This window comes from Cupriavidus sp. FW306-1B-F12B, from assembly GCF_058781795.1.
In genome coordinates, this window is sequence record NZ_JBYSXC010000009.1 from 165,911 (window position 1) to 221,794 (window position 55,884).

Consider the following 55,884-nt stretch of genomic DNA (forward strand, 5'->3'; position numbering starts at 1 on the left):
GGCCGCGTTCCAGGTGATGCTGGAAACCTACATCTATGCCGATGACGAAGTCGGCCGCGCGGTCAGCGACGCGCTGATCCGCGCCGCCGCGCGCGGCGTGACCGTGCGCGTGACCGTGGACGGATTCGGCGCCGGCGACATGCCCGCCGCGCTGGCCGCGCGGCTGCGCGCCGGCGGCGTGCAACTGCGCGTGTTCCGCATGCTGCGCGGCTTCCGGCTGGCGCGGCGCCACCTGCGCCGGCTGCACCGCAAGCTGGCGGTGATCGACCGGCGCGTGGCTTTCGTCGGCGGCATCAATATCATCGACGACCACAACCACGGCCCGTTCGAAGGCGCCAACCTGGGGCCGCGCTATGACTTCGCGGTGCAGGTCGGCGGCCCGCTGGTGGACGGCATCGCGCTGTCCGCCGAGCGGCTCTGGTGGCGCTTGTCGCTGCGCGATATGCACGGCACCGAACGCGCCGCCGCGGTGGCCGACTACCCGCTCGTCACCGACCTGCCGCCGCGCCCGGAAGCCGCGGGCGGCGTACGCGCCGCGCTGCTGCTGCGCGACAACCTGCGCAACCGCCGCACCATCGAGCGCGAATACCTGCGCGCGCTGGGCGCCGCGCGCCACGACGTGATCCTTGCCAACGCCTACTTCCTGCCTGGCCACAAGATGCGGCGCGCGCTGCTGGCGTGCCGCGCGCGCGGCGTGCGCGTGCGGCTGCTGCTGCAGGGGCGGGTCGAATACCGGCTGCAGCACTACGCCACCCATGCGCTGTATGCCTCGCTGCTGGAGGCCGGCGTCGAGATCTACGAGTATGCCGAGAGCTTCCTGCACGCCAAGGTGGGCGTGGTCGACGAGGCCTGGGCCACGGTCGGGTCGAGCAATATGGACCCGTTCAGCCTGCTGCTCGCGCGCGAAGCCAACGTCGCCGTTTATGATGCGGCCTTCGCCGCTGAACTGCGCACCGCGCTGGAATACGCCATTGCGCACCGCAGCGTGCGCGTGATGCCGGAGGTGCATGCGCGCCGCTCGCCGCTGCACCGGCTGGCCAACTGGGCGGCCTATATGCTGCTGCGCCTGGGTGTCGTCATTGCCGGTGTCGCGGGGCGCTACTGAACGATAAGCCGCGAGCGCGGTGTGCGTTTGCTGCCATGCGGCACGGCGCTCGCTGCAACCGGTCGCGGCGCAAGCCATGACCGACATGACGGACATGCTGCATTGCAGTCCGTTTAGAAACAGCGGTCTAATTAAAAGCTTGATGGTCGGCTGCTGCGCCAGAATAATCTGAACGACCGTTCTTTTTTGGCTTAGACTGCGTGCATTCGCGGTATGCACCGGCAAATCCGCCGGTTCGGCCGCAAGCAAATAATGCAACGTCAGGGTCATACGCGGGGCCGCAGCAGGGCCCCGCAGAACGGAGAAAAAACATGCGACACCAGTCAGCCCGTCTCGAATCCGCCGCCGCCTCCCCCGCGCCAATGCGCAAGGGTGAAATGACGCGCGTGGCGATTCTGGATGCCGCACTGGAATTGTCGTCCCGCGACGGGCTCGAAGGTCTGACCATCGGGCTGCTCGCGGAACGCATGCAGATGAGCAAGAGCGGTGTCTTCGCGCATTTCGGTTCGCGCGAAGACCTGCAGGTGGAGGTGGTGCGGGAGTATCACCGCCGGTTCGAGCAGGAGGTGTTCTATCCCTCGCTGCAGGAGCCGCGCGGCCTGCCCCGGCTGTGGTCGATGGTGCGGCGCTGGATGGAGAAGCGCATCCAGGAAGTGACGACTGGATGCATCTACATCAGCGGCGCCGTGGAGTACGACGACCGTGCCGGCAGCCTGGTGCGTGACGAGCTGGTCAAGAGCGTCACCATCTGGCGGGCAGCGCTCACGCGCGCCATCAACCAGGCGCGGGAGGAAGGGCACCTGCGCGCGGACTGCGATCCGCGCCTGATGCTGTTCGAGATGTACAGCCTTGAACTAGGCTTGCATCATGACGCCCGTTTCCTGCGCCTGCCTGACAGTGCCGAGCTTGCCATGGTCGCGCTCAACAAGCTGATTCAGTCTTACCGTACCTGAGGTCGCCCCGGTCGGACCGTATCGCGCAAGCGGGACGGGCGGCGTGGCGGCATCGCACAACTCCAAGGAGTCTCAGATGGGCCAGTACACCGCACCGTTGCGCGACATGCAGTTCGTGCTCCATGAACTGCTCGGCGCCGAAGCCGAACTCAAGGCGATGCCGCCGCACGCGGACATCGACGCGGACACCATCAACCAGGTCATCGAGGAAGCCGGCAAGTTCTGCTCGGACGTGGTGTTCCCGCTCAACCAGGTGGGCGACCGCGAAGGCTGCACCTACGTCGGCGACGGCGTGGTCAAGGCCCCCACCGGCTTCAAGGAAGCCTACCAGCAGTACGTCGAGGCCGGCTGGCCGGCGCTGGCGTGCGATCCCGAATTCGGCGGCCAGGGCCTGCCGATCGTGATCAACAATGTGGTCTACGAGATGCTGAACTCGGCCGGCCAGGCCTGGACCATGTACCCGGGCCTGTCGCACGGCGCGTACGAGGCGCTGCACGCGCACGGCACGCCAGCACTGCAGCAGACCTACCTGCCCAAGCTGGTCTCCGGCGTGTGGACCGGCACCATGTGCCTGACCGAGCCGCACTGCGGCACCGACCTCGGCATCCTGCGTTCCAAGGCAGAGCCGCAGGCCGACGGGTCGTACCTGATCTCGGGCACCAAGATCTTCATCTCGGCCGGCGAGCACGACATGGCCGAGAACATCATCCACCTGGTGCTGGCACGCCTGCCGGACGCGCCGGGCGGCACCAAGGGCATCTCGCTGTTCGTGGTGCCCAAGTTCATCCCCGATGCCAACGGCAACCCGGGCGAGCGCAACGGCATCAAGTGCGGCTCGATCGAGCACAAGATGGGCATCCACGGCAACGCCACCTGCGTGATGAACCTGGACGGCGCGCGCGGCTGGATGGTGGGCGAGCCCAACAAGGGCCTGAACGCCATGTTCGTGATGATGAATGCCGCGCGCCTGGGCGTGGGCGCGCAGGGCCTGGGCCTGACCGAAGTGGCGTACCAGAACTCGCTGGCCTACGCCAAGGACCGCCTGCAGATGCGCGCGCTGACCGGCCCGAAGGCGCCGGACAAGCCCGCCGACCCGATCATCGTGCACCCGGACGTGCGCCGCATGCTGCTGACGCAGAAGGCCTACGCCGAAGGCGGCCGCGCCTTCAGCTACTGGACCGCGCTGCAGATCGACCGCGAGCTGTCGCACCCCGACGAAGCCGTGCGCAAGCAGGCCGGCGACCTGGTCGCGCTGCTCACGCCGGTGATCAAGGCCTTCCTGACCGACAACGCCTTCACGTCCACCAACGAGGGCATGCAGGTGTTCGGCGGCCACGGCTATATCGCCGAGTGGGGCATGGAGCAGTATGTGCGCGATGCGCGCATCAACATGATCTACGAAGGCACCAACACCATCCAGGCGCTGGACCTGCTGGGCCGCAAGATCCTGGGCGACATGGGCGCCAGGATGAAGGCCTTCGGCAAGATCGTGCAGGAATTCGTTGAAGCCGAAGGCACCAACGAAGCCATGCAGGAGTTCATCAACCCGCTCGCCGATATTGGCGACAAGGTGCAGAAGCTCACCATGGAAATCGGCATGAAGGCGATGGGCAATGCCGACGAGGTGGGCGCCGCCGCGGTGCCGTACCTGCGCGTGGTGGGCCACCTGGTGTTCTCGTACTTCTGGGCCCGCATGGCCAAGATCGCGCTGGAGAAGGAAGCGAGCGGCGACAAGTTCTACACCGCCAAGCTGGCCACGGCACGTTTCTACTTTGCCAGGCTGCTGCCGGAAACCGCCGCCGAGATCCGCAAGGCGCGCGCTGGTGCGGCAACGCTGATGGCGCTGGACGCAGACCTGTTCTGAGTCGACTCTACGCGTCGTTCCCGGCCGGGAACGACGGCTTCGCATCTGTCTAACGCTCACTAATCCAGGAGCGAGCATGTCCAATTTCATCGTCAAGAAAGTCGCCGTGCTGGGTGCCGGCGTCATGGGGGCGCAGATCGCCGCCCACCTGATCAATGCGCGCGTGCCCGTGGTGCTGTTCGACCTTCCCGCCAAGGAAGGCCCCAAGAACGGCATCGCGCTGCGCGCCATCGAGAACCTGAAGAAGCTCTCGCCCGCGCCGCTGGGCATCAAGGAAGAGGCCGGCCTGATCCAGGCGGCCAACTACGAGGACGACATCGCGCTGCTCAAGGAATGCGACCTGGTGATCGAGGCGATCGCCGAGCGCATGGACTGGAAGCACGACCTGTACAAGAAGGTCGCGCCGCACCTGGCCTCGCATGCGATCTTCGCGACCAACACCTCGGGCCTGTCGATCACAGCGCTGTCCGACGGGTTTGATGCGGACCTGAAGTCGCGCTTCTGCGGCGTGCACTTCTTCAACCCGCCGCGCTACATGCACCTGGTCGAGCTGATCCCGACCGCGACCACGCAGCCGCAGATCCTCGACCAGCTTGAAGCATTCCTGACCACCACGCTCGGCAAGGGCGTGGTGCGCGCCAAGGACACGCCCAACTTCATCGCCAACCGCGTCGGCATCTTCTCGATCCTGGCCGTGTTTGCCGAAGCCGAGAAGTTCGGCATCCCGTTCGACGTGGTCGATGACCTGACCGGCTCCAAGCTGGGCCGCGCCAAGTCCGCCACCTTCCGCACCGCGGACGTGGTCGGCCTGGACACCATGGCGCACGTGATCAAGACCATGCAGGACACCCTGCACGACGACCCGTTCGCGCCGGTGTACAAGACCCCGGCCGTACTCAAGGGCCTGGTCGACGCGGGCGCGCTGGGCCAGAAGACCGGTGCCGGCTTCTACAAGAAGGAAGGCAAGGCCATCAAGGTGCTCGACGCCAAGACCGGCCAGTACGTCGATGCCGGCAAGAAGGCCGACGAGATCGTGGTGCGCATGCTGAAGAAGGATGCGGCCGAGCGCATCAAGCTGCTGCGCGAGTCGACCAACCCGCAGGCGCAGTTCCTGTGGGCGGTGTTCCGCGACGTGTTCCACTACATCGCCGTGTACCTGGAGCAGGTCGCGGGCTCCGCCGCCGACATCGACCTGGCGATCCGCTGGGGCTTCGGCTGGAACTCGGGTCCGTTCGAAGACTGGCAGTCGGCCGGCTGGAAGCAGGTGGCCGAGTGGGTCAAGGAAGACGTGGAAGCCGGCAAGGCGCTGTCGGCCGCGCCGCTGCCGGCATGGGTATTCGAGGGCCCGGTGGCAGAGAACCAGGGCGTGCACGCCGCTGCCGGTTCGTGGTCGCCGGCGACGCAGTCCTTCGTCGCGCGCAGCAAGCTGCCGGTGTACCAGCGCCAGGCATTCCGTGCCGCGATCAAGGGCACTGCCGCGGCCGATCCGCGCAAGGCCGGCCGCACTGTCGAAGAGAACGACGCCGTGCGCATCTGGGTGAGCGAAGGCCAGGACGACGTGCTGGTGGTCTCGTTCAAGAGCAAGATGAACACCATCGGGCCGGACGTGATCGACGGCCTGACCCGCGCCATCGACCTGGCCGAAACCGGCTACAAGGGGCTGGTGGTGTGGCAGCCGACTTCGCTGCAGCTGGGCGCACCGGGTGGCCCGTTCTCCGCCGGCGCCAACCTGGAAGCGGCCATGCCCGCCTTCATGATGGGCGGCGCCAAGGGCATCGAACCGTTCGTGAAGAAGTTCCAGGACGGCATGATGCGCGTGAAGTACGCCTCGGTGCCGGTGGTGTCCGCGGCGTCCGGCATTGCGCTGGGCGGCGGCTGCGAGCTGATGCTGCATTCGGCTTCGCGCGTGGCCGCGCTCGAGACGTATATCGGCCTGGTCGAAGTGGGCGTGGGCCTGGTGCCGGCCGGCGGCGGCCTGAAGGAAGCCGCGCTGGCGGCCGCGCGCGCGGCGCAGGCCGCGGGCAGCACCAACATCCTGCAGTTCCTGACCAGCCGCTTCCAGAGCGCGGCCATGGCCAAGGTCTCGGCCTCGGCGCTGGAAGCGCGCCAGATGGGCTACCTGCAGCCGTCCGACAAGATCGTCTTCAACGTGCACGAGCTGCTGTACGTGGCGCAGAACGAAGTGCGCGCGCTGGCCAGCGCCGGCTACCGCGCGCCGCTGCCGACGCTGGTCCCGGTGGCCGGCCGCTCGGGCATTGCCACCATCAAGGCATCGCTGGTCAATATGCGCGACGGCGGCTTTATTTCGGCGCACGACTTCCTGATCGCCAGCCGCATCGCCGAAGCGGTGTGCGGCGGCGACGTCGAGGCCGGCTCGCTGGTGAGCGAGGACTGGCTGCTGGCGCTGGAGCGCAAGGCCTTTGTCGACCTGCTCGGCACCGGCAAGACGCAGGAGCGCATCATGGGCATGCTGCAGACCGGCAAGCCGGTGCGTAACTAACAGGGCAAGCGAGGAACCGACATCATGAAACAACTGCAAGACGCATATATCGTTGCGGCCACCCGCTCGCCGATCGGCAAGGCCCCGAAGGGCGCGTTCAAGAACACGCGCCCGGACGACCTGCTGGCAACCATCCTGAAGGCTGCCGTGGCACAGGTGCCGGACCTGGACCCGAAACTGATCGAAGACGCCATCGTCGGCTGCGCGATTCCTGAAGCGCAGCAGGGCCTGAACGTGGCCCGCATCGGCGCGCTGCTGTCGGGCCTGCCCAATACCGTGGGCGGCATCACCGTCAACCGCTTCTGCGCCTCGGGCGTGAGCGCGGTGGCGATGGCGGCCGACCGCATCCGCGTGGGCGAGTCCGACGTGATGATCGCCGCCGGCGTGGAATCGATGAGCATGGTGCCGATGATGGGCAACTCGCCGTCGATGTCGCCGGAGATCTTCACCCGCGACGAGAACGTGGGCATCGCCTACGGCATGGGCCTGACCGCCGAGAAGGTGGCGCAGCAATGGCAGGTCAGCCGCGAGGACCAGGATGCGTTCTCGCTGGCCTCGCACCAGAAGGCCATCGCGGCGCAGCAGGCCGGCGAGTTCAAGGACGAGATCACGCCGATCGAGATCGTCGAGCGCTTCCCCGACCTCGCCAGCGGCCAGGTGAACGTGAAGTCGCGCACGATCTCGCTGGACGAAGGCCCGCGCCCGGAGACCTCGCTGGAAGGCCTGGGCAAGCTGCGCCCGGTGTTTGCCAACAAGGGCAGCGTCACCGCCGGCAACAGCTCGCAGACCTCTGACGGCGCCGGCGCGCTGATCCTGGTCTCGGAAAAGATCCTCAAGCAGTTCAACCTGGTGCCGCTGGCGCGCTTCGTCTCGTTCGCGGTGCGCGGCGTGCCGCCCGAGATCATGGGCATCGGCCCCAAGGAAGCGATTCCGGCGGCGCTGAAGGCCGCGGGCCTGACCCAGGACCAGCTCGACTGGATCGAACTGAACGAGGCCTTTGCCGCGCAGTCGCTGGCGGTGATGCGCGATCTGCAACTGGATCCGGCCAAGGTCAACCGCATGGGCGGCGCGATTGCGCTGGGCCACCCGCTCGGTGCCACCGGTGCGATCCGTTCGGCCACGGTGGTGCACGCGCTGCGCCGCCATAACCTGAAGTACGGCATGGTGACCATGTGCGTTGGCACGGGCATGGGCGCCGCAGGTATTTTCGAGCGCGTCTAAAACGCGCCTGCGGGACGGCTCCTCGGGGCTGTCCCGCCCTTCTGTCAGGTGAAGAAAGCAGTACCGGGGCTGCCGCCCGCCATGCGGGTCACCAGGTAGGGGAGACAATAATATGCAGGAGACAGCCATCCTGGCCGATGCCGCGTGCGATCTGCCGCGCGACATCATGGCCCAGCTGAAGGTCCACACCATTCCGTTCCGCATCCGCGCGGGCGAACATTTTGTCGCCGATACGCGCGATGAAGACGCGCTGCCCACGCTCTACCAGCAATACCTGGTTGGCCGCCAGGACCACTACGCCGAATCGATCCCGCTGCTCGAGCGCGAGCTGGAAGAACACCTGCTGCGCAACGTGGTGGCCCATTGCGACCGCGCCATCCTGTTCACCATCGCCAGTTCGCGCAGCAAGCTGTATGCGCATGCCACCGGCGCGGTGATCGGCACCGTGGCGCGCAGCGTGCGCCTGCGCAAGGAAGCCGGGCGCACCGGCCTGTTCGACCTGACCGTGGTCGACACCGGCGCGATCGGACCGGGCCAGGCGCTGATCGTGCGCGAAGCCGCGCGCATGGCCGCCGCAGGCGCCAGCCCGCAAGCGGTGCGGGAAGCGGTCGAGACGCGCCTGCGCGATGCCGCCCATATGTTCCTGGTGCCCGACGAGCTGCTCTACATGTACACGCGCGCGCGCCAGAAGGGCGAGGGCAGCATCACCTGGGGCCGCTATGTGATGGGCAGCGCCTTCAATATCCGCCCGGTGGTGCGCATGCACCGCGGGCACACCGAGGCCATCGCCAGGGCACGCGGCTCCGAGGAGGGTGCGCGCCGCGTGCTGCAGCATGCCGAGCAGTGCATCCGCGGCGGCGACCTGATGGTGCCGGCGATCTCGGTCTGCTATGCCGGCCCGCTCGACGCCGTGCGCGCGATGCCAGCCTTCCAGTCGCTGGAGCGCACCGCGCGCGGCCAGGGCGTGGCACTGATGCTGGCGCCGATGAGCCTGACGGTGGCGCTGAATGTCGGCGCGCGCGCGTTCGGGCTGAGCTATCTTTCCGAATCGCCGCCGCCTTTTGAATAACCCCAGCAATGCATCCACAGACGAGGACACCATGAGCATCCGCACCGGCATCGAGCAGGGCATCCTGACCATCGAGTTCGACCGCATCGACAAGAAGAACGCCATCACCGCGGCGATGTACCAGGCCATGGCCGACGCGCTGCGCGCGGCCGAAACCGACCGCAATGTGCGCGCCATCCTGCTGCGCGGCAAGCCGGAGATCTTTACCGCCGGCAACGACCTGGAAGACTTCATGCAGCGCCCGCCTAGCGCCGGCGATGGCGCCGAGCAGGCGCCGGTGTTCCAGTTCCTCTACCAGATCAGCCACGCCACCAAGCCGATCGTGGCAGCCGTCAGCGGTGCCGCGGTCGGGGTGGGCACCACCATGCTGCTGCATTGCGATCTGGTTTACGCGTCCGATACGGCCAAGCTGTCGCTGCCGTTCGTGCAGCTGGGCCTGTGTCCTGAAGCGGCCTCGAGCCTGCTGCTGCCGCGGCTGGTCGGCTACCAGCGCGCGGCCGAGAAGCTGCTGCTGGGCGAAGCCTTCAGCGCGCAGGAGGCGCTGGAGATCGGGCTGGTGACGCGGGTGCTGCCGGTGGCCGAGCTGCACGACTTTGCGCTGCAGCAGGCGCGCAAGCTGGTAGCCCTGCCGGCGTCGTCGCTGCGCGAGAGCAAGCGGCTGATGAAGGCGGGCGATATGACGGCAGTGGAAAAGCAGATGGCCGACGAGGGCGCGGTGTTCCGGAAGATGCTGGTGGCGCCGGAGGCGAAAGAGGCGTTTGCTGCCTTCTTCCAGAAGCGCAAGCCGGATTTTACGAAGTTCGAGTAAACCTGTCCGATTCGCCCCTCGGTAATGCAATGCCGGGGGGCCCTTTCCTGGCGACTCCACGCTCCTGTATCTCTGGATGGCTGAACCGGTGGGACTAGTCGCCTAATCGACAAAGAAGTATCAGGTTTCGCTGATTGATTCCTTATGGAAGCTCTGGCGCAATGGCGTGCGGTGAAAACCTATCTCCAAGCAAGGTGCGGCCATGGTTACCAGAACCTATCTCATCAAGGGCGACAAAGCAAACAATGGGGCCACGATCGTTGGTGGCAGCCTCGGATCCAGCTACGAAGGCAACCCGACAGCGCGTGAAGGCGATCCGGTGTACTGCCCAGTCTGCAAGCGAACGGGAGTCAGCGTCTGCGTCGGCCCACGCTGGCCCAGCACGGATGAGGGCAAGGAAGAAGCCTTGAGCGGTGACATCTGCGCGTGCGGTTGCAGTCCGCGGCCTGTCTTCTTTGCGTCGCGACCGTACACGATGACCATGACGGCAGAGGATGCTGCGCAGTGGCATAAGGCGCATGCGCGGAAACAGCGCCGGCTTTCCCACCTCGCCGGTGACTGTCAGGTACGACGAACAAATTCGAGCGCGATCGGGAGCGGCCCTCGTCGCAGGCTATCCGTACTTCGTTGAGATCTCCGATGGCCGGACGTTCGCCGGGCGCCTGGACGAAAGCGGAAAGCTGCCTCGCGTATATACGGAGAACGCCGACGAGTACTCGGTCTATTGGGGCGACGAAGCCCTGGCAAAGCAGTGCGAGGGGTCCGAGCATGCCTAACAAGAGAACAATCGTTAGGACAAATTCGACCCCGGATTCCATCAAGGAGGTATCACTAAAGGCTGTTACATTCGCTGAGCTGTGGACGGCCTATCCGCAAGGCGCACCGTACGTCGATCCAAAGACAGGAGACATACCGCCAGGTTTCGAGAACCAGTGCGCGATTCGCATGAGCGTGACCCTGCACCGGGTCGGCATCGAGATGAAGTCCTTTCGCGGCAAGGGCCAGATTCGCTTGGACGGCAAGCGCACGGCAGTCCTGGCGTCCGAGATGGCGGATTGGCTGCGGCTGAAGCCGCTGGCGGGCATCGGCGCGCCGGAAAACGTCACGGGGGCCGATTGGCAGAAGAAGATCAAGGGGCGCACAGGAATCGTTGCCTTCAAGAGCTACTGGAGGCGGGACGGTGAATCGGCTGGCAATGCGACAGGCGGTCACGTTGACCTGTGGAACGGATCGAGGCTGACCATCAGCAGTGCGCCCGGTGCTATTGCAACAATTGGTCGCAGCTTGGGCTGGGACGCATTGTTTCCCGGCACCCACTACGGGTGGTCGGATCTCGGGCGGTCAACGGAGATACTTTTCTGGGAAATCAAGTGAACAAGCGGCGCATTGCCATCAAAGCAGCATTCGTCGGCACTGGTCTGGCCAGTGTTCTCACATGGTCCCGTGTCGATGTTTACCTCTGCGACATGTTCCCGAGCCTGTGCATGCCGCGGCCTGGGACTTGCGTTGGAATCGATATATGCCCTTCTGATATCCGGATGCTGCTGGGTTTGATCTTGCTGATACCTGTGCCACCAGCCTTGTTTGGTGTCCTGGGGTTCCTGCTTTGCGCGCGTGTCGATAGAGTCACCGTGCTGGCTGCCGCGCTGGCGGGGGCGGTCCTCGCACATTGGGCGGTTGTGTTCACTGTAACCAGGATCATTGCGCTGTAGTGCCAAGGGGGCGGCGCAAATGGACAGGACATTGGAAGGAATGTATTGACCTGCCGCCCCTCAAGCCGACGGCAACGCCCGCGGCTGCCGCGATTCATCCGTCGCCACATACGTCAGCGTGGCCTCCGTCACCTTGACGATCTCATTGCTGTGGCGCATCCGTTGCGCGTAGACCTCGACCGACACCGTGATCGAGGTACGGCCGGTCTTGACGATGTCCGCATAAAAGCTGACCAGGTCGCCAACGAACACCGGATGCTTGAACAGGAAGGAGTTGACCGCGACCGTGGCCACGCGGCCCTGGGCGCGTTCCACCGCCGGGATCGAGCCGGCGATATCCACCTGCGCCATGATCCAGCCGCCGAACACGTCGCCGTGCACATTGGCGTCGGCGGGCATGGGCACCACGCGCAGAGCGGGATTCTTGCCGGCGGGCAGGGCGGGGACGGTGTGGGGAGCGTTCATGACGGTGTGTGGTGGACTGCGGAAGGAGGCGGAGCGCGGCGAAAGACCCTTCGCCTGCCACGTAATGCGAACTCTGCGACAATCGCGCATTGGCTCGAATTCTAACGTATGCGCCGCTATTCCACGACCGCTGAGCCGGCCCCCGCTCCTGCTTCAAACACGCTCTTTCCCGGTCAGCGCGCGCCCCGCAGCGACTGGCAGACGGTGCGCAACCTGCTGCCCTATGTCTGGCACTACAAGTGGCGCGTGATGCTGGCGCTGGCGTGCCTGGTGTCGGCCAAGGTGGCCAACCTGGGCGTGCCGGTGCTGATGAAGCAGCTGATCGACAGCATGAACCTGCAGCCGGGCGACCCGCGCGCGCTGCTGGCCGTGCCGGTCGGGTTGATCGTCGCCTACGGGCTGCTGCGGCTGTCGGCGACGCTGTTCACCGAGTTGCGGGAGATGCTCTTTTCCAAGGTCACGCAGAGCGCCGTGCGCGAGATCGCGCTGCAGGTGTTCCGGCACCTGCACGCGCTGTCGCTGCGTTTCCACCTGGACCGGCAGACCGGCGGCATGAGCCGCGACATCGAGCGCGGCACGCGCGGCATCCAGTCGCTGATCTCGTATTCGCTGTACAGCATCCTGCCCACGCTGGTCGAGATGGGCCTGGTGATCGGCTTCTTTATCCTGCACTACGACATCTGGTTCGCGGCCATCACCGGCTGCGCGCTGGTGGGGTATATCGTCTTCACCATCGTGGTGACGGAATGGCGCACGCATTTCCGCCGCCGCATGAACGAGCTCGATTCGCGCGCCAACCAGAAGGCGATCGATTCGCTGCTCAACTTCGAGACCGTCAAATACTTCGGCAATGAAGAGTACGAGGCGCAGCGCTACGACGAGAACCTGCGCAAGTACCGCACCGCCGCAATCCGCTCGCAGAACTCGCTGTCGTTCCTGAACTTCGGCCAGCAGACCATCATCGCGCTGGGGCTGATCCTGATCCTGTGGCGCGCCACCGTGGGCGTGGTCGACGGCAAGCTCACGCTGGGCGACCTGGTGCTGGTCAACACGCTGATGATCCAGCTCTATATCCCGCTGAACTTCCTCGGCGTGATCTACCGCGAGATCAAGCAGGCCACCACCGACATGGACCGCATGTTCGTGCTGCTGGGCACCAACCAGGAGGTGGCCGACGCGCCCGGCGCGCAGCCGCTGCAGGTCAGCGGCGCGCAGGTGCGCTTCAGCGACGTGCGCTTCAGCTATGAGCCGGACCGGCTGATCCTGGATGGCGTGGATTTCACCATTGCGGCGGGCACCACCACCGCCGTGGTCGGTCACAGCGGCTCGGGCAAGTCGACGCTGGCGCGGCTGTTGTTCCGCTTCTACGACGTCAACGGCGGCGCCATCGAGATCGACGGCCAGGACATCCGCGCGATCACGCAGGACAGCCTGCGCCGCGCCATCGGCATCGTGCCGCAGGACACGGTGCTGTTCAACGACAGCATCTTCTACAACATCGCCTACGGCCGGCCAGACGCCAGCCGCGACGAGGTCATCGCCGCCGCGCGCGCCGCGCAGATCGACAGCTTCATCCGCGAGCTGCCGCAGGGGTACGACACCCCGGTGGGCGAGCGTGGCCTGAAGCTGTCCGGTGGCGAGAAGCAGCGCGTGGCGATCGCGCGCACGCTGCTGAAGAACCCGCCGGTGCTGGTCTTCGACGAAGCCACCTCGGCGCTGGATTCACGCACCGAGCAGGCGATCCAGGCCGAGCTGATGCGGCTGGCGCAGAACCGCACCACGCTGCTGATCGCGCACCGGCTGTCCACCGTCGTGCATGCCGACCAGATCCTGGTGATGGACCACGGCCGCGTCGTCGAGCGCGGCACCCATGCCGAGCTGATGCGCGCGCGTGGCCGCTACGCCGAGATGTGGGACATCCAGGCGCGCGCCGCCGCCAAGGGCGGCGAAGCCGTGGGCGCGGATGCACTGGCACTCGACGTGGGCGACGCCACGCAGGACGCCTGACGGGGCTGCATTCTCCTGCATCCGCGTGCACCAAGGGGTGGCGGGCATTGTCGACAATCATTGCCGACGATGGCGCTGCGGCAATCGCCTCGCACGTTTTTGGTTCGGCAATCGCTTGCGGGCCCGCCCTGAAACGGGGCTGAAAAACCTGGCACGTCCCTTGCGGACGAATCCCTCCGAGATCACGATCAACGGAGAGATTCCATGCCTCATTTCCACGCTGCGCTAGCGTCCGCCGGCGTTTGCGCTGCTGCCGCCGAGAACCATGAACATACCGGCACGCGCGCGTCCCGCACTACGGCACGGCGCCGCCTGCTGAAGCTCGGCGTGATGATCGGCACCAGCCTGGTGCTGTCGACACAATTCGCCGGCGCGGCCTACGCGCAGGCTGCACCAACCAAGCTCCGCTTCCAGCTCGACTGGCGCTTCGAAGGGCCGGCGGCGCTGTTCCTGCTGGGCGAGCAGAAGGGCTACTACAAGGCCGAGAAGCTCGACGTCTCGATCGACGCCGGCAACGGCTCGGGCAACGTGGTCAACCGCGTGGCCTCGGGCACGTACGACATGGGCTTCGCCGATATGTCGTCGGTGATGGAGTTCTACGGCAACAACCCCGACGCGAAGAACAAGCCGGTGGCCGTGATGATGGTCTACAACAACACGCCCGCCGCCGTTCTCGCGCTGAAGAAGTCCGGCATCCGCGCGCCGAAGGACCTCGCCGGCAAGCGCATGGGCGCGCCGGTGTTCGACGCCGGCCGCCGCGCCTTCCCGATCTTCGCCAAGGCCAACGGCCTGCAGGCGTCCTCGTTCAACTGGCAGGCGATGGACCCGACGCTGCGCGAGACCATGCTCACGCGCGGCGACCTCGATGCCATCACCGGGTTCTCGTTCACATCGATCCTGAACCTGAACGCGCGCGGCGTGAAGGATGAAGACATCGTGGTGCTGCCGTACCCGCAGTTCGGCGTGAAGCTGTACGGCAACGCGGTGATCGCCTCCGAGGAATTCATGAAGAAGAACCCGGAGGCAGTGAAGGCCTTCCTGCGCGCCTTCAGCAAGTCGGCGCGCGACGTGATCGCGCGGCCGGAAGAGGGCATCAAGGCGGTCAAGGCGCGCGACGGCATCATCGATGAGAAGCTGGAAGTGCGCCGGCTCAAGCTGGCGCTGGACAGCGTGGTCAAGTCGCCGGATGCGAAGGCCGAGGGCTTCGGGCGCATCAGCAAGCCGCGCCTGTCGCTGATGGCCTCGCAGGTGGCCGATGCCTTCGGCACCAAGGGCCGCATCAACCCCGATGCGCTGTGGACCGATGCGTTCCTGCCCAGCGCGGCCGAACTGGATGTGCTGCGATGATGACACGCCAGGCTGCCTTCATGCCCGCCTCTGGCGGGAGCGCCGCGCCCGCGGCCGTGGAACCCTTTGTCGATTTCAACCGGGTCTGGCTGGCCTATAACGACGAGCTCGCGCACAAGGGCGAGTTCGCGGTCGAGGACATCTCGCTGCAGGTGGCGCCGGGCGAGTTCATCGCCATCGTCGGCCCGTCCGGCTGCGGCAAGTCCACCTTCATGAAGCTGGCGACCGGGCTCAAGCCGGCCACGCGCGGCGTCGTGAAGATTGCCGGCCAGAAGGTGACCGGCCCGCTCAAGCAGGTCGGCATGGCCTTCCAGGCGCCCACGCTGCTGCCGTGGCGCACTACGCTGGACAACGTAATGCTGCCGCTGGAGATCGTCGAACCATATCGCTCCACCCTGCGCGCACGTCGCGACGAGTACGTCGAGCGCGCGCGCAAGCTGCTGCATACGGTGGGCCTGGCCGGCTACGAGGACAAGTACCCGTGGCAGCTGTCCGGCGGCATGCAGCAGCGCGCCTCGATCTGCCGCGCGCTGGTCCACCAGCCGCGCATGCTGCTGCTGGACGAGCCCTTCGGCGCGCTCGACGCCTTTACGCGCGAGGAGCTCTGGTGCGTGCTGCGCGACCTGTGGCAGGCGCAGCGCTTCAACGTGATCCTGGTCACGCACGACCTGCGCGAGGCCGTGTTCCTGGCCGACACCGTCTACGTGATGAGCCAGCGCCCGGGCCGCATCCTGATGCGCAAGGAGATCGACCTGCCGCGCCCGCGCGACCTGGAACTGACCTATACCGAGCCCTTTGCCGACCTGGTGCACGTGCTGCGCGAGAAGATCGGCCATGTGCGCCAACACTGAGGCAAAGCTACCATGATGACTCTCACTTCCGCGCAGGAGCGCCGCGTGCAGCGCGTGGCGCCTTGGCTGCTGCTGGCCGCGGTGCTGCTGCTGTGGCAGGGCGCGTGCATGGCCTTCGGCGTGTCCGACTTTATCCTGCCGACACCATCGGCGATCGTGGCCTCGCTGGTGGAATATGCCGACGTAATCGCCGGCCATGCGTGGCGCACCTTCTGGACCACCATGGTGGGCTTCGGCGTAGCCATCGCCGTGGGCGTGCTGCTGGGGCTGGCAATGGGCTCGTCGCGGCTGCTCTATGCCGCCAGCTATCCGCTGATGACGGCCTTCAACGCGCTGCCCAAGGCCGCCTTCGTGCCGATCCTGGTGGTGTGGTTTGGCCTGGGCGCGGGTCCGGCCATCCTGACCGCGTTCCTGATCTCGTTCTTCCCGATCATGGTCAATATCGCCACCGGCCTGGCCACGCTGGAGCCGGAGCTGGAGGACGTGCTGCGCGTGCTCGGCGCCAAACGGCGCGACGTGTTGTTCAAGGTCGGTCTGCCGCGCGCCATGCCGTATTTCTTCGCATCGCTGAAGGTGGCGATCACGCTGGCCTTTGTCGGCACCACGGTGTCGGAGATGAACGCCGCCAACGAAGGCATCGGTTACTTGCTGGTGTCGGCCGGCTCGGCCATGAAGATGCCGCTGGCCTTTGCCGGGCTGGTGGTGATCGCGGTGATGGCGATGGCGATGTACGAGCTGTTTGCGGTGGTCGAGAAGCGCATGACCGGCTGGGCCCACCGAGGCTAGCCATGCTTCAGCTGCCGGCCTGCGTCAACTGGTAGCTCGTGCAATAGCTGAAGCGGCTGGCCGGATGGACACCGGTGGTCACGACAATGGCCTGTTCACGCAGGAAATAAGTCCGGGTGATGCGCAGCCCGGCCGATTTGTCGGGGACCTGCAAGGCCTTTGCCTGAGCGCCTTCGATCAGCCAGCCTTCCACTTTCTGCTCGACGCGGGTGATCTTGATCCCGTACTGCTTCTCGACCATCGTGTACACCGGCACGTCCAGGGTCTCGCCGAACTGGGACAGGGCACCATATGTGCCGTCGACGTAGATGTCGACCAGCGCAATCGGCTCGAGGGCGGGCGGGCAGCCATAGCGCGTGCCGGCAATGTGGAGCCACGCGGCACCGGGCGCGCAGCGCAGCAGTGCCGCCAGGGCTTCATCAGCCTGGATGGTGCTGCTTCCTGAGGTGCGCAGCGTCGTGCCCTTGGCGTAGCTGACCAGGTCGGCCGGAGAGTCCATGACTTGCATGAAGCGGCTCTGCGGCCGGTCCGCGATCACGCGCGTGCCCACGCCTGCTTGCCGGGTCACCATGCCGAGGCTGGTCAGCTTCTGCACGGCCTGACGCACCGCGTACCGGCTCAGATTCCACCTTTCGCACAATTCGGCCTCGGTCGGCAGCAGTTCGCCGACCGGTGGGCGGCCGCCGATGATTTCCTGCATCAATGTGCGTGCCAGGTCCAGGTGGCGCGGAGTGTTGGCGGCCAGCGCGGCCGCGTAGGCGTCGGTGTCGTCTTGCATGCTTTCAAGCGCTTTCAGAGTCGCTTCATGGTCGCGGGGCAGAGGGAACAGGCTGCCTCCAGCCTTTTGCCAATGCTAGCACGGGCGGCAGGGTTTTTCCTAATATTCGAATGTTCGAACAAACTTCTATAGTTCGAGCCATCGAAGGGCGGCGAGCCGTTTTTCGCCTCGATGCCGTCCTTGTTTCCTGGAGATTCCCAAGCATGTATCCCATCGACTTCCTGTGGCGCGCCGCCCACCGGTATCCCGGCCGGGTGGCCATCATCGGCCCCGCCGGCGAGCTGTCGTTCCGGGCGCTGGCAGACATGGTGCTGCAGCGAGCCGCCGCACTCACCGCGATCGACCCTGCGCCGCGCAGCCGGGTCTGCGTCGGGGCCGCGAACACGGTTGACCACCTGGTGGCGATCCTGGCAATCCTGGCCGCCGGCAAGGTGTGGATACCGCTGAACCCGCGCAACGGCGACCCCGAGCTGCACCGCATCGTTGATTTCGTCGAGCCGTCGCTGGTGCTGGCGGACGCCGAGATGGCGGCGCGGCTGGTGGGTATCACCGTGCCAGTGCGTCCGCTGGCAGAGCTCGCTTGCCATGCGGGTGACGTCAACACGGTCATGATGGGACCCCACGGGCGCGGTGGTGTCCCCCTCGACGCCGCGCAGGCGATCAAGTTCACCGGCGGCTCGACGGGGTTCCCCAAGGGCGTGATCCAGCCGCTGCGCGCCTGGAACGCGAACATCGCCACCCAGATCCATGAACTGGGCCTGACGCCGGATGACCGCTACCTGGTGGCCGCGCCGATCACGCACGGCACCTCGACCTACATGCTGCCGTTGCTGGGCGCTGGCGGCGCATTGATCTTTCCGGCGCACAACAAGGCGGCGGCATTGCTTGATGCGGCGCAGGCCCATGGCGCGACGCTGTTCTTCGCGCCCCCGACGCTGATTCTGTCGCTGGTGGAAGAGCAGCGCCGCGCGCCCCGTGGGCTGCGTTCACTGCGCTACCTGGTCTACGGCGGCGCGCCGATGCGCCCGGAACAGATCCGCGATGCCCAGGCGGTGTTCGGTCCGATTCTCTGCACGTCCTTCGGCCAGACCGAGGCGCCGCAGATCATCACCTTCCTGCCGCCGGGCGACATGACCGGCACCAACCTGGCTTCCGTCGGAAAGCCATCGCTGCTGACCCGGGTTGCCATCGTCGACAAGCACGGCAACGTGCTCAAGGCCGGGGAGGAGGGTGAAATCGCCGTGCGCGGCGACCTGGTGATGAGCGGCTACCTGAAGGCGGAGCAAGAGACCCGCAAGACGCTGGTCGACGGCTGGCTGCGCACGGGCGATGCCGGGGTCCTTGATGAGCGCGGCTACCTGTTCCTGCGCGACCGTATCCGTGACGTGATCATCACCGGCGGCTTCAATGTCTACCCCAGCGATGTCGAGGTGGTGCTGTCCGCGCACCCCGCTGTCGCCGACTGCTCGGTGGTCGGCATCCCGGATGCCAAGTGGGGCGAGGCCGTCCACGCGGCCGTGCAACTGCGCCCGGGCATGCGTGTCGACGCCGCCGACCTGATTGCGCTGGTCAAGCGCGAGCTGGGCTCGGTCAAGACGCCCAAGCAAGTACACCTGTTCGATGCGCTGCCGCGCAGTGCGGTGGGCAAGGTGCTGAAGCCCGCGGTCCGGGCAACCATCGTGGGCACCGGGAGCGCATCATGAGCCAGCCGCAAGCGGGCGCCGCGCCGCGCACCAAGCTCTGCCACTACACCACGCAGGCGGTCTACTACGGCGACGATGACCTGGTGGGCGACCTGCTCGGCCAGGCCAGCTTTGTCGATGTCTTCATGAAGCAGACCTTCGGCAGCGCGCCGACCGCGGCCCAGCGCCGCATCGTCGAAGCGGTGTTGGTCACGCTGATGGAGCACGGCATGACGCCGAGTGCCATCGCCACGCGCATGATCTATGCGAGCTCGCCGGAAAACCTGCAGGCGGGTGTGGCAGCCGGCTTGCTTGCGGTGGCCAGCCAGTTCATCGGCACCATGGAGCCGGCCGCCGGCCTGCTTGACCAGATCGCGGTTGCCGGCGAAGCGGGCGCTGCCGAGGCGCAGCGCATTGCCCGGGACTACCGCGCCAGGCGCGAGGCGGTGCCTGGTTTTGGCCACCACCTGCACCGCCCGGACGATCCACGCGCCCTGGCCTTGCTGGCGCTGGCGCGCGAGCTTGGCACCCATGGCTCGCGCTGCGCCGCGCTGGCGCTGCTTGCCGCCGAGGTGGATGCCGCCGCCGGGCGCCATATCACCATCAACGCCACCGGTGCGATCGCCGCCGTGCTCGGCGACATCGGCATCCCGGCCAGGCTGATGCGCGGTTTCGCCGTGCTCAGCCGCACGGCTGGCCTGATCGCCCATATTGCCGAAGAGCAGCGCGAGCCATCGGGGCGGTTCATCTGGGACCTCGTTGACCACGCGATGAAGCCCCCACATCCCGCGGACCAGCCAGGCTGACGATCCCGGTACGGCCTTGCGCACCTGTTCCATCAGAAAACAGCAAGAGGAGACAACATGACACAAACGGACCAGTCCATTCAGCGCCATCACCACATCACGCTGAGCGTGGGCACCGCACAGGACGACTATGACTTCCACACCAAGGTGCTGTCGCTCAAGAGCGTGAAGAAGACGCTGATCTATGACGGCGGTACGCCGTTCTATCACCTGTACTACGGCAACGACGTCGGCGAGGAGAGCACCCTGATCACCTGCTTCCCGGTGGCGCATTTCGGGCGCAAGGGCAAGCGTGGCACGGGGCAGATCGGCAGCCTGGCGCTGTCGGTGCCGGTATCGGCGATTCCGTTCTGGGAGAAGCGCCTGGCCGACCATGGCTTCGAGGTCCGCCGTTCGGAACGGTTCGGGGAAACGGTGCTGGCATTCGCGCATCCCTGCGGTGTCGAGTACGAGCTGATCGGCATTGCCGACGATGCTCGCAAGCCTTACTCCAACGGCGAAGTGCCTGCGGAGCTGGCCGTCCGCGGCCTGCATACGATCGCGGTCAATGTGCGGGAAATGGAGACTTCGCAGGAGTTCATGCAGACCGGCTGGTCGGGCCGCGAAGTGGCACGCGACGGCAAGTACACCCGCTACGCATTTGGCGACGGCGGCTCCGGCAAGTTCGTCGACTATGCGCTCGAACCCGGCATGCCCCAGGCGAGCTGGACTTACGGCGAGGGTACGGTGCACCACTGCGCGTTCCAGGTCGAGGATCGCATGGTCCAGGACCTGGTCAAGGCCCGTCTCGAGGGGATGGGCCTGACCGATACGTCGGAGCGCAAGGACCGCGGGTATTTCGAGTCGATCTACGTGCGCACCCCCAGCGGTGCGATGTTCGAGGCCACGGTATCCAAGCCGGAAGCTTTCCTGATCGACGAGCCCTACGAACGCCTGGGCTCGGAGCTGAAAATCGCACCGCAGTTCGAGAGCCAGCGCGCCAGCATCCTGCAGTCGCTGGAAACCCTGAACTATTGAGAGAACGGGCCATGGCAGTTCCAACGCCCTGCCGCTCGCCCATCGCCCGTTATGCCGGGAAGACTATGCCTGACATCAATCCCCACATGCAGACGCCGCTGAGCGTGTTCGATGCGCCGGCTGGCAACGCGAAGCTCGCCGCGATCCTGGTGCATGGGCGCGGCCAGTCCCCCGCGCTGATGCGCGAGCTGCTGGTCAGCCGCATCAGCCACCCCGGGGTCGCATGGTTCGCGCCGCTGGCGGCGGACAATTCCTGGTACCCGGAGCGCTTCATCGCCCCCCTCGACACCAATGAGCCGAGGCTCTCGCAGGCGCTGGAGCGCATCGACGTCCTATCCGAGGCGCTGCTGGCCATGGGCTTTCCTTACGCATCCCAGGTGCTGGTCGGGTTTTCACAGGGCGCTTGCCTCTGCAGCGAGTTCCTCTGGCGCCAGCGCCGCAGGTATGCGGGGCTGATCGCCTTCACCGGCGGACTGATCGGACCGCCCGGCATGCCCCGCGACGGCTCGCATCGCGAACTCGAAGGCATGCCGGTGCTGCTCTCCACCTGGGACCAGGATCCGCATGTGCCCGCCGACAGCGTGCGCGAGTCGGCCTCATGGTTCAGCGCGGTCGGCGCCGACGTCACCCTCAAGGTGGAGCCGGGCAGCGAGCATGGCATCCGCGACGCGGAAGTCACCTATGCCAATACCCTCCTGGCTGCTTGCGCGCCGGGAACCTGTTGATCATCTGGAGCAGTCACCATGCAGTCATTCGTGCATGAATCCCGCGCTTGCCGCGTCGTCTTCGGCCGCGGCGCACGGCAACACCTTCCGCGCGAACTGGACCAACTGGGGCTGCGGCGGGTGCTGGTGCTGACCACCCCGGAGCAGGTGGCGCTCGGCCAGCAAATCGCCGATCTCCTCGGGGACCGCTGCGTCGGCGTCTACGGCGAAGCCGTGATGCATGTGCCCGCAGACGTCGCCCGCGCCGCGGTCCAAGCCGTGCATCGGGCCGGCGGCGATGGCTGCGTGGCCGTTGGCGGCGGCTCCACCATCGGCCTGGCCAAGGCGATCGCGCTCAACGCGGATTTGCCTATCATCGCCTTGCCGACGACCTATGCCGGCTCCGAGATGACGCCGCTCTACGCCATCACCGAGGGCGGTCTGAAACACGCCGGCCGCGACTGGCGCGTGGCGCCGCGCAGCGTTATCTACGATCCGGATCTGACGCTGACGCTGCCCCAGGGCCTCACCATGACCAGCGGCATGAATGCCATCGCCCATGCGGCCGAAGGCCTGTACGCAAGCGACGGCAACCCGGTCTACAGCCTGATGGCGGAGGAGGGCATCCGCGCCCTGGCCAGTGCGCTGACATGCCTGAAGCGCGCTCCCACGGATGCCGATGCGCGCGGCGACGCGCTGTACGGCGCCTGGCTGTGCGCCACCGTGCTGGGCAACCTGCAGATGGGTCTCCACCACAAGCTGTGCCATACGCTGGGTGGCAGCTTCAACCTGCCGCATGCGGAAGTCCACACCGTCATGCTGCCTTACGCGCTGGCCTACAACGCCGCGTCGGCGCCGCAGGCGATGGCGCGCATTGCCCGCGCACTGGGTCGCGGGCCCGCCCCCGCCGGCCTGCGCGAGCTGGGCGCGGCGCTTGGCGTGCCACGGTCCCTGCGCGAGATCGGCATGCCGGCGCACGGCCTCGATCATGCCGCGGACCTGGTGGTGCAGACGCCATATCCCAATCCGCGCCCGATCGAACGCGGGCAGGTCCGGGAGCTGTTGCAGCGGGCCTACGAAGGCGCCGATCCGGCCTGACCGGCGAGCCGCCTGAACGAGAACACCCATCCTGATCCCATACCAGCGCGCAGGGTCCGATGACCGGGCGCCGCAGTGGAGTTACTTGCCATGCCATACATCATTCGCGGCTACTTCCGGCAGGACGTTGCGCAGGCGCGCCTCAAGCTTCGCCCTGAACATATCCGCCACATCCTGTCCAGGTTGCCGGAGATCGTCTGCGCCGGTGCGTTGTGCGGGGAGGACCAGCGTCCGCAAGGCCTGTTTCTCGCCGTCGGCTGCACCGACAGAGAGCAGGCGCAATTACTGATCGCGGACGATCCGTACTGCCGCGCAGGCTTGTTCGAACGGATCGAGATCGAACCCTTCCTGCAATTCGTCCCGCATCCCAACCCGCGCATCCTGCACGAGGAACTGGAGCGCGCGCTGCAGAGCGCAACCATGGCTGCGCGATAAACCTGCCCGGCGCCGGCTAGCGTCCGCGTAGCCGCCGCGTATCCCCTGAGCTTGCCATGCAGTGAAACCCTGCGGGGCGGAATTCGCCCGCGGCCGGCGCAGCCTTGCGCATCCAATTCAGACAGAAGACCTGAACCATGCAACGTATCAAACGCATCCTGCTGTCCGGCTTGCCCGTGGCCATCATTGGCGGGCTTCTTTATGCCGGCTTGTTCGTCAAGCCCAAGCCGGCAGGCAAGTCCGTCGCGCAGCCGCTGGTGGAACGCGGCGACGCCTTCTACGGCCTCGCCGTGCTGCCCGATGGCCGCATGTGGGCCGTGGGCACGAACGGGAAGATCCTGCACAGCGACGATGCGGGACAGGGCTGGCACATGCAGCGCACCGCCAGCCAGGAGACCTTGCAGGACATCGCCGCCTGGGATGCGCGCCGCGCGGTGGCGGTCGGCAATGAGGGTGTGGTCCTGACCACGGCCGACGCCGGCCTGACCTGGGCCCCGGCGCAGGCACCCAGGTCAGCCATCAGCAACAAGCTGATGCGCGTCCATGTGAGCCAGGACGGCAGTGCGTGGGCGGTCGGCAGCGGCGGCGTGCTGCTGCGCTCGCGGGACTACGGCAAGCGCTGGGAGTCCGCGGCGCAGGGCGAGGACACCGCATGGAACGGCATCGCCTTCGACGGGCCGCGCGGCTGCGTGGTGGGCGAGTTCGGCCGCATCCGCATCACCGGCGATGCCGGCGAGCGCTGGACCAGCGTCGCCAGCCCGGTCAAGCACAGCCTGATGTCGGTCAGGTTCAGGGATTCCAGCCACGCCATTGCCGTGGGCCTCGGCGGAACCGTGCTGGTCAGCGACAACGGCGGCGCCAGCTGGACGCAGGCCGCCAGGGCCACCGACGAGGACCTGCTCGACGTCGCCTGGGACGGCAGCCAATGGATCGCCGTGGGAGACAAGGGGGTGGTGCTGGTGGCCGGCCCGGATGCAGGCAGCTGGCGGCTGACGCGGTTCGAGCCGCTGGACCGCCGCTGGTACACGCGCGTGCAGCCGCACGGCGGCAAGTACTACGCCGCGGGCTCGCGCCTTGCCGTCAAGGAAGCGGCAGCCCTGTAGACGCATTGTCCAGGGACGACCGAAGAATATGGAGGAGAACATGAATACGACAGAACAGGGCAGGCTCGAACGCTTCGTCGAGTCCTGCATACGCCGGCGGGCCTACGTGACCGGCATCTTCCTGCTGGTCACGGCAGTGATGCTGGTGGCCGCGCTGCGGGTGGAGGTCAGGACGGTCTTCGAAGACCTGCTGCCGCGCAGCCATCCCTATATCCAGGTCCATGAGCAGTACAAGCAAGCGTTCGGCGGCTCGAACGTGGTCAGCCTCGTGCTCGAGGCCGAGCAGGGCGACATCTTCAACACCGCGTTCCTCACCAAGGTGAAGTCGGTAACGTCCGCCCTGCAACAGGTGGACGGGGCGAACCAGTTCCAGATCGTTTCGCTGGCATCGCGCAAGCTCAAGGAAATCCGCGGCTCGACCGAGGCCATCGATTCCAGCCCGCTGATGTGGCCCGATGTCCCGCAGGACCAGTCGGGGCTGGAGGCCCTGAAGCAGGCCGTGCTGAATAATCCCCTGGTCTATGGCGCCTATGTCTCGAAGGACCTCAAGGCTGCGCTGGTCACGGTGGATTTCTATGAAGGCGCCGCCGACTACAACAAGATCTTTCCGCAGGTGAGGGCGATCGCCGATGCCGCGCGCGGCGACGGCGTGCGGGTGCGCGTGACCGGCGAGCCCATCCTCTACGGCTGGGTCAACCACTTCCTGCCGGAGACGCTGCACATCTTCCTGCTGACGATCGGTTGCCTGGTGCTGCTGCTCTTCGTCATCGCCCGTACCTGGCGCGGCACGCTGCTGCCGCTGCTGGCGGGCCTGAGCAGTGCCATCTGGGCGCTCGGTGCCGCGCGCCTGCTGGGCTATAACCTGGATCCGCTGGTGATCGTGATCGCCTTCCTGATCACCGCGCGCGCCATCTCGCATTCGGTGCAGCTGGTGTCGCGCTTCGATGAAGAGCTTGCCGCGGGGGCGGACACCACGCGCGCGGCGGCCAAGGCCAGCATGCTGCAGCTGTTCAAGCCAGGCATGCTGGGTGTGGTGGCCGACGCGGGCTGCATGATCGTGGTGGTGCTGACGCCGATTCCGCTGATGCACAAGGTGTCAATCATCGGCACGGTGTGGGTGATGACGATCGCATTGAGTGCCTGCGTGATGACGCCGGTGCTGCTTTCGTGGGTGCACTACCCGCGCGGGTATGCCCATCGGCTGGATCTCGGACCCGGCATCGACCGCATCCTGGGCGTCTGCGTGCGCAGCGCCACCTCGCGCTGGCGCTATGCAGTGCTGGCCGGGGCGGCGGCGGTGTTTGGCGTGTCGGCGTGGTACGCGACCCGTATCCAGGTGGGAGATGCCCAGCCTGGCTCACCCATCCTCTGGCAGGACTCTGCCTACAACCGCGATGCGGCGGCCATCAACCGGCAGTTCCAGGGCTCTGACCGGCTGTACGCGGTGTTCGCGGGGCACCAGCCCAACGCGGTCAAGTCGCCCGCGGTGCTCGCGAGCATGGCGGGCATGCAGCGCTACATGGCGGCCCAGCCAGAGATCGGCGGCAGCGCGTCGATCGCGGACGTGATCCCGATGGTGCGCCGCGTACTGAACGAGAACAACCCGCGCTACCAGGAGCTCGGCCGCACGGCACAGGAGAACGGCGAGCTGATGTACATGTTCGTGTCGGGTTCCGATCCCGGCGACATGGCGCGCTTCACTGATGCCCAGGCCCGGGATGCATCGGTGACGTTCTACTTCCGCGACCACCAGGGCGAGAGCATCCGCACCGCCATGGCGCGGCTCAAGGCCTACGTCGATGCCCATCCGCTGGCGGAGGGCAGCTACCGCCTGGCGGGCGGCCTGGTCGGGGTGCTGGCTGCGGTCAACGAGGTGATTCTCGCCGGCCAGATCGAAAGCATCGCGCTGGCCTTGCTGGTGTTGGTGATCTGCTGCGCGGTCGCCTACCGCTCGGTCACGGCGGGCATCTTCTTCATGGTGCCGGTGATCCTGTCCAACACCATCACCTTCAGCTACATGGCGTGGAAAGGCATCGGCATGAACCTCAGCACGCTGCCGGTGGCCGCGCTGGGTATCGGCCTCGGGGTCGACTACGCCTTCTACATCGTCGACGGCATCAAGGAAAAGATCGCCGAGGGCAAGGACCTGTCCGCGGCCACCATCGCCTCGCTGCTGGGCGCCGGCCGTGGCGTGGTCGTGACCGCGCTGACGCTGACCACCAGCGTCGTGCTGTGGTGCGCATCCTCGCTGAGGTTTCAGGCCGATATGGGCGTGTTGATGGCGATCTGGCTCTTCGTCTCGGCGCTCAGTGCCCTGTTCATCATGCCGGCGATGGTGCTGGTGTTCCGGCCGGCATTCATCGTGAAGGCGGCAGGCGAGCGAACGGCGCCCGGCGGCGGCCAGGATCTCGCCATGCGCGCAGTGCCTGAGGCCTAGCGCCTCGGCCAGTCATAAGAAATAAAAGCAAACACCAACAGGAGGAGACCGTGACATTGAATTCTTGGGGAGAGCGGCGCATGAAGTCCGGCGCCGCAGGCCTGGCGCTGATGCTGCTGGCGGCGTCGCCAAACGCGCTCGCCGCGGATGCGGAAGAGGCTGGCGCGACGGCCGCGGCCAGCGCGGAAAGCGCCGACGGCGGCGACGGTAAATCAGATGACTACAGCTTCCGCCTGGGCGGCTATGCGCGCACGTGGGCCTCTTTCAATCTGCAGAATCCGCCGGAGACCAGCCGCAATGACCGGTTTTCGCCATCCATGCTGCGCGCGGCGCTGCTGCTCAATGCCGACGCGAAAACCGGACCGGTCACATGGAAGGTGGTCGGGCGGGCCGAAGGGGAGTACAAAACGCGATACCTGAAGGACCTGGAGCAACTGAATCGGTCCAACTCGCCAGGCGGGCCGGGCAGCCGGCTGATGGACCAGTATGACCAGGCCGACCTGCGCGAGTACTACATGGAGTTCGCGCCCGTGGAGCGGGTCAACTTCCGCATCGGCAAGCAGCAGGTCGTCTGGGGCGAGACCGATTTCTTCCGCGCCCTGGATCTCGTCAATGGCTTCGATTACCGCTGGCGCTCCTTCCTGGAGCGCGAAGGCGACGAACTGCGCAAGCCGTTGTTCCTGGTCAAGGCCAAGGTCAATGTGCCGGAGGCGGACGGCAGCCTGCAATTGCTGTATCGGCCAGGCATCGACCGGAACCGGGACATCGGCAACAGCTACGATCTCTACGGCGGCCGCTGGGCGGGGCAGCCTTACAAGGGCGTCGACTTCCTGGCGCCCGGCGCGCTGAACTACAACTATCGCCACCCGGGAGCGAATGTCAGCGATCAGACCGGAGGCGTACGCTGGGAAGGGATCGCGGGACCGGTGAACTATTCGCTGGCCTACCTGAAGACATTCAACAACGACCCGGTGGTGAACTCGGCCTTCGCGCCTTCGGGTGCCGCGCCGACCGGCGCGCTCGGGGATTTCATCTTCCCCAAGATCGACCTGTTCGGCGCCACCGTCAGCGGCTATGTGCCCGCCATCGACTCCGTGCTGAGCACGGAGCTGGTCTACACGCGCAACGCGCCTTACAACATCGGCACCAGCTTCTTTGGCGGTGCCCTGCCGGGCTTTGGCGGGATCATCAAGAAGGACGTGGTCACCACTATGTTCCGGATCGACAAGAGCCTGAACCTGACGAAGCTGCTGGGCACCAGCCGGCCGTCATTCTTCTCGGTCCAGGTGTTCGACAAATGGATCCAGAACTACAAGCGGTCGGACGATATCGTCAACCTGGTGGGCTATGGCGCCGCGGCCAAGGAGCACTCCACCATCGCCACGGTGATATTGGGGCTGAATTACAGGAACGACAAGATCAATCCGCAGCTTGCCGCGGGGGTGGACCTGCAGGGCCGCGGGGGCTTCCTGATCCCGAGCGTGGAGTTCGTCTACGGCGACCACTGGCGCCTGGTGCTGGAGGCGGATCTGTTCTTTTCCAAGAACAAACGTCAGCCCGGCCAGGTGGAGGGGTCGACGCGCCTGTTCGGCACCTTTGCCAACAATAGTCAGTTCCTGGCCCGCCTGACGCGACAGTTCTGACAGTTCCAAATAAGGAGACACATCATGTATCGCATCCAGAAGACACTCGCGCTGTGCATGCTTGCCGCGCTAGGCGGCACTTGCGCCGTCGCCACTGAACTGCCCGCCGGCACCGTGATCGACAAGGCCAACATCGACAAGGTCAAGAACGACACCTTCGACGGCCACACCATTGCGAGCCTGCTGACCGAGAAGCTTGAATGGCAGATCCGCAATACCGGCCTGACGATTCCGCTTGGCCACGCCAAGCCCGTGCAGCTCGATCCCAAGTACCTTGAGGCGACCCGCAAGAACGCGGGCAAGGCGCAGTTCGATGAAAAGACGCGCGAGGTCACGGGTTGGGAGGCCGGCATTCCCTTCCCGCAAGTCAGCCAGAACGACCCCTTTGCCGGCGACAAGCTGATCTGGAACTTCTATTACGCCTCACCGGAAGGGGACGTCATCAACAACAAGGTCACCTTCCTGATGATCAGCGGCGACAAGGGCCTGGAGTCGACGCAGGACTGGGTGTTCCAGCGCTATTACATGAAGGGACGGCTCAGCGGCGACAAGCCGGTGCTGGGGGATGGCAGCGTGCTCAGCAAGACGCTGTTCGCCGCGACCGCGCCGGAGGATATCCGCGGGCTGGGCACGTTCACCATCCGCTATGACAGCCCGAAGGTGGAAGACAGCTGGGCCTATATCAAGTCGGCCCGGCGCACGCGGCGCCTGTCCGGCGGGGCGTGGATGGACCCGGTGGGCGGGCTCGATGTGCTGAACGACGACATCTACGTCTGGAACGCCAGGCCCTCGTGGTATCCGAAGATCAAGCTGGTGGGCAAGCGCTGGATCCTGGCAATTTCGGATGCCAGGCTCGGCTACACCCCGTCGAAGAAGGGGACGCCGGACGAATGGAAGACCGTGGACCTGAAAAACGCGCCGTACTGGAACCCGGTGCAGACCTGGCAACCGCGCGAGGTGTGGGTGATCGAAGGCACGCCGCCGGGCGAGCACCCGTACGGCAAGAAGGTGGTCTATATGGACGTGAACTATCCGCGCGTCTACATGGGCGAAGCCTATGACAAGAAGGGCGAGTTCTGGAAGTTCATCAACTTCCATATGACCCCGTCAGTGGGCGAGGACGGTACCAAGTACTCTTCTTCGATCCAGGGCGACATCATCGATTTCAAGGCGCGCCACGCTTCGATCTACATGTTCCGCGGCTACAAGCTCAATGAAGCGAAGATCAAGGAAGGCGACATGACCTACAGCGCGTTGGAGTCCATCGCCAAGTAACAAGCCGACCTTCACAAGCGCGGCCCGGACCGCGCTTCTTCTGGTGCCAGGCCCGCCCGGGGGCGTGCCGGCCAAGGATTCAGGGATCATGGAAATCAAGATAATGACGGATGAACAGCGCAAGGCGGTTGCGCTGGAGTATTTCAAGCGCATGGACCGCGGCGAAAGCGTGCTCGATCTCTTTGACGAGCATGCCGAGTTCTGCTTTCCCAAATGGGGAGTGGCGCACGGCCGCGCGCAGATCGAGCAGCTGTTCGGGGACCTGATGGGAATCCTGGAGTCGGTCCGCCATGATATCGCCCATGCCAACTTCATCCAGCAGGGCGACTTGCTGGTGGTGGAGGGCACCTCGGCCGGAAGCCTCAAGAGCGGCGAGACCTGGCGCGCGGACGTCACCCACGCCGGGCGCTGGTGCGATGTGTTCGAAATCCGCGACTTCCGCATCCAGCGCTGCTATGTCTACCTGGATCCCGACTATGGCGGGCAGGATGTCGGGCGCTATCCGTGGCTGCGCCAGCGGCACGAGGGCAAGGGCGGGGCAGCGTAGTCCGCCGTGCTCCCCGGGGCCAGGTGACGGCCCCCATGCCGCGGGTGGATAATCCGCGTCATGGAAATCAAATGGCTTGAAGACTTCGTCAGCCTGGCCGAGACGCACAGCTTCTCGCGCTCGGCCGAGCTGCGCCACGTCACGCAGCCCGCGTTCTCGCGCCGCATCCAGTCGCTGGAGGCGTGGGTCGGCACCGAACTGATCGACCGCTCGAGCTACCCCACCAGCCTGACCCCGGCCGGCAAGGTGTTCTACGAGCAGGCGCTGGCCATGCTGGCGCAGGTCAGCGAGACCCGCGCGCTGATGCGCGGCCAGCGCTCGGCCAACGCCCAGGTGCTGGAGTTCGCGGTGCCGCATACGCTGTCGCTGACCTTCTTCCCGGAATGGCTCAAGGCGCTGGAGCGCAGGATCGGCACGCTGCCGTGCCGGCTGCGCGCGCTCAACGTCCACGACGCGGTGCTGATGCTGGTGGAAGGCGGCTGCGACCTGGTGATGGTCTACCACCACGCGCGCCAGGCGATCCAGCTGGATCCGGCCCGGTACGACATGCTGGTGCTTGGTACCGAGCGGCTGTCGCCCTACAGCGTGCCGGACGCTGCCGGCAAGCCGCAGTTCCGGCTGCCCGGCACCGACAAGAAGCCGGTGCCCTTCCTCAGCTACACGCCCAACGCCTTCCTCGGCCGCATGGTCGACCTGCTGCTGGCCGACACCTCCGAGGCGCTCAAGCTCGACAAATGCTACGAGACCGACATGGCCGAGGCGCTCAAGGTGATGGCGCTGGCCGGCCACGGCATGGCCTTCCTGCCCGAAAGCGCGGTGCGCGAGGACGTGGCCGCGGGCCGGCTGGTGCGGGCCGAGTCGGCGCGCGGGCTGCCGTTGTCGATCGATATGGAAATCCGCCTGTACCGCGAGCGCCCGGGCGAGAACGGCAACGAACGCCGCGCCGGCGCACGGCGCAAGCGCCAGCTGGTCGACCTGGTGTGGTCGACCTTGTCGGCGGCCCAGTCCGCCCAGCCGGCCGGCTCCCCAGTTTCCGCCAGATGACAACGTTATGCAGGTTTTGCATGACCGGATGAGCAAACGGCATTGGATTCGGGCGGGGCGCCAGCCCTAAGCTTGCGGGCATTCTTCACACCGGAACCAACCGATGTCTTCCGCAGCACCGACCAATATTGCTGGCCAAAAGCACGCACTCCCGTCTTACCTCAATGCCGACAATCTCGGCCCCTGGGGCATCTACCTGCAGCAGGTCGACCGTGTCACGCCTTACCTGGGCTCGCTGGCACGCTGGGTCGAAACCCTCAAGCGCCCCAAGCGCGCGATGATCGTCGACGTTCCCATCGAACTGGATAACGGCACCATTGCCCATTTCGAGGGCTATCGGGTGCAGCACAACCTGTCGCGCGGCCCGGGCAAGGGCGGGGTGCGCTTCCACCAGGACGTGACCCTGTCCGAGGTGATGGCGCTGTCGGCCTGGATGTCGGTGAAGAATGCCGCGGTCAACGTGCCCTACGGCGGTGCCAAGGGCGGCATCCGCGTCGATCCGCGCACGCTCTCGCACGCCGAGCTGGAACGCCTGACGCGCCGCTACACCAGCGAAATCAACATCATCATCGGGCCGAGCAAGGATATTCCGGCGCCGGACGTGAACACCAACGCCCAGGTCATGGCCTGGATGATGGACACGTACTCGATGAACTCCGGCAGCACGGCCACCGGCGTGGTGACCGGCAAGCCGATCTCGCTGGGCGGCTCGCTCGGCCGCCACGAAGCCACCGGCCGCGGCGTGTTCGTGGTCGGCTCCGAGGCCGCGCGCAATATCGGCCTGGAGATCAAGGGCGCGCGCGTGGCGGTGCAGGGCTTCGGTAACGTGGGCGCGGTGGCGGCCAAGCTGTTCCATGAGGCCGGCGCCAAGGTGGTGGCGGTGCAGGACCACCGCACCACGCTGTTCGACCCGGCCGGCCTGGACGTGCCGGCAATGATGGAATACGCCTCGCACAGCGGCACCATCGAAGGCTTCCGCGGCGAAGTCCTGCGTACCGAGCAGTTCTGGGAAGTCGACTGCGACATCCTGATCCCGGCCGCGCTGGAAGGCCAGATCACGGTGCAGAACGCGCCCAAGATCACGGCAAAGCTGGTGATTGAAGGCGCCAACGGCCCGACCACGCCGCAAGCCGACGATATCCTGCGCGAGCGCAATATCCTGGTCTGTCCCGACGTGATCGCCAACGCCGGCGGCGTGACCGTGTCCTACTTCGAATGGGTGCAGGACTTCTCCAGCTTCTTCTGGACCGAGGAGGAGATCAACCAGCGCCTGGTACGGATCATGCAAGAAGCCTTCCGGGCAATCTGGCAAGTGGCACAGGACAACAAGGTGACGCTGCGCACGGCGGCGTTTATCGTGGCCTGCACGCGGATCCTGCAGGCGCGCGAGATGCGCGGCCTGTATCCCTGATCTGGGCACGGGAAACGGGACAAGGCACTGCCATGGTGCAATGCAATAATCGTCCCGCTCCCCATGGCTCATGACCGCCAGACGCGGTCTCCGGCAAGCGCCGGAGACCGCGTTGTCGTATCCGGACGCCGTGCGCAGTGATTGCCCTGAAGTGGGGTTCTAGGAGAAAACCCAGTTGTATTGCGGCGGATGCTGCGCAATACTGTTTCACCAGTGGGGGTTTTATCTCTAGAATCCCGCTTTCTCTTCATGGTCAAGGAGATGTTATGAATTTTGCCAAGCTGGCTGCCCTGATGATTGCCGGGGGCGTGATGTGCGGGACGGCACAGGCAGCTGAACAACTGACGGGCACGCTGAAGAAGATCAAGGACACCGGCGTCATCACGCTGGGCGTGCGCGAGTCGTCGATTCCGTTCAATTACAACCTGGGCGGCGTGCGCCAGGTCGGCTATTCCTACGATATCAACATGAAGATCGTGGAAGCCATCAAGGACCAGCTGAAGCTGCCGAACCTGCAGGTCAAGGAAATCCCGATCACCTCGCAGAACCGCATCACGCTGCTGCAGAACGGCACCATCGACATCGAGTGCGGCTCCACCACCAACAACCTGGAGCGCCAGAAGCAGGTTGGGTTCACCAACTCCATCTTCATCATCGGCACGCGCATCATGGTGAAGAAGGACGCCGGCATCAAGGACTGGGCCGACCTGAAGGGCAAGAACGTCGTCACCACCGCCGGCACCACGTCGGAGCGCCTGCTGCGCAAGATGAACGACGACCAGAAGCTGGGCGTGAACATCATCAGCACCAAGGACCATGGCCAGTCGTTCCTGACGCTTGAGTCGGGGCGCGCGGTCGCGTTCATGATGGACGACGCGCTGCTGTACGGCGAGCGCGCCAAGGCCAAGAACCCGGCCGACTGGATCGTGGTGGGCAAGCCGCAATCGCGCGAGTCCTATGGCTGCATGATCCGCAAGGACGATCCGCAGTTCAAGAAGCTGTCCGATACCGTGATCTCCGGCATGATGAAGGACGGTTCGATCAACACCCTGTACACCAAGTGGTTCATGACGCCGGTGCCGCCGAAGGGCCTCAACCTGGACTTCCCGCTGTCCGAAGACATGAAGGCGTTGTTCAAGACGCCGAACGACAAGGCGCTGGACTGACCTGCCGTTGACAGCAGTGTGAAACGGAAGGCATGTCCTTCCGTTTCTTTTTGAGGACGCAACATGAACTACAACTGGCATTGGGCAGTTTTCCTCGAACAGGCCGCCCAGAACGAGACCTACCTGGACTGGATGATCTCGGGCCTGAAGGTAACGCTCGCCCTGGGACTCTCGTCCTGGGTCATCGCCCTGGTCATCGGTTCGGTGCTCGGCGTGCTGCGCACCGTGCCCAACAAGTGGCTGGCGGGCATCGCCGCCACCTATGTGGAAATCTTCCGCAACATCCCGCTGCTGGTGCAGCTGTTCATCTGGTATTTCGTCGCGCCCGAGCTGCTGCCCGGCGGCGAGGCGATCAAGCAGATGAACCCGTTCGCGCAGCAGTTCCTGGCCGCCATGCTGTGCCTGGGCACCTTCACCGCCGCGCGGGTCTGCGAGCAGGTGCGCTCGGGCATCAACTCGCTGGCGCGCGGGCAGAAGAATGCCGGCCTGGCGATGGGCTTCACGCTGCCGCAGACGTACCGCCACGTGCTGCTGCCGATGGCGTTCCGCGTGATCGTGCCGCCGCTGACTTCCGAATTCCTGAACATCTTCAAGAACTCGGCGGTGGCTTCGACCATCGGCCTGCTGGAACTGGCGGCGCAGGGCCGGCAACTGGTGGACTACACCGCGCGCCCGTATGAATCGTTCATCGCGGTCACGCTGATGTACGCGCTGATCAACGTGACGGTGATGCTGATCATGCGCTGGGTGGAAGCCCGCACGCGCGTGCCCGGCTTTATCGGCGGCAAGTAAGGGGGCGCCATGGCTTATTCCTTCGATTTCACTTCCATCACCCCTGCCACGCTCGAGGTCCTGGGCGAGGGCATGATGGTCTCGCTCAAGATCACCGTCACCGCGGTGGTGGTGGGCATCGTCTGGGGCACCATCCTGGCGATGATGCGGCTGTCGTCGTTCAGGCTGCTGAACTGGTTTGCGCAGGGGTACGTGACCATCTTCCGCTCCATCCCGCTGGTGATGGTGCTGTTGTGGTTCTTCCTGATCATTCCGCAGGTGCTGCAGAACCTGTTCAACCTGTCGCCGGCGACCGACCTGCGCATGACGTCCGCGCTGGTGGCCTTTGCGCTGTTCGAGGCCGCGTACTACTCGGAGATCATCCGCGCGGGCATCCAGAGCGTGTCGCGCGGGCAGATGTTCGCGGCGCAGGCGCTGGGCATGACCTATGGCCAATCGATGCGGCTGGTGATCCTGCCGCAGGCGTTCCGCAACATGGTGCCGCTGCTGCTGACCCAGGGCATCATCCTGTTCCAGGATACGTCGCTGGTCTACGTCAGCGCGCTGGCCGACTTCTTCGGCCAGGCCTACGGCATCGGCGAACGTGACGGCCGCATCGTCGAGATGCTGCTGTTCGCCGGCGTGGTGTACTTCGTTATCTGCTTCTCCGCTTCGCTGCTGGTCAAGCGTTACCAGAAAAAGGTGGCTGTATGATCGAAATCAACAATGTCTCCAAGTGGTACGGCGCCTTCCAGGTGCTGACCGACTGCACCACCAAGGTCGCCAAGGGTGAAGTGGTGGTGGTGTGCGGCCCGTCCGGGTCGGGCAAGTCCACGCTGATCAAGACCGTCAACGCGCTTGAGCCGTTCCAGAAGGGCGATATCCTGGTCGACGGCACCTCGGTGGGCAATCCCAAGACCAACCTGCCCAAGCTGCGCTCGCGCGTGGGCATGGTGTTCCAGAACTTCGAACTGTTCCCGCACCTGTCGATCACCGAGAACCTGACCATCGCGCAGATGAAGGTGCTCGGCCGCTCCAAGGACGAGGCCATGGCCAAGGGCCTGAAGTACCTGGACCGCGTGGGCCTGAAGAGCCAGGCAGAGAAGTACCCGGGCCAGCTGTCGGGCGGCCAGCAGCAGCGCGTGGCGATCGCCCGTGCGCTGTCGATGGACCCGATCTGCATGCTGTTCGACGAGCCGACTTCGGCGCTGGACCCGGAGATGGTCAACGAAGTGCTGGACGTGATGGTGCAGCTGGCGCAGGAAGGCATGACCATGATGTGCGTAACCCACGAAATGGGCTTCGCGCGCAAGGTGGCCAACCGCGTGATCTTCATGGACCAGGGCAAGATCGTCGAGGACTGCGAGAAGGAGGAGTTCTTCGGCAATATCGAACACCGCTCCGAGCGCGCCAGGCAGTTCCTGTCGAAGATCCTGCATCATTGACCGGCCTGGCAGGGCAATCAAAAAGGGACGCCTCGGCGTCCCTTTTTTCGTTCCCGATGGCTCAGGTGCAGGCCGTGTTGGCCGCGTTCTTCGCCTGCACTTCCGGCGGGATCGGCACCGTCAGCGTCATGGTCGGGTGCCCGTCCTCGAACATGATCAGCTCGCCCGGGGCGAAGCGGGTCCAGGTCTCGTTGTCGGTCAGCGGCTGGGTGGCGATCACCGCCACACGGTCGTCCGGCGTGGTGACCTGGGCGAAGTCGATTGACAGGTCGGCGTCGATCAGGTGCGCGGTCGAGAACGGCCACTGCCGCACGATGTAGTACAGGTGCGTGGAGCAGTGCGCGAACTGGGCCTGGCCGTTGCACAGCAGGTAGTTGAACACGCCATGCAGCGTGATCTCGCGGGTGATGTCGGCCAGCGCATGGCACAGCTCGTTCAGCGGCGGCTGCGAACCCGGGAAGCGCTTGCGCAGGCCCTGCATCAGCGTGCAGAAAGCCAGTTCGCTGTCGGTATCGCCCACTGGCTGGTAGACGCCGGACAGGAACGGGGTGAAGCCCTTCAGGTCGCCGTTATGGGCAAAGATCCAGTGCCGGCCCCACAGCTCGCGCATGAAAGGGTGGCAGTTCTCCAGCAGCACGGTGCCCTGCGTGGCCTTGCGGATATGCGAGATGACGTTCTTGGACTTGATCGGGTAGCGCTTGATCAGGTCCGCCACCGGCGAGGTGCCGGCGGACTGGTTGTCGATAAACAGGCGGCAGGCCTTGTCCTCGAAGAAGGCGACACCGAAGCCGTCGGCGTGATGGTCGGTCAGGCCACCGCGCGCGGCGAAGCCGGTGAAGGAGAACGTCACGTCGGTCGGCGTGGCGCAGTTCATGCCTAGCAGCTGGCACATATCGGGGCACCAGTCGGCAGCGGGCTGCCGCTTTGCAATAGAATGCAGACATTATCCCGCGCACCCGGGCCGCTGCCAAGCAGCGTCGGCCGGCCGCGCGCGGCGACCGGCCATCCTGCACGTATCTCCCCAATAACCATGCGCCAATACAAGATCGCCGTGATTCCCGGAGACGGAATCGGCACGGAAGTCATGCCCGAGGGCATCCGCGTGATGGACGCCGCGGCGCGCCGCTTCGGCATCGACTTCCAGTGGGACCACTTCGACTTTTCCAGCTGCGACTACTACGCCCGCCACGGCAAGATGCTGCCGGACGACTGGTTCGACACGCTGGTCAAGTACGACGCCATCTACTTCGGGGCGGTGGGCTGGCCTGATGCCGTGCCTGACCACGTCTCGCTGTGGGGCTCGCTGCTGCAGTTCCGGCGCTCGTTTGACCAGTATGTGAACCTGCGCCCGGTGCGGCTGATGCCCGGGATCAGGAGCCCGCTGGCCGGCCGTCAGCCTGGTGATATCGACTTTTACGTGGTGCGCGAGAATACCGAGGGCGAGTATTCCAGCATCGGCGGGCGCATGTTCCCGGGCACCGAGCGCGAGATCGTGGTGCAGGAAACCGTGATGAGCCGTACCGGCGTCGACCGCATCCTGAAGTTTGCCTTCGAACTGGCGCAGAAGCGGCCGAAGAAGCACCTGACGTCGGCGACCAAGTCCAATGGCATCTCGATCACCATGCCGTACTGGGACGAGCGCGTCGAGGCGATGGCGGCCAGCTATCCCGGCATCAAGGTCGACAAGTACCACATCGACATCCTGACCGCGCATTTCGTCCAGCATCCGGACTGGTTCGACGTGGTGGTGGCCAGCAACCTGTTCGGCGACATCCTGTCCGACCTGGGCCCGGCCTGCACCGGCACCATCGGCATCGCGCCGTCGGGCAATATCAACCCCGACCGCACCTTCCCCAGCCTGTTCGAGCCGGTGCACGGCTCGGCCCCGGATATTGCCGGGCGCGGCGTGGCCAACCCGATCGGCCAGATCTGGTGCGGCGCCATGATGCTGGAGCACCTGGGCCATGAAGCAGCCGGAGCCGCCGTGCTGGGCGCGATCGAGAAGGTGCTGGCCGCGGGCCCCGAACATGCGCCGCTGACGCGCGACATCGGCGGCAGGGCCGGCACGGCCGACCTGGGCCTGGCTATCGCGGAGGCGCTGTGAGCGCGGCGGTCACGGGCGATCCCCGCGCCTTGCTGCTGGACAGCTTCCACGCCGCGGTGGCGGCGGCCGATCCGCTGCAGATCGTGGCGCAGCACCTGCCGCCCCCCCACGTGGGCGGCCGCACACTGGTGGTGGGCGCGGGCAAGGCCGCGGCGTCGATGGCGGCGGCGGTCGAGCGTGCCTACGCCGGCAAGGCCACGCTGGAGGGGCTGGTGGTCACGCGCTACGCGCACGGGCTGCCGACCGACCATATCCGCGTGATCGAAGCCGGCCATCCGGTGCCCGATGAGGCAGGCGAGCAGGCCGCCGCCGATATCCTGGCCAGCGTGCAGTCGCTGACGCCGCAGGACCGGCTGCTGGTGCTGGTGTCGGGCGGCGGCTCCAGCCTGCTGTCGCTGCCGGCCGAAGGCATCCCGATGGCTGACCTGAAGGCCACCACCCGGGAACTGCTGCGCTGTGGCGCGCCGATCACCGAGATGAATATCGTGCGCAAGCATGTCTCGCGCATCCAGGGCGGGCGGCTGGCGCAGGCAAGCCATGCGCCGGTGACCACGCTGATCGTCTCGGACGTGGCCGGCGACGATCCCAGCGCGATCGCCTCGGGCCCGACCGTGGCCGATCCGAGCACCTTTGCCGATGCGCTGGAGATCCTGCGCCGCTGGGGCGCGCAGGTGCCGGCCAGCGTGCAGGCGCACCTGGAGCGCGGCGCCCGCGGCGAGGTGCCGGAGACGCCCAAGCCGGGCGATGCGCTGTTCGCCCGGGTCGACAACCGCATGATCGCCACCGCCCATGGCAGCTTGCAGGCGGCCGCGGCGCTGTTCCGCGAACGCGGCATCACGCCGGTGGTGCTGGGCGATACCGTGACCGGCGAAGCGCGCGAAGTGGCTCGCGTCTACGCTGCGCTGGTGCGCGAGATTCGCGCGTACAATGCGCCGTTTGCCGCGCCCGTGGCGCTGATTTCCGGAGGTGAGTGCACGGTCACTTTGCCTGCCGGCGGTGGTGCCACGAAGGCACGGGGCGGGCGCTGCTCCGAATTCCTGCTGTCGCTGGCGGTCGAACTTGACGGCATGCCCGGCGTGCATGCGATCGCGGCCGACACCGACGGCATCGACGGTTCGGAAGACAATGCCGGTGCGCTGGCCGATCCGACCACGCTGGCGCGCGCCGCGGCCGCCGGCCTGCCTGGGCTGCGCCAGCTGGACGCGCACGACGCCTGGGGCCTGTTCGATGCCATCGGCGACCTGGTGGTCACCGGCCCGACGCGCACCAATGTGAACGACTACCGCGCCATCCTGATTCTCTGATTTCGACGAACGCCAGCCGCCGCCGCGGCAGGCCCAAGCTAGCCATGACCCAGAAGCTCACCATCACCCGCCCGGACGACTGGCACCTGCACCTGCGCGACGGCGCGGCCCTGGCCGCCGTGCTGCCCGACACCGCGCGCCAGTTCGCACGCGCCATCATCATGCCCAACCTGAAGCCGCCCGTGACCACGGTGGCGCAGGCGCAGGCCTACCGTGCCCGCATCCTGGCGGCGCTGCCGGCCGGCCTGCAGTTCGAGCCGCTGATGACGCTGTACCTGACCGACAACACCACGGCCGAAGAGATTGCCGCGGCCAAGGCCAGCGGCTTCGTGCACGGCGTCAAGCTGTACCCGGCCGGCGCCACCACCAACAGCGACGCCGGCGTGACCGATATCCGCCGCTGCTACCCGGCGCTGGAAGCGATGCAGCGCGCGGGCCTGCCGCTGCTGGTGCACGGCGAGGTGACCGACCCCAGCATCGACATCTTCGATCGCGAAGCCGTCTTTATCGACCGCGTGATGACGCCGCTGCGCCGCGACATGCCCGAGCTGAAGGTGGTGTTCGAGCACATCACCACCAAGGACGCGGCCGAATACGTGCGCGACGCCAGCGGCCCGGTGGGCGCCACCATCACCGCGCACCACCTGCTCTACAACCGCAACGCCATCTTCACCGGCGGCATCCGCCCGCACTACTACTGCCTGCCGGTGCTCAAGCGCGAGACCCATCGCGAGGCCCTGGTGGCGGCCGCGGTCTCGGGCAGCCCGCGCTTTTTCCTGGGTACCGACAGCGCGCCGCACGCGCGCGGGCTGAAGGAGCACGCCTGCGGCTGCGCCGGCTGCTATACCGCGCTGCATGCGATGGAGCTGTATGCCGAGGCCTTCGACGGCGCCGGCGCGCTGGACAAGCTGGAAGCCTTTGCCAGCTTCAACGGCCCGGCCTTCTACGGCCTGCCGCGCAACACCGGCACGCTGACGCTGGAGCGCGAGGACTGGGAACTGCCGGCCGAGCTGCCCTATGGCGACACCACGCTGGTGCCGCTGCGCGGCGGCGAGACGCTGCGCTGGAAGGCCCGCTAAACCCTGCTGCGGCCTTGCCCATGCAGGTGCAAGCGGGCGACGAGCGCTTCGTCGCCGCGCTGGCCGGGATCGACTGGTCCCGGCCGTGGTTCCAGCCGTTTGCTGCGCAGGGTGCCGCACTCGCTGCGGCGGTGCAGGGCGGCGCCGATCTGCGCGCGCTGCTAAGCGCGTATGCAGCCCAACTCCGCCTGTGCAATGCCCGCGGCCTGCCGCTGCGTTTCATCGCCCAGCATGCCTTGCCGGAAGGCAGCGCCTATGAGGCGCATATCCATGCCACCGGCGAGATCCCGACCCGCGACAATCTCCACGATTTCTTCAACGCGCTGACCTGGCTGCATTTCCCGCAGGCCAAGCGCGTGCTTAACCAGATCCAGGCCGAGGTCATCGCGCGCGATGGCGTGCAGACCACGCGCGGCGGCGTGCGCGATGCGGCGACCCTGTTCGACGAGAACGCGGTGCTGTTTGTCAGCGCCGATCAGGACCTGGCGGATGCGCTCAAGGGGTTTGCGTGGCAGCGCCTGCTGGTCGAATCCAGGCTGGTGTGGGGCAGGGCCTGCACGGTGGTGCCGTTCGGCCATGCGCTACTCGAAAAACTGGTGCAGCCGTACAAGTCGGTCACTGCCCATGCATGGGTGCTGCCGCTGGCGCCGCAGCAGGCGGCAGGCCCGTCGCTGGACGCCATGCTGGCGCAATCCCTTGCCGCTGCGGCCCAGGCTGGCGCGCTGCGCGGCGGGCGCAGTTTTGCGCCGCTGCCGGTGATGGGCATTCCGGGCTGGTGCAGCGATAACGCCGAACCTGGCTTCTATGCCGATACCGCGGTATTCCGGCCGGGACGTCGCTCTGGCTGAAGGCGCCGCCAATCGGTGTTAGACTGCGGGCCGCAAAGCAGGCCAGGCAACCGCTGCCTGCACCGCAAGGTGCAGGGGGAGGAAAGTCCGGACTCCACAGGGCAGGGTGTTGGCTAACAGCCATCCACGGCAACGTGCGGAATAGGGCCACAGAGACGAGTCTTGCCGCCGGGTTCGCCCGGCGGGAAGGGTGAAACGCGGTAACCTCCACCTGGAGCAATCCCAAATAGGCAGGCGATGAAGCGGCCCGCTGAGTCTGCGGGTAGGGAGCTGGAGCCGGCTGGTAACAGCCGGCCTAGAGGAATGGTTGTCACGCACCGTTTGCCGCAAGGCGGGCGGGGCGCACAGAATCCGGCTTATCGGCCTGCTTTGCTTCTTCTTCCGGCATGACCCGGCGCCACCACGGCGTACCGGGTCTGCATCTTCCCTTCAGGCTTCGACGATTTCCATCGTGTGCGTGATCTCGGCCGTCTTGGCCAGCATGATCGACGCCGAGCAGTACTTTTCGTGCGACAGCTTGATGGCACGCTCGACCGTGGCGGGGTTGAGATTCTTGCCGGTCACCACAAAATGGAAGTTGATGCGGGTGAAGACCTTGGGGTCCTCGCCGGCGCGCTCGGCCTGCAGCTGCACGCTGCAGCCGGAGACGTCCTGGCGGCCGCGCTTGAGGATCAGCACCACGTCGTAGGCGGTGCAGCCGCCGGTGCCGACCAGCACCATCTCCATCGGCCGCGGTGCCAGGTTGTGGCCGCCGCCCTCGGGCGCACCGTCCATCGCCACGATATGGCCGCTGCCGGTCTGGGCCACGAAGCTCATGCCGTCGGCACCCATCCATGTCACTTTGCATTCCATTTTGTTCGTTCCTGTCGTTTATATTGTGTGCTTCCGATCACAAGCGCATGATCACGAATCTTGCAATTCTCAGTATATGGCATCGCCAAGCTTGGGCTGCCGACGCCCATATCCCTACGAAATCTGAGGGTTTCCTCTAGTATGACAGCTCAATGACATGCCTTGATTTTGCATAAACCGTTGATTTTTAATTGAAATATCCTGTCTGGTGCGCCACGTTTTTCTTTCCGCAATACGAAATTGCATTTCGCAGTGCAAATTTCCCTTGCACTGGGGAAAACCCCATGTATAATTTGAATCATTGAACGACGGCACTGACAGCGCGCCAGAGTGCGAAAGCGAAGCCCCAGGGCAAGCCGCACCGCCCGCCAGTCCCTCCGTCGATCTCCCAGTGTCTCCTCCACCCTCCTCCTTTGGTGGATTCAAACCCAAGCTCAACCGCTTGGGTTTTTTTTCGCCCCTGCATTCTGGTGCGCTAAGCACTGACAAGTGCGCGACGCTGCCCTGGTTTGGTCCCGCCATGGCGGCGACCTTGACGAAAAGGTCAGTCTTTGCTTGTGCGGTTCCGGCAGGCGCCAGTATAATGGAAGGCTTTCCGTCATACCCGCGGAAGAAAGAGCAGGATCAGGCCAGCCTTCACGGGCCAGCCACAAGACTTGCAGGGGCGAGTACAAGCCTTCGCGAGTCGGATTTCGGGTACGAACTAATAGTCAGGAAAAATCATGAAGACCTTTTCCGCCAAGCCTCATGAGGTAAAGCGCGACTGGTACGTGATTGACGCGACGGACAAAGTCCTCGGCCGTGTCGCCAGCGAAGTGGCACGCCGTCTGCGCGGCAAGCACAAGCCGGAATTCACTCCGCACGTCGACACGGGTGATTACATCATCATCGTCAATGCAGCCAAGCTGCGTGTCACGGGTACCAAGGAAACGGACAAGAAGTACTATCGCCATTCGGGCTACCCGGGCGGTATCTACGAAACGACGTTCGGCAAGATGCAGCAGCGTTTCCCGGGCCGTGCCCTGGAAAAGGCTGTGAAGGGCATGCTGCCGAAGGGTCCGCTGGGCTATGCGATGATCAAGAAGCTGAAGGTTTACGCCGAAGCCGAGCATCCGCATGAAGCGCAGCAGCCCAAGGCGCTGGAAATCTAAGGAGGCCAATCCATGATCGGTAACTGGAATTACGGTACTGGCCGCCGCAAGAGCGCTGTGGCTCGTGTCTTCATCAAGTCGGGCAAGGGCGACATCATCGTCAACGGCAAGCCCATCAAAGAGTATTTCGCTCGCGAAACCTCGCTGATGATCGTGCGCCAGCCCCTGGAACTGACCGCTCACGCTGAAACGTTCGACATCAAGGTCAACGTGACCGGCGGTGGCGAAACCGGCCAGGCCGGCGCAGTGCGCCACGGCATCACCCGCGCCCTGATCGACTACGATGCGACCCTGAAGTCGGCCCTGTCGAAGGCTGGCTACGTCACGCGCGATGCACGTGAAGTCGAACGTAAGAAGGTCGGCTTCCACAAGGCGCGTCGTCGCAAGCAGTTCTCGAAGCGCTGATGCGTTTTCGCGGGTCCGGTACTGCCGGATCTTGCGAGACCAAAAAACCGCACGCTGGCCGTGCGGTTTTTTTTCGCCCGCAGGGGTACGAAAATACTCTGGCCTGCCGAAAAAGCGATGGGGCAGCCATACTTTTGTGGGGTATGGGCTGCGCGCGGCTACAATCACGCCCTGTCGCCATCGGCAAGTGCTGCTTGCCGGCGCGAATGCGCCACGGCCGGAGGGGTCGGCACGAACGAGAGAGGAGTGAGAGTGATGCTGTTTTCGAAAAAGAAGGGCCTTTCGATCGATACGCTGATCGGCGAAGACACCGCCATCGACGGCGACCTGGTGTTTGCTGGCGGCCTGCGCCTGGACGGCCGCGTGCGCGGAAACGTCACCGCGGCGCCGGGCAAGCCGAGCATGCTGGTGGTCAGCGAAAAAGGCATGGTCGAGGGCGAGATCAGCGTCGGCCACCTGGTGCTCAACGGCACCGTCAAGGGCCCGGTGCAGGCCACCGACCTGCTCGAACTGCAGCCGCATGCCCGCGTGCTGGGCGACGTGCGCTATGCGGCGCTCGAAATGCACCAGGGCGCGCTGGTCGAAGGCCGCCTGATGCCGCTGCTGCAAGGCGAGGTCAAGGCGCTGCCGAACCTGGTCGAGGCCGCGCCTGCGGCTGAAGTGACGGAAGCGGCGGACGAGGCTGGTGCCACGGGCCACACAACCCCCGCTGCCGACGCCCATCCCACTGAAAAGGCCGCCTGAGCGGCACCCGCCATGCCGGGAACCCCTTGAAAGCACAGGGTTTCGGCACGATCTTCCAGTAGCGCTTAGAATACAGGCGTATCTAAACAGGAGAACACCCCATGAACGCAGTCGCAGAGGCACCCGTTACCGAGGACGTGCCGGCACCGTTCGTCTTTACCGACAGCGCCGCCGACAAGGTCAAGCAGTTGATCGAGGAAGAGGGCAATGCCGAACTGAAACTGCGCGTGTTCGTGCAGGGCGGCGGCTGCTCCGGCTTCCAGTATGGCTTCACCTTCGATGAGGAAGTCAACGAAGACGACACCACCATGGTCAAGAACGGCGTCACCCTGCTGATCGACTCGATGAGCTACCAGTACCTGGTCGGCGCCGAGATCGACTACAAGGAAGACATCAACGGCGCGCAGTTCGTGATCAAGAACCCGAATGCCTCGACCACCTGCGGTTGCGGCTCGTCGTTCTCGGTCTGACCGGCACCGGTCCCCAAAAAAACGCACCTTCGGGTGCGTTTTTTCTTTTCCGCGATGGCTTACTGCGCGGCGCGCCAGACCACGGGAAACCAGTCTTCGCGCATGCGCTCGCCGGTCTGCTGATCGATGCCGGGGAAGGGCGGCGAAGTGCGCCCGGGCCGCTGCATGAAGCGCACGTCGTCGCCCAGGAAGCGCGCCGAGAACGCGCGCCGGCGCCCGGCGCCGGTATTGCCGGCGGCGCCGTGCACGGTGCGGAAGTCGAACACCACGGCATCGCCTGGCTCAAGTTCGGGGGCGAGCAGGGTGTGGCTGCCATCCTCCACGTCCGGCATCTCCATGAAGGTATCGTCACCCCCATAGAAGTTCTCGTTGCTGGCCCAGCGCTTGGGCCGTACCAGCCGCGGCCAGCGGTGCGAGCCGGCCACCACGCGCAGGGTGTTGGCCTGTGTCACCGGATCCAGCGGGATCCAGTAGCTCGCGGTCTGGCTGCCGTCGACACAGTAATAGGGCAGGTCCTGGTGCCACGGCGTGGGCTTGGCCGTGCCGGGCTCCTTGACCAGGATGTGTTCGTGGAACACCTGCGCCGCCTGTGACTGCATGATGCGCCCGGCAATGGCGGCCGCCGGCGACTGGCGGATAAAGTCATCGAACGGCGCAATGCGCTGCCAGTTGCAGTAGTCCTCGAAGAAGCGCCCGCTTTCGCCGGGCCTTACGTTCTCGATGGCGAAGGGACCGGGCTCGGCCAGGTTCTGCGCAAAGCCGTCGCGCAGCCGTTCGACCCAGTCGGTGAAGGCGCCGCGCAGCACCAGCACGCCGTCGCGCTGGTAGGTGTCGATCTGTTCCTGGGTGATGTTCATGGCGATCTTGTGTGGGGGGCGATGTGCCCAGTATCGCCATGCATAGTGGATAGGAAAAGCATATATTTCCTATGTTGCGATATAGGAAATCATGATTCCCTTCTCCTTCCGCCAGCTCGAATACTTTGTCGCTGCAGCCGAGCACGGCAGCATCAGCGCGGCGGCTCGTGCGCGCCATGTGTCGCAGCCTTCTGTTTCCACCGCGATCGCGCAGCTGGAAGACACCCTGGGGGAGCCTCTGTTCAAGCGCCAGGTCAGCCGCGGGCTGTCCCTGACGCCGGCAGGGCAGCGCCTGCTGGGGCGGGCGCGAGACATCCTCGCGCTGGCGGCCGGCCTCACCGTGGACGACGCCACCGGCCGGGGGCTGATCGGCCAGCTCTCGCTGACCTGCTTCCAGGACCTTGGGCCGTACTTTGCGCCACGCCTGCTGGCGGGGCTGCGCCGGCACCATCCGGGCATTTCGGTGACCTTGTTCGAGGCCGACCTGGCCACCGTCCACCGCACGCTGCAGGCGGGCAAGGCCGAACTGGCGCTGACCTATGAACTGGGGCTCGATGCCCGCACCGAGCGCCGCACGCTGGCGGAACTGGCACCCTATGCGCTGCTGCCCGCCGGCCATCCGCTGGCAAGCGGCACCGATGTGAGCCTGGCCGACCTGGCCGGCGAACGGCTGATCCTCGAGGACATCCCGCAAACGCGCGAGTACTTCCTGTCGCTGTTCTGGGCGCATGGCCTGCACCCGGTGCTGCACCAGTACACGCAGACCTTCGAGATGCAGCGCGGACTGGTGGCGCACGGCTATGGCGTGGCGCTGTCGTGCACGCGCCCGGCCGGCGACCAAAGCTACGACGGCGTGCCAATCGCCTGCCTGCCGCTGCGCGAGCCAGTGACGCCGCAGCGCGTGGTGCTGGCGCGCTCGCCGGCCATGCGGGCCTCGCCGCTGGCGCAGGCGTTCATGGATTGGGTGGAGGCGGGCGGCGCGATGCGCCTGCCCTAGCGCGGATAGATCGCGCCCAGCACGCGCGGCCCGGCGGCGCCGGTCACGGTGGGCACGTTGCCGGGCAGGCGCAGCAGGCACTGGCGTGCCAGCCAGGCAAAGGCGATCGCTTCGACCTGCGACACCGGCACGCCATAGTCTTCCGAGGTCTCGATGGCCACGCCGGGCAATGCCTGCGCCAGCCGTGCCATCACGAACGCATTGCGGGCGCCGCCGCCGCAGACGATCAGGCGGCGCGCATCGGGCGCATGGGTGCGCACGTCGCGCGCGATGGCCTCGGCCGTCAGCGCCGCCAGCGTCGCCTGCACAGCGGCAGGCGTGAGGTGCTGGAACGAGGCAAGCCGGGCTTCGAGCCAGCCCGGATGGAACAGGTCGCGCCCGGTGCTCTTGGGCGGCGCCGCGCTGAAGTAGGGCTCGGCCAGGCACTGCGCCAGCAGTGCGGCGTCGACACGCCCGCTGGCGGCCCAGTCGCCGTTGCTGTCGAAGGGAAGCTGGCGGTGGCGGCCGATCCAGTAGTCGAGCAGCGCATTGCCCGGGCCACAGTCGAAGCCGCTGACGGCGCCGCCTGCCGCGGGCAGGATGCTGATATTGGAGATGCCGCCGATATTGCAGGCAACGCGGGTTTCGGTGTCGCTGCGGAACAGCGCATGGTGCAGCGCCGGCACCAGCGGCGCGCCCTGGCCGCCGGCGGCGAGGTCGCGGCTGCGGAAGTCCGCCACCACGTCGATGCCCGCCAGCTCGGCCAGCCGCGCCGGATGCTGGCTCTGGCGAGTGTAGCCGATGCCGTCGTACAGGCCCGGCCGGTGGCGGATAGTCTGGCCGTGGGCGCCGATGGCGGCCACCGCGGCCGCGTCGACCTGGGCCTCGCTCAGCAGTGTCGCCACGCAGCCGGCGTAGACTTGCGCCAGCGCATTGGCTGCCAGCGCCTCGCGATGGATCTCGTCCTCGCCCGGCTGCTGCAGGGCGGCAAAGGCCGCGCGCAGCGTGTCGGGGAAGGGCTGGCTGGCGGCCGCCAGCACGGCGGGCCGCGCACCGCTGAAATCCACCAGCACCGCGTCGGCACCGTCCATGCTGGTGCCGGACATGATGCCGATATAGCGTTCGCTGCCAGTCACGGGCTGGGTCACGATGGGCGCGGTCAGTTGGAGGCGGTCAGCACGTTGTAGGTGCGCAGCGCATTGATGCGGCTGAGCAGCCCGCTGGTGTAGGTCAGGAATTCCTGGCGCGACTTGCCGGTCAGCGTCGGCGATTCCATCAGCGTGATGGTCAGCGGGTTCTGCGGCACGTCGTTGAAGCGGAACTCATAGTGCAGGTGCGGGCCGGTGGCCCAGCCGGTCGAGCCGACATAGCCGATCAGCTGGCCCTGGCGCACCGGCTGGCCCTGGCGCATGCCGGCAAAGCCGGACAGGTGCGCGTAGTAGGTCGAGTAGCCGTTGGCATGGTTCAGGATGACGATATTGCCGTAGCCGTTCTGCTGGCCCACGAACTCGACCACGCCGTCGCCGGTGGCCAGCACCTTGGTGCCGGTCGGGGCGGCGAAGTCCACGCCCTTGTGCTGCGCCCAGTCATGATGCAGCGGATGCTCGCGGCCGCCGAAGCCCGACGACACGCGCGAGAATTCCACCGGCGAACGCAGGAACGGCCGCTTCATGCTGCGCCCGTCGAAGGTGTAGTAGGCGCCGCCGTCCTTGCTGTCTTCGGGCGCGAACCACAGCGCCTGGTGCAGCTGGTTGCGGTTGATCAGCTCCAGTGCGACCACGCGGCCGTTGCGCACGAAGGTGCCGTCGCGGAAGCCCGCTTCGTAGATGATGCGGAAGCGGTCGCCGCTGGCGATGTCGTGGTGGAAGTCGATCACGCCGGAGAAGATCGACAGCATCTGCTGCACGACTTCGTCGGGCACGTTGGCCGCGTCCATGGCCTTGAAGAAGCCGCCCGCGGAAATCGCGCCCGAGGCCATCTCATAGTGCACGTCATTGTCGACGCGCTGCACCTTGGCCTTGTAGGTGGCGGCGGTGTTGTCGCTGGCCGCGCGCACGCGCTCGATCACCAGCTCGCGCGAGGCGGCTGCGTCGCCGCCCAGGTTGGCCTGCAGCGACACCAGCGTGTTGCTTTCGTCGATCTCCGCCTGCACCGCCTGGCCCGGGTTCAGGTTGAACAGGCCGCGCGCGGTCGGGTTCTTGACAATGAACGCCTGCGCATCGGCATCGTCCACGCCCAGCCGCTTGAGCAGGCTGGCGATGGTGTCGCCGCGCTGCATGCGTTCTTCGCGCACGTAGACGGCCTGGCTGTCGGTAAGCTGTTCAAGTTGCTCGCGCACGTCGGGCATGCGCAGCGCCTGCTGCGTGCGCGGTGCGAGCGGATCGTCAAAGGCGCTGCGCGGCGCAACGCCCATCGCCGCGGCCATGCCGAGCGTGAAGATTGCGCCCACCGAGGCCGTCAGTTGTTTGCGCCGCCGCGCGTGCTGGGGGTTGGTCGGATCGACAAGAACCACCAGCTCACGCGCGAAAACTTCGCGGAGTCTGGACCACATCACGTAAAATTCAACCTTGGTCTGAGCACCGCTGCCGGGGACGATGTGTCTCGTCTGCCTTCCTCCCCCGAGGTGCGGCGCGGGCTCTTCACTGTTATTTGGCCGCCTGCATTGCTGCATAAAGTGGCGGGTAGCGCACTGGAAAGGCTTCCGTAGGCGCCGGGAATCGCGGATTATACCAAAATCCGGCCCTGGCGGCTGTCAGGAAATTTCCTAAAATTTCAAGTATTTCAAAGACTTACGTCATGACTGAAGTTGCCACGGGCCCCACGGCCAAATACCCCCTGACGCCGTCGGTGATGCAGGCCCTGGAAGTCTCCAGGCGAGGCTGCGACGAACTGCTGATCGAATCCGAGTGGGCGCAGAAGCTGGCGCGCAGCGAGGCCACCGGCGTGCCGCTGCGCATCAAGCTGGGCCTGGATCCGACCGCGCCCGACATCCATATCGGCCACACCGTGGTGCTGAACAAGCTGCGCCAGCTGCAGGACCTCGGCCACCAGGTGATCTTCCTGATCGGCGACTTCACCTCGACCATCGGCGATCCGTCGGGCCGCAACAGCACGCGCCCGCCGCTCACGCGCGAGCAGATCGAGGCCAACGCCCAGACCTACTACCGCCAGGCCAGCCTGGTGCTGGACCCGGCCCGCACCGAAATCCGCTACAACAGCGAGTGGTGCGATCCGCTGGGCGCGCGCGGCATGATCCAGCTGGCGGCCAAGTACACCGTGGCGCGCATGATGGAGCGCGACGACTTCACCAAGCGTTTCCGCTCCGGGATTCCGATCTCCGTGCATGAGTTCCTCTACCCGCTGATGCAGGGCTATGACTCGGTCGCGCTCAAGTCAGACCTGGAGCTCGGCGGCACCGACCAGAAGTTCAACCTGCTGGTCGGGCGCGAGCTGCAGAAGGAATACGGCCAGGAGCCGCAATGCATCCTGACCATGCCGCTGCTGGTTGGCCTGGACGGCGTCGAGAAGATGTCCAAGTCAAAGGGCAACTACGTCGGCGTGACCGAGGCGCCCAACGAGATGTTCGGCAAGCTGATGAGCATCTCGGACGACCTGATGTGGCAGTACTACACGCTGCTGTCGTTCCGCCCGCTGGCCGAGATCGAGCTGATGAAGCAGGAAATCGCGCTGGGCCGCAATCCGCGCGACTGCAAGGTGCTGCTGGCGCAGGAGATCGTGGCGCGCTTCCACAGCCAGGCCGATGCCGAGAAGGCGCTGGAAGATTTCAACCACCGCGCCCGCGGCGGCGTGCCGGACGATATCCCGGCAGTGAGTCTGACTGGCGCGCCGCTGGGCATCGCGCAGCTGCTCAAGCAGGCCAACCTGGTGCCGTCCACCTCGGAAGCCAACCGCAATATCGAGCAGGGCGGCGTCAAGATCGACGGCGCCACGGTCAGCGACAAGGCCACCAGGGTGGCGGCGGGCACCTATGTCGTGCAGGTCGGCAAGCGCCGCTTCGCGCGCGTGACGCTGGCCTGAGGCGGCCGGGATGATCGCGCTGATCCAGCGGGTGGCCCAGGCCCGCGTCACGGTCGAAGGCCGCACCACCGGTGAAATCGGCGCCGGCCTGCTGGCGCTGGTCTGCGCCGAGCGCGGCGACACCGAGGCGCAGGCCGAGCGGCTGCTGGCCAAGATGCTGTCGTACCGGGTGTTTTCCGATGCGGCCGGCAAGATGAACCTGCCGGTGCAGAACATGGACGGCAACGGCAACGCCGGCGGGCTGCTGGTGGTGTCGCAGTTTACGCTGGCGGCCGATACCAACAGCGGCACGCGGCCGAGTTTCACGCCCGCGGCATCGCCCGAGGACGGCCGGCGCCTGTACGAGCATTTCGTGGCGCAGGCGCGCGCCGCCCATCCGCAAGTGCAGACCGGCGAGTTCGGCGCGATGATGCAGGTCAGCCTGGTCAACGACGGCCCGGTCACCTTCTGGCTGCGGGTGCCGCCGGCCTGAACAGATTTCAAGCTGCCGCGCTCCGGCGCGGCATCAAGACAGGAGAGACAAATGAAACTCTGGAGCAAGTCCTTCAACGACAACGCGCCGATTCCCGGCGAGTTCGCCTTCTGCGTGCCCGACGCCGCTGCCCACGTGGCCCTGTCGAACAACCGCAATCCCGACCTGCGCTGGGAAGACGCCCCGGCCGAGACGCGCTCGTTCGTGCTGATCTGCCACGACCGCGACGTCCCCAGCAAGGGCGACGACGTCAACCAGGAAGGCCGCGAAGTGCCGGCCGCGCTGCCGCGCGTGGACTTCTTCCACTGGGTGCTGGTCGACATCCCGCCGGGGCTGACCTCGATCGCGGCGGGCTCGCACAGCGACGGCGTGATCGCGCGCGGCAAGCCGGGCCCCGAAGCCACCGGCGGCACCGCCACTGCGGGCGGCCTGCGCCACGGCATCAACGACTACACCGGCTGGTTCGCCGGCGATGCCGACATGAAGGGCGACTACTACGGCTATGACGGCCCGTGCCCCCCGTGGAACGACACGCTGCTGCACCACTACGTGTTCACGCTGTATGCGCTGGACATCGACCGGCTGCCGCTCGATGGCACCTTCACCGGCGCGCAGGTGCGCGAGGCGATCCAGGGCCATGTGCTGGCGCAGGCCAGCCTCACCGGCACCTATACGCTGAACCCTAATCTGGCGAAATAACGCCTGGCCGGCGCCGCGCCAGCCGCGCGGCGCCGGCCTCAAGGAAATCCCGAAGGAAACGGCATGTCGCAAAGCCCCGGGCCGCATTCGCTGGCCTATACCCACCTGATCGTGATCCGCCACGGCGAAACGGCCTGGAACCGGGAGCGCCGGCTGCAGGGCCAGCTCGACATTCCCCTGAACGAGACCGGCCGCGCCCAGGCGCGCGCGCTGGCCACGGCGCTGGCGGGCGAGCCGATCGATGCGGTCTATGCCAGCGACCTGTCGCGTGCGATGGAAACCGCTGCGCCGCTGGCCGAGGTGCTCGGGCTGCAGGTGCGCCCCGATGCGCGCCTGCGCGAGCGCAGCTACGGCACGCTGCAGGGCAAGACCTACGCCGAAGTGGCCGAGCACCTGCCCGAGGATTTCGCCCGCTGGCAGGCGCGCGTTCCGGACTACGCACCGCCTGAAGGCGAGTCGCTGCTGGGCTTCCATGAGCGCGCGGTCGAGGTGGTGCTGGCGCTGTCGCGCCGGCATCCCGGTGAGCGTATCGCACTGGTGGCGCACGGCGGCGTGCTCGACTGCCTGTACCGCGAGGCCACCGGCATGACGCTGGAAGCGCCGCGCCAGCATGAACTGCTCAATGCCAGCGTCAACCGGCTACGCAGCGACAGCAGCCACCTGACGCTGGCGCAGTGGGGCGATGTCAGCCACCTTGAAAACCTGGCGCTGGACGAGGTGGACCGGCGCGTGCCTTAGCGCTACACGCGGACGCGGAACGGGGTGAAGTCGGTATTGCGGTCGAAATAATCCTCGTTCTCGGCCCGCTTCAGGAACCCCACCACCTTGTACGTCACCGGTGTCATCACCACTTCCCAGCCGGTCTTCAGCACGTACTGCGCCACTGCCACCTGGATCACCTTCTCCAGCGGCCAGATGCCGTAGAAGGCGATCACGTAGAACAGCGACGAGTCGACCAGCTCCCCGGCCAGCGTGGAGCCGATCGTGCGCGTCCACAGCCACCGCCCCGAGGTCCACAGCTTCATCTTGGCCAGCACGTAGCTGTTGGTGAAGCTGCCGCAGCAGAAGGCGATCAGCGAGCCGAGTGCAATCCGCCAGGTGTTGCCGAACACGTCCTGCAGGCTTTTCTGGTAGTCCGCCATGAAGGGCGCGACCGGCATGTTCAGCACCACCAGGCTCATGAAGGTGGCGAAAGCCAGCGCGGCAAAGCCGGCCCAGACCACGCGCCGGTCGCGGCCGTAGCCGTAGACCTCGGTCAACACGTCGCCGAAGATGTAGGAGATCGGGAAGAACAGCACGCCGGCGCCGAAGGTCACCGTGCCGATCACGGGCAGCGTCACCTGTGCCGCCTTGGCCGCGCCGATCAGGTTCGAGCACAGCAGCACGGTGACAAAGGCCACCATGACGAAGTCATAGTAACGGTAGACGCGGCCGGCGGGGCCTGCGCTGGCGGGGATGGCGGACATGGGGGCTCCCGGTCGGACGCGCTGGCGCGCGGTGTTTTGGGCGCGATTATGCCAGCGGGCCCCGGATTCTGCCGCGGCGTGCGCAAGCGTTGCTGCGGCCGCCTGAAATGAAAATTCCCGGCCGAAGCCGGGAACTTCAGGTGGAGCGGCGCAGCCGGGTCAGATATCCAGCTTGCTGATCTTGGAGCCGTTTACCGAGACGTCGAACATCAGGCCGGCATTGGTCTGCACAAAGGCAATCACCGGCTGCTGGCTGGTCAGGGTGTCGAGCCTGCCGTCCGCGCCGACCTTGGCCACCGCCACGTTGGCATCGGCGCCGGCGGTCCAGCCCTTGCTGGCAACAAACTTGTTGTAGGCCTCCGGGGTCATGAACATGATGATGACGGCCTTGGACTGCCCGCCGGCGGTCAGCCCGACCGAGGCCTGCGTCGTGCTGTAGTAGCCGACCGTCGCGCCCTTCGATCGCAGCGCACCCTCGCCGTACTCGCCGCCTACCACCAGGCCGGCCGAGATGACACGCGGGAACACCAGGACCCCTTGCGCACGCTGCGCCAGGTCGCGTGCGCCGGGATTGGCGGAGAACAGCCGGTTCAGCGCTCCGTCCACCCCTGCATCGATTTCCTGCTTCTTGGCGACCGGGTCCTTCGAGGCGCTGGTGCCGGTGGTGGTGCAGCCTGCCGCCATTGCGGTGGCAACGAGCAGGCCCGATCCGGCAACCCGGGTAACAAAGTGGCGACGATTCATAGGTAACCTCCTGATGGGAAAAGTACCGCGTCTGGCTCAGTGGCTCAGTTGGCTGCGGCTGCCGCGGGTGCCTTGACCGTAATGGCCACGACTTCACGGTAGACGATCTTGGCCATCTGGCCCTGCTTGATGCCGTTCAGGTCGATGGCCGGATCCTGCACTTTCACGGTGCGCAGCGTCTCGCGCGGACCGCGGAAGGTGATCAGGCGCTTGGCCGGGTCGACCTTGGTGATCTGTGCGGTCACTGTGGTGGTGATCTCGCGCATGATGCCGGGCTTGCCGCCCTCGGCGGCGCGCGTGGTGCGGTCGACCGATTCGGCCAGTGCGGTGGCCTTGCTGTCGACCGGCTCAAGCGCGGCGACCAGCGCGGCGCCACGCGCCACCGTGAGGATGTCGCCCTTGCGGATCTGGCCAAAGTTGCGGGCTTCGTCGCCAGCCACCAGTTCGACCACGTTGCCGCGCGGGCCCTGGACCAGCACGGCCTTGGATTGGGGATCGATATCGACGATCTTGCCGCTGATGACCGCCTCTTCGGCCACGCCGACCGGCGCCGGCGGGCGCTGGGCGTTGGCACTGCCGGCGGCGAACGCGGTGGCGGCGAGGGCTGCGGCGAGCAGGCTGGACGAATGGCGAATCATTGGCTTTCCTTGACGTATTTGTAAAGGTGCCGTGCCTGGCGGGGCGCGGCCATCGCAGCACCGGGCCGGTGCCGATAAAGCCATTGTGGACAATCGGCCACGGGCCAGCAATCCACTTCGAAAAAATTTGGAGCGCGAAATTAAAACGTTTAATTGGTGCTGCGCCGGGGCCCTGCCAAGGCGTCAGTTCTGCGCTGCAGCTCGCCTGTCAGGCGTCGCCGAACAGCTCGCTGGCGCCGCTGCCTTGCGGGTTGGCCAGGCCGAAATGCCGGTAGGCGGCGGCCGTGGCCACGCGCCCGCGCGGCGTGCGCTGCAGGTAGCCTTGCTGGATCAGGTAGGGCTCGAGCACGTCCTCGATGGTGTCGCGCTCCTCACCGATGGCCGCGGCCAGGTTGTCCACGCCCACGGGGCCGCCGCCGAACTTGTGCAGCACGGCTTCCAGCAGCTTGCGGTCCATCAGGTCGAAGCCGACGCTGTCCACGTCCAGCATGGCCAGCGCCGCGTCGGCCATGGCGCGGGTGATGTTCCCGTCACCCTTGACCTCGGCGTAGTCGCGCACCCGGCGCAGCAGCCGGTTGGCGATACGGGGCGTGCCGCGCGCGCGCCGGGCGATTTCCAGCGCGCCCTGCGGATCGATGCGTGCATGCAGCAGCTGCGCCGAGCGCGTGACGATGCGGGCCAGCTCATCGGCGGTATAGAACTCCAGCCGCGCCACGATGCCGAAGCGGTCGCGCAGCGGGTTGGTCAGCATGCCGGCACGCGTGGTGGCGCCCACCAGCGTGAACGGCTGCAGGTCGAGCTTGACCGAGCGCGCCGCCGGGCCCTCGCCGATCATGATGTCGATCTGGTAGTCCTCGAGCGCCGGGTACAGGATTTCCTCGACGACCGGCGAGAGCCGGTGGATCTCGTCGATGAACAGCACGTCGTTGGCTTCCAGGTTGGTCAGCAGCGCGGCCAGGTCGCCCGGGCGCTCCAGCACGGGGCCCG

55 protein-coding genes and 1 other RNA gene (2 of these 56 only partly in view) are annotated in these 55,884 nt (G+C 66.1%); 45 read left to right on the top strand and 11 right to left on the bottom strand.

All coding sequences use genetic code 11. The features are described from left to right. The 10 genes from clsB to AC3WLE_RS17165 form a co-directional block, all read left to right on the top strand. Window positions 1–1,105 carry the 3' portion of a cardiolipin synthase ClsB gene (gene clsB, locus AC3WLE_RS17120; RefSeq protein ID WP_492355865.1) on the top strand. Its footprint begins 239 nt before the window's first position, so only the last 1,105 of its 1,344 coding nucleotides appear in the window; its start codon lies beyond the left edge, outside the window; its stop codon occupies window positions 1,103–1,105. A 362-nt stretch (window positions 1,106–1,467) separates the two neighbouring features. Further along, entirely contained in the window at window positions 1,468–2,058 is a 591-nt protein-coding gene (locus tag AC3WLE_RS17125; RefSeq protein WP_026201385.1) for a TetR/AcrR family transcriptional regulator, read from the top strand. Window positions 2,059–2,134: 76 nt separating this feature from the next. Then, window positions 2,135–3,922, top strand: a complete 1,788-nt coding sequence (locus AC3WLE_RS17130) for an acyl-CoA dehydrogenase C-terminal domain-containing protein (protein WP_492319038.1) — start codon at window positions 2,135–2,137, stop codon at window positions 3,920–3,922. A gap of 76 nt (window positions 3,923–3,998) precedes the next feature. Then, entirely contained in the window at window positions 3,999–6,422 is a 2,424-nt protein-coding gene (locus AC3WLE_RS17135) for a 3-hydroxyacyl-CoA dehydrogenase/enoyl-CoA hydratase family protein (protein WP_492319039.1), read from the top strand. A 21-nt stretch (window positions 6,423–6,443) separates the two neighbouring features. Continuing rightward, a complete protein-coding gene (locus AC3WLE_RS17140) occupies window positions 6,444–7,643 on the top strand; it encodes an acetyl-CoA C-acyltransferase (protein WP_037025321.1) in 1,200 nt (399 codons plus the stop codon). 112 nt (window positions 7,644–7,755) lie between these two features. Beyond that, complete coding sequence (locus AC3WLE_RS17145; protein WP_492355831.1) at window positions 7,756–8,712, top strand: DegV family protein; 957 nt, start codon at window positions 7,756–7,758, stop codon at window positions 8,710–8,712. A 31-nt stretch (window positions 8,713–8,743) separates the two neighbouring features. After that, entirely contained in the window at window positions 8,744–9,520 is a 777-nt protein-coding gene (locus AC3WLE_RS17150) for an enoyl-CoA hydratase (RefSeq protein WP_492355830.1), read from the top strand. Window positions 9,521–9,722: 202 nt separating this feature from the next. After that, the gene (locus AC3WLE_RS17155) at window positions 9,723–10,151 is read left to right on the top strand and encodes a PAAR domain-containing protein (protein ID WP_492351982.1); all 429 of its coding nucleotides are present in this window, start codon (window positions 9,723–9,725) and stop codon (window positions 10,149–10,151) included. After that, window positions 10,039–10,296 (top strand): hypothetical protein, encoded by a 258-nt coding sequence (locus AC3WLE_RS17160; protein WP_492351997.1) that lies wholly within the window; start codon window positions 10,039–10,041, stop codon window positions 10,294–10,296. The genes AC3WLE_RS17155 and AC3WLE_RS17160 overlap by 113 nt, the downstream gene beginning before the upstream one ends. Then, entirely contained in the window at window positions 10,289–10,894 is a 606-nt protein-coding gene (locus AC3WLE_RS17165) for a type VI secretion system amidase effector protein Tae4 (protein WP_492351981.1), read from the top strand. The genes AC3WLE_RS17160 and AC3WLE_RS17165 overlap by 8 nt, the downstream gene beginning before the upstream one ends. 398 nt (window positions 10,895–11,292) lie before the next feature. On the opposite strand, the gene AC3WLE_RS17170 is transcribed toward AC3WLE_RS17165, so the two are convergent. Then, the gene (locus AC3WLE_RS17170) at window positions 11,293–11,697 is read right to left on the bottom strand and encodes an acyl-CoA thioesterase (RefSeq protein ID WP_492355829.1); all 405 of its coding nucleotides are present in this window, start codon (window positions 11,695–11,697) and stop codon (window positions 11,293–11,295) included. A 108-nt stretch (window positions 11,698–11,805) separates the two neighbouring features. On the opposite strand from AC3WLE_RS17170, the gene AC3WLE_RS17175 reads away from it, so the two are divergent. The 4 genes from AC3WLE_RS17175 (at window position 11,806) to AC3WLE_RS17190 (ending at window position 16,688) form a co-directional block, all read left to right on the top strand. Continuing rightward, the gene (locus tag AC3WLE_RS17175; RefSeq protein ID WP_492351980.1) at window positions 11,806–13,704 is read left to right on the top strand and encodes an ABCB family ABC transporter ATP-binding protein/permease; all 1,899 of its coding nucleotides are present in this window, start codon (window positions 11,806–11,808) and stop codon (window positions 13,702–13,704) included. Window positions 13,705–13,908: 204 nt separating this feature from the next. Then, complete coding sequence (locus AC3WLE_RS17180; RefSeq protein WP_492355828.1) at window positions 13,909–15,051, top strand: ABC transporter substrate-binding protein; 1,143 nt, start codon at window positions 13,909–13,911, stop codon at window positions 15,049–15,051. After that, complete coding sequence (locus tag AC3WLE_RS17185) at window positions 15,048–15,902, top strand: ABC transporter ATP-binding protein (RefSeq protein ID WP_492319045.1); 855 nt, start codon at window positions 15,048–15,050, stop codon at window positions 15,900–15,902. Before AC3WLE_RS17180 ends, AC3WLE_RS17185 begins: the two co-directional genes overlap by 4 nt. Window positions 15,903–15,914: 12 nt before the next feature. Further along, the gene (locus AC3WLE_RS17190) at window positions 15,915–16,688 is read left to right on the top strand and encodes an ABC transporter permease (protein ID WP_010813920.1); all 774 of its coding nucleotides are present in this window, start codon (window positions 15,915–15,917) and stop codon (window positions 16,686–16,688) included. A 7-nt stretch (window positions 16,689–16,695) separates the two neighbouring features. On the opposite strand, the gene AC3WLE_RS17195 is transcribed toward AC3WLE_RS17190, so the two are convergent. Then, window positions 16,696–17,466 carry a GntR family transcriptional regulator gene (locus AC3WLE_RS17195; RefSeq protein ID WP_492355827.1) on the bottom strand — a complete coding sequence of 257 codons (771 nt, stop codon included), beginning with the start codon at window positions 17,464–17,466 and terminating at the stop codon, window positions 16,696–16,698. Between the two features lie 203 nt (window positions 17,467–17,669). On the opposite strand from AC3WLE_RS17195, the gene AC3WLE_RS17200 reads away from it, so the two are divergent. From AC3WLE_RS17200 to AC3WLE_RS17280, 17 genes are all read left to right on the top strand, one after another. Next, window positions 17,670–19,169, top strand: a complete 1,500-nt coding sequence (locus tag AC3WLE_RS17200) for a class I adenylate-forming enzyme family protein (protein WP_492355826.1) — start codon at window positions 17,670–17,672, stop codon at window positions 19,167–19,169. Continuing rightward, complete coding sequence (locus AC3WLE_RS17205) at window positions 19,166–19,954, top strand: citryl-CoA lyase (RefSeq protein ID WP_492355825.1); 789 nt, start codon at window positions 19,166–19,168, stop codon at window positions 19,952–19,954. The genes AC3WLE_RS17200 and AC3WLE_RS17205 overlap by 4 nt, the downstream gene beginning before the upstream one ends. Before the next feature lie 57 nt (window positions 19,955–20,011). After that, entirely contained in the window at window positions 20,012–20,971 is a 960-nt protein-coding gene (locus AC3WLE_RS17210) for a VOC family protein (RefSeq protein WP_492319049.1), read from the top strand. Window positions 20,972–21,057: 86 nt separating this feature from the next. Continuing rightward, window positions 21,058–21,696, top strand: coding sequence for an alpha/beta hydrolase (locus AC3WLE_RS17215; protein ID WP_492319050.1), 639 nt, complete (start codon window positions 21,058–21,060; stop codon window positions 21,694–21,696). An 18-nt stretch (window positions 21,697–21,714) separates the two neighbouring features. Further along, entirely contained in the window at window positions 21,715–22,773 is a 1,059-nt protein-coding gene (locus tag AC3WLE_RS17220; RefSeq protein WP_492319051.1) for a maleylacetate reductase, read from the top strand. Window positions 22,774–22,863: 90 nt separating this feature from the next. After that, window positions 22,864–23,208 carry a YciI family protein gene (locus AC3WLE_RS17225; RefSeq protein WP_492319052.1) on the top strand — a complete coding sequence of 115 codons (345 nt, stop codon included), beginning with the start codon at window positions 22,864–22,866 and terminating at the stop codon, window positions 23,206–23,208. Between the two features lie 137 nt (window positions 23,209–23,345). Beyond that, window positions 23,346–24,311, top strand: coding sequence for a sialidase family protein (locus AC3WLE_RS17230; protein WP_492355822.1), 966 nt, complete (start codon window positions 23,346–23,348; stop codon window positions 24,309–24,311). Window positions 24,312–24,351: 40 nt separating this feature from the next. Continuing rightward, window positions 24,352–26,748, top strand: coding sequence for an efflux RND transporter permease subunit (locus tag AC3WLE_RS17235; protein WP_492355821.1), 2,397 nt, complete (start codon window positions 24,352–24,354; stop codon window positions 26,746–26,748). 50 nt (window positions 26,749–26,798) lie between these two features. Beyond that, window positions 26,799–28,391: a DUF1302 family protein gene (locus AC3WLE_RS17240; protein ID WP_492351974.1), complete on the top strand. Its 1,593-nt coding sequence runs from the start codon at window positions 26,799–26,801 to the stop codon at window positions 28,389–28,391. A 24-nt stretch (window positions 28,392–28,415) separates the two neighbouring features. Further along, window positions 28,416–29,666, top strand: coding sequence for a DUF1329 domain-containing protein (locus AC3WLE_RS17245; RefSeq protein ID WP_492355820.1), 1,251 nt, complete (start codon window positions 28,416–28,418; stop codon window positions 29,664–29,666). 88 nt (window positions 29,667–29,754) lie between these two features. Next, the gene (locus tag AC3WLE_RS17250) at window positions 29,755–30,213 is read left to right on the top strand and encodes a nuclear transport factor 2 family protein (RefSeq protein ID WP_492319057.1); all 459 of its coding nucleotides are present in this window, start codon (window positions 29,755–29,757) and stop codon (window positions 30,211–30,213) included. A gap of 60 nt (window positions 30,214–30,273) precedes the next feature. After that, the gene (locus AC3WLE_RS17255; RefSeq protein WP_492355819.1) at window positions 30,274–31,257 is read left to right on the top strand and encodes a LysR substrate-binding domain-containing protein; all 984 of its coding nucleotides are present in this window, start codon (window positions 30,274–30,276) and stop codon (window positions 31,255–31,257) included. Window positions 31,258–31,360: 103 nt separating this feature from the next. Further along, window positions 31,361–32,668, top strand: coding sequence for a Glu/Leu/Phe/Val family dehydrogenase (locus AC3WLE_RS17260; protein WP_439671255.1), 1,308 nt, complete (start codon window positions 31,361–31,363; stop codon window positions 32,666–32,668). 266 nt (window positions 32,669–32,934) lie between these two features. Beyond that, complete coding sequence (locus AC3WLE_RS17265; protein ID WP_010813917.1) at window positions 32,935–33,834, top strand: glutamate/aspartate ABC transporter substrate-binding protein; 900 nt, start codon at window positions 32,935–32,937, stop codon at window positions 33,832–33,834. A gap of 63 nt (window positions 33,835–33,897) precedes the next feature. After that, entirely contained in the window at window positions 33,898–34,626 is a 729-nt protein-coding gene (locus tag AC3WLE_RS17270; protein ID WP_010813916.1) for an amino acid ABC transporter permease, read from the top strand. 9 nt (window positions 34,627–34,635) lie between these two features. Further along, window positions 34,636–35,319: a glutamate/aspartate ABC transporter permease GltK gene (gene gltK / locus AC3WLE_RS17275; RefSeq protein WP_010813915.1), complete on the top strand. Its 684-nt coding sequence runs from the start codon at window positions 34,636–34,638 to the stop codon at window positions 35,317–35,319. Then, a complete protein-coding gene (locus AC3WLE_RS17280; protein ID WP_010813914.1) occupies window positions 35,316–36,050 on the top strand; it encodes an amino acid ABC transporter ATP-binding protein in 735 nt (244 codons plus the stop codon). The genes gltK and AC3WLE_RS17280 overlap by 4 nt, the downstream gene beginning before the upstream one ends. A 61-nt stretch (window positions 36,051–36,111) precedes the next feature. Here the strand turns inward: AC3WLE_RS17280 and AC3WLE_RS17285 are convergent, their stop codons facing one another. Continuing rightward, window positions 36,112–36,942 carry a class II glutamine amidotransferase gene (locus AC3WLE_RS17285; protein ID WP_010813913.1) on the bottom strand — a complete coding sequence of 277 codons (831 nt, stop codon included), beginning with the start codon at window positions 36,940–36,942 and terminating at the stop codon, window positions 36,112–36,114. Window positions 36,943–37,080: 138 nt separating this feature from the next. Between AC3WLE_RS17285 and AC3WLE_RS17290 the strand changes: the two genes are divergently transcribed. From AC3WLE_RS17290 to rnpB, 5 genes are all read left to right on the top strand, one after another. Continuing rightward, entirely contained in the window at window positions 37,081–38,154 is a 1,074-nt protein-coding gene (locus AC3WLE_RS17290) for a tartrate dehydrogenase (RefSeq protein WP_492351973.1), read from the top strand. Next, window positions 38,151–39,458 carry a glycerate kinase type-2 family protein gene (locus tag AC3WLE_RS17295; protein ID WP_492355818.1) on the top strand — a complete coding sequence of 436 codons (1,308 nt, stop codon included), beginning with the start codon at window positions 38,151–38,153 and terminating at the stop codon, window positions 39,456–39,458. Before AC3WLE_RS17290 ends, AC3WLE_RS17295 begins: the two co-directional genes overlap by 4 nt. 44 nt (window positions 39,459–39,502) lie before the next feature. Further along, a complete protein-coding gene (pyrC, locus tag AC3WLE_RS17300; RefSeq protein WP_492351971.1) occupies window positions 39,503–40,537 on the top strand; it encodes a dihydroorotase in 1,035 nt (344 codons plus the stop codon). A 20-nt stretch (window positions 40,538–40,557) separates the two neighbouring features. Continuing rightward, window positions 40,558–41,385, top strand: coding sequence for a DUF3025 domain-containing protein (locus AC3WLE_RS17305; protein ID WP_492355817.1), 828 nt, complete (start codon window positions 40,558–40,560; stop codon window positions 41,383–41,385). 34 nt (window positions 41,386–41,419) lie between these two features. Beyond that, window positions 41,420–41,760: RNase P RNA component class A (rnpB, locus tag AC3WLE_RS17310), an RNA gene on the top strand. 54 nt (window positions 41,761–41,814) lie between these two features. Here rnpB and AC3WLE_RS17315 read toward each other — a convergent pair. Then, window positions 41,815–42,237 (bottom strand): OsmC family protein, encoded by a 423-nt coding sequence (locus AC3WLE_RS17315; protein WP_492351969.1) that lies wholly within the window; start codon window positions 42,235–42,237, stop codon window positions 41,815–41,817. A 722-nt stretch (window positions 42,238–42,959) separates the two neighbouring features. Here AC3WLE_RS17315 and rplM point away from each other — a divergent pair. From rplM to erpA, 4 genes are all read left to right on the top strand, one after another. After that, the gene (rplM, locus tag AC3WLE_RS17320) at window positions 42,960–43,388 is read left to right on the top strand and encodes a 50S ribosomal protein L13 (protein ID WP_010813907.1); all 429 of its coding nucleotides are present in this window, start codon (window positions 42,960–42,962) and stop codon (window positions 43,386–43,388) included. Between the two features lie 12 nt (window positions 43,389–43,400). Continuing rightward, window positions 43,401–43,793 (top strand): 30S ribosomal protein S9, encoded by a 393-nt coding sequence (gene rpsI / locus AC3WLE_RS17325; protein ID WP_010813906.1) that lies wholly within the window; start codon window positions 43,401–43,403, stop codon window positions 43,791–43,793. Window positions 43,794–44,048: 255 nt separating this feature from the next. Next, the gene (locus AC3WLE_RS17330; protein ID WP_492355816.1) at window positions 44,049–44,537 is read left to right on the top strand and encodes a bactofilin family protein; all 489 of its coding nucleotides are present in this window, start codon (window positions 44,049–44,051) and stop codon (window positions 44,535–44,537) included. A 101-nt stretch (window positions 44,538–44,638) separates the two neighbouring features. Then, entirely contained in the window at window positions 44,639–45,007 is a 369-nt protein-coding gene (erpA, locus tag AC3WLE_RS17335) for an iron-sulfur cluster insertion protein ErpA (protein WP_010813904.1), read from the top strand. A gap of 59 nt (window positions 45,008–45,066) precedes the next feature. Here erpA and AC3WLE_RS17340 read toward each other — a convergent pair whose 3' ends face one another. After that, complete coding sequence (locus AC3WLE_RS17340) at window positions 45,067–45,864, bottom strand: phytanoyl-CoA dioxygenase family protein (protein WP_492355815.1); 798 nt, start codon at window positions 45,862–45,864, stop codon at window positions 45,067–45,069. Between the two features lie 91 nt (window positions 45,865–45,955). On the opposite strand from AC3WLE_RS17340, the gene AC3WLE_RS17345 reads away from it, so the two are divergent. Beyond that, window positions 45,956–46,861, top strand: a complete 906-nt coding sequence (locus tag AC3WLE_RS17345; RefSeq protein WP_492317681.1) for a LysR substrate-binding domain-containing protein — start codon at window positions 45,956–45,958, stop codon at window positions 46,859–46,861. Here the strand turns inward: AC3WLE_RS17345 and AC3WLE_RS17350 are convergent. Then, entirely contained in the window at window positions 46,858–47,988 is a 1,131-nt protein-coding gene (locus AC3WLE_RS17350; RefSeq protein ID WP_492317680.1) for an anhydro-N-acetylmuramic acid kinase, read from the bottom strand. The genes AC3WLE_RS17345 and AC3WLE_RS17350 overlap by 4 nt on opposite strands. Window positions 47,989–47,999: 11 nt before the next feature. Next, window positions 48,000–49,391 carry a M23 family metallopeptidase gene (locus AC3WLE_RS17355; protein ID WP_011614541.1) on the bottom strand — a complete coding sequence of 464 codons (1,392 nt, stop codon included), beginning with the start codon at window positions 49,389–49,391 and terminating at the stop codon, window positions 48,000–48,002. Window positions 49,392–49,636: 245 nt separating this feature from the next. On the opposite strand from AC3WLE_RS17355, the gene tyrS reads away from it, so the two are divergent. The 4 genes from tyrS (at window position 49,637) to AC3WLE_RS17375 (ending at window position 52,787) form a co-directional block, all read left to right on the top strand. Next, the gene (gene tyrS / locus AC3WLE_RS17360; RefSeq protein ID WP_492317678.1) at window positions 49,637–50,878 is read left to right on the top strand and encodes a tyrosine--tRNA ligase; all 1,242 of its coding nucleotides are present in this window, start codon (window positions 49,637–49,639) and stop codon (window positions 50,876–50,878) included. Between the two features lie 10 nt (window positions 50,879–50,888). Continuing rightward, entirely contained in the window at window positions 50,889–51,350 is a 462-nt protein-coding gene (gene dtd / locus AC3WLE_RS17365) for a D-aminoacyl-tRNA deacylase (protein ID WP_010813898.1), read from the top strand. A gap of 51 nt (window positions 51,351–51,401) precedes the next feature. Continuing rightward, window positions 51,402–52,049, top strand: coding sequence for a YbhB/YbcL family Raf kinase inhibitor-like protein (locus AC3WLE_RS17370; RefSeq protein ID WP_010813897.1), 648 nt, complete (start codon window positions 51,402–51,404; stop codon window positions 52,047–52,049). Window positions 52,050–52,112: 63 nt separating this feature from the next. Then, the gene (locus AC3WLE_RS17375; protein WP_010813896.1) at window positions 52,113–52,787 is read left to right on the top strand and encodes a histidine phosphatase family protein; all 675 of its coding nucleotides are present in this window, start codon (window positions 52,113–52,115) and stop codon (window positions 52,785–52,787) included. 2 nt (window positions 52,788–52,789) lie between these two features. Here AC3WLE_RS17375 and AC3WLE_RS17380 read toward each other — a convergent pair whose 3' ends face one another. From AC3WLE_RS17380 to ruvB, 4 genes are all read right to left on the bottom strand, one after another. Then, window positions 52,790–53,515, bottom strand: a complete 726-nt coding sequence (locus AC3WLE_RS17380; RefSeq protein ID WP_010813895.1) for a queuosine precursor transporter — start codon at window positions 53,513–53,515, stop codon at window positions 52,790–52,792. A gap of 159 nt (window positions 53,516–53,674) precedes the next feature. Beyond that, on the bottom strand, window positions 53,675–54,259 hold the full coding sequence (locus AC3WLE_RS17385) for a BPSL1445 family SYLF domain-containing lipoprotein (RefSeq protein WP_010813894.1): 585 nt from the start codon (window positions 54,257–54,259) through the stop codon (window positions 53,675–53,677). A 44-nt stretch (window positions 54,260–54,303) separates the two neighbouring features. Further along, window positions 54,304–54,897, bottom strand: coding sequence for a hypothetical protein (locus AC3WLE_RS17390; RefSeq protein ID WP_492317677.1), 594 nt, complete (start codon window positions 54,895–54,897; stop codon window positions 54,304–54,306). 208 nt (window positions 54,898–55,105) lie between these two features. Next, window positions 55,106–55,884, bottom strand: the 3' portion of a protein-coding gene (gene ruvB / locus AC3WLE_RS17395) for a Holliday junction branch migration DNA helicase RuvB (RefSeq protein ID WP_010813892.1). Its footprint extends 280 nt past the window's final position; 779 of the gene's 1,059 nt are visible here — the last part of the coding sequence; the start codon falls outside the window, past its right edge; it ends in the stop codon at window positions 55,106–55,108.

Bases quoted from the DNA above. Each gene is read 5' to 3' on its own strand.
- AC3WLE_RS17125 (WP_026201385.1), top strand. From the start codon at position 1,468: ATGCGCAAGGGTGAAATGACGCGCGTGGCGATTCTGGATGCCGCACTG.
- AC3WLE_RS17130 (WP_492319038.1), top strand. From the start codon at position 2,135: ATGGGCCAGTACACCGCACCGTTGCGCGACATGCAGTTCGTGCTCCAT.
- AC3WLE_RS17135 (WP_492319039.1), top strand. From the start codon at position 3,999: ATGTCCAATTTCATCGTCAAGAAAGTCGCCGTGCTGGGTGCCGGCGTC.
- AC3WLE_RS17145 (WP_492355831.1), top strand. From the start codon at position 7,756: ATGCAGGAGACAGCCATCCTGGCCGATGCCGCGTGCGATCTGCCGCGC.
- AC3WLE_RS17150 (WP_492355830.1), top strand. From the start codon at position 8,744: ATGAGCATCCGCACCGGCATCGAGCAGGGCATCCTGACCATCGAGTTC.
- AC3WLE_RS17155 (WP_492351982.1), top strand. From the start codon at position 9,723: ATGGTTACCAGAACCTATCTCATCAAGGGCGACAAAGCAAACAATGGG.
- AC3WLE_RS17160 (WP_492351997.1), top strand. From the start codon at position 10,039: ATGCGCGGAAACAGCGCCGGCTTTCCCACCTCGCCGGTGACTGTCAGG.
- AC3WLE_RS17165 (WP_492351981.1), top strand. From the start codon at position 10,289: ATGCCTAACAAGAGAACAATCGTTAGGACAAATTCGACCCCGGATTCC.
- AC3WLE_RS17170 (WP_492355829.1), bottom strand. From the start codon at position 11,697: ATGAACGCTCCCCACACCGTCCCCGCCCTGCCCGCCGGCAAGAATCCC.
- AC3WLE_RS17175 (WP_492351980.1), top strand. From the start codon at position 11,806: ATGCGCCGCTATTCCACGACCGCTGAGCCGGCCCCCGCTCCTGCTTCA.
- AC3WLE_RS17180 (WP_492355828.1), top strand. From the start codon at position 13,909: ATGCCTCATTTCCACGCTGCGCTAGCGTCCGCCGGCGTTTGCGCTGCT.
- AC3WLE_RS17185 (WP_492319045.1), top strand. From the start codon at position 15,048: ATGATGACACGCCAGGCTGCCTTCATGCCCGCCTCTGGCGGGAGCGCC.
- AC3WLE_RS17190 (WP_010813920.1), top strand. From the start codon at position 15,915: ATGATGACTCTCACTTCCGCGCAGGAGCGCCGCGTGCAGCGCGTGGCG.
- AC3WLE_RS17195 (WP_492355827.1), bottom strand. From the start codon at position 17,466: ATGCAAGACGACACCGACGCCTACGCGGCCGCGCTGGCCGCCAACACT.
- AC3WLE_RS17200 (WP_492355826.1), top strand. From the start codon at position 17,670: ATGTATCCCATCGACTTCCTGTGGCGCGCCGCCCACCGGTATCCCGGC.
- AC3WLE_RS17205 (WP_492355825.1), top strand. From the start codon at position 19,166: ATGAGCCAGCCGCAAGCGGGCGCCGCGCCGCGCACCAAGCTCTGCCAC.
- AC3WLE_RS17210 (WP_492319049.1), top strand. From the start codon at position 20,012: ATGACACAAACGGACCAGTCCATTCAGCGCCATCACCACATCACGCTG.
- AC3WLE_RS17215 (WP_492319050.1), top strand. From the start codon at position 21,058: ATGCAGACGCCGCTGAGCGTGTTCGATGCGCCGGCTGGCAACGCGAAG.
- AC3WLE_RS17220 (WP_492319051.1), top strand. From the start codon at position 21,715: ATGCAGTCATTCGTGCATGAATCCCGCGCTTGCCGCGTCGTCTTCGGC.
- AC3WLE_RS17225 (WP_492319052.1), top strand. From the start codon at position 22,864: ATGCCATACATCATTCGCGGCTACTTCCGGCAGGACGTTGCGCAGGCG.
- AC3WLE_RS17230 (WP_492355822.1), top strand. From the start codon at position 23,346: ATGCAACGTATCAAACGCATCCTGCTGTCCGGCTTGCCCGTGGCCATC.
- AC3WLE_RS17235 (WP_492355821.1), top strand. From the start codon at position 24,352: ATGAATACGACAGAACAGGGCAGGCTCGAACGCTTCGTCGAGTCCTGC.
- AC3WLE_RS17245 (WP_492355820.1), top strand. From the start codon at position 28,416: ATGTATCGCATCCAGAAGACACTCGCGCTGTGCATGCTTGCCGCGCTA.
- AC3WLE_RS17250 (WP_492319057.1), top strand. From the start codon at position 29,755: ATGGAAATCAAGATAATGACGGATGAACAGCGCAAGGCGGTTGCGCTG.
- AC3WLE_RS17255 (WP_492355819.1), top strand. From the start codon at position 30,274: ATGGAAATCAAATGGCTTGAAGACTTCGTCAGCCTGGCCGAGACGCAC.
- AC3WLE_RS17260 (WP_439671255.1), top strand. From the start codon at position 31,361: ATGTCTTCCGCAGCACCGACCAATATTGCTGGCCAAAAGCACGCACTC.
- AC3WLE_RS17265 (WP_010813917.1), top strand. From the start codon at position 32,935: ATGAATTTTGCCAAGCTGGCTGCCCTGATGATTGCCGGGGGCGTGATG.
- AC3WLE_RS17270 (WP_010813916.1), top strand. From the start codon at position 33,898: ATGAACTACAACTGGCATTGGGCAGTTTTCCTCGAACAGGCCGCCCAG.
- gltK (WP_010813915.1), top strand. From the start codon at position 34,636: ATGGCTTATTCCTTCGATTTCACTTCCATCACCCCTGCCACGCTCGAG.
- AC3WLE_RS17280 (WP_010813914.1), top strand. From the start codon at position 35,316: ATGATCGAAATCAACAATGTCTCCAAGTGGTACGGCGCCTTCCAGGTG.
- AC3WLE_RS17285 (WP_010813913.1), bottom strand. From the start codon at position 36,942: ATGTGCCAGCTGCTAGGCATGAACTGCGCCACGCCGACCGACGTGACG.
- AC3WLE_RS17290 (WP_492351973.1), top strand. From the start codon at position 37,081: ATGCGCCAATACAAGATCGCCGTGATTCCCGGAGACGGAATCGGCACG.
- pyrC (WP_492351971.1), top strand. From the start codon at position 39,503: ATGACCCAGAAGCTCACCATCACCCGCCCGGACGACTGGCACCTGCAC.
- AC3WLE_RS17305 (WP_492355817.1), top strand. From the start codon at position 40,558: ATGCAGGTGCAAGCGGGCGACGAGCGCTTCGTCGCCGCGCTGGCCGGG.
- AC3WLE_RS17315 (WP_492351969.1), bottom strand. From the start codon at position 42,237: ATGGAATGCAAAGTGACATGGATGGGTGCCGACGGCATGAGCTTCGTG.
- rplM (WP_010813907.1), top strand. From the start codon at position 42,960: ATGAAGACCTTTTCCGCCAAGCCTCATGAGGTAAAGCGCGACTGGTAC.
- rpsI (WP_010813906.1), top strand. From the start codon at position 43,401: ATGATCGGTAACTGGAATTACGGTACTGGCCGCCGCAAGAGCGCTGTG.
- AC3WLE_RS17330 (WP_492355816.1), top strand. From the start codon at position 44,049: ATGCTGTTTTCGAAAAAGAAGGGCCTTTCGATCGATACGCTGATCGGC.
- erpA (WP_010813904.1), top strand. From the start codon at position 44,639: ATGAACGCAGTCGCAGAGGCACCCGTTACCGAGGACGTGCCGGCACCG.
- AC3WLE_RS17340 (WP_492355815.1), bottom strand. From the start codon at position 45,864: ATGAACATCACCCAGGAACAGATCGACACCTACCAGCGCGACGGCGTG.
- AC3WLE_RS17345 (WP_492317681.1), top strand. From the start codon at position 45,956: ATGATTCCCTTCTCCTTCCGCCAGCTCGAATACTTTGTCGCTGCAGCC.
- AC3WLE_RS17355 (WP_011614541.1), bottom strand. From the start codon at position 49,391: ATGTGGTCCAGACTCCGCGAAGTTTTCGCGCGTGAGCTGGTGGTTCTT.
- tyrS (WP_492317678.1), top strand. From the start codon at position 49,637: ATGACTGAAGTTGCCACGGGCCCCACGGCCAAATACCCCCTGACGCCG.
- dtd (WP_010813898.1), top strand. From the start codon at position 50,889: ATGATCGCGCTGATCCAGCGGGTGGCCCAGGCCCGCGTCACGGTCGAA.
- AC3WLE_RS17370 (WP_010813897.1), top strand. From the start codon at position 51,402: ATGAAACTCTGGAGCAAGTCCTTCAACGACAACGCGCCGATTCCCGGC.
- AC3WLE_RS17375 (WP_010813896.1), top strand. From the start codon at position 52,113: ATGTCGCAAAGCCCCGGGCCGCATTCGCTGGCCTATACCCACCTGATC.
- AC3WLE_RS17380 (WP_010813895.1), bottom strand. From the start codon at position 53,515: ATGTCCGCCATCCCCGCCAGCGCAGGCCCCGCCGGCCGCGTCTACCGT.
- AC3WLE_RS17385 (WP_010813894.1), bottom strand. From the start codon at position 54,259: ATGAATCGTCGCCACTTTGTTACCCGGGTTGCCGGATCGGGCCTGCTC.
- AC3WLE_RS17390 (WP_492317677.1), bottom strand. From the start codon at position 54,897: ATGATTCGCCATTCGTCCAGCCTGCTCGCCGCAGCCCTCGCCGCCACC.